This window comes from Curtobacterium luteum, assembly GCF_014646995.1.
GTDB classification, from domain to species: Bacteria; Actinomycetota; Actinomycetes; order Actinomycetales; family Microbacteriaceae; genus Curtobacterium; species Curtobacterium luteum.
Genome location: NZ_BMOI01000001.1, coordinates 670,058 through 727,263, shown reverse-complemented (window position 1 = coordinate 727,263; position 57,206 = coordinate 670,058). Strand labels below are relative to the sequence as shown.

The 57,206-nt window shown below is 72.5% G+C and carries 49 protein-coding genes, 1 other RNA gene and 2 pseudogenes (2 of these 52 running past the window's edge); 33 read left to right on the top strand and 19 right to left on the bottom strand.

The annotated features are described in order from the left end of the window. Positions 1-50, top strand: the end of a protein-coding gene (locus tag IEY20_RS03265) for an antibiotic biosynthesis monooxygenase family protein (RefSeq protein WP_175327363.1). It extends 241 nt beyond the left edge of the window; the window shows 50 of its 291 coding nt (coding positions 242-291); its start codon lies beyond the left edge, outside the window; the stop codon is at positions 48-50. A 201-nt stretch (positions 51-251) separates the two neighbouring features. Then, positions 252-872, top strand: a complete 621-nt coding sequence (locus IEY20_RS03260; protein ID WP_175327699.1) for a TetR/AcrR family transcriptional regulator — start codon at positions 252-254, stop codon at positions 870-872. 123 nt (positions 873-995) lie between these two features. Here the strand turns inward: IEY20_RS03260 and IEY20_RS03255 are convergent, their stop codons facing one another. The 3 genes from IEY20_RS03255 to IEY20_RS03245 all read right to left on the bottom strand — a co-directional run bounded on the left by IEY20_RS03255 (position 996) and on the right by IEY20_RS03245 (position 3,327). Continuing rightward, entirely contained in the window at positions 996-1,847 is an 852-nt protein-coding gene (locus IEY20_RS03255; RefSeq protein WP_022902118.1) for a glycoside hydrolase family 16 protein, read from the bottom strand. A gap of 170 nt (positions 1,848-2,017) precedes the next feature. Next, positions 2,018-2,281 carry a hypothetical protein gene (locus IEY20_RS03250; protein ID WP_022902119.1) on the bottom strand — a complete coding sequence of 88 codons (264 nt, stop codon included), beginning with the start codon at positions 2,279-2,281 and terminating at the stop codon, positions 2,018-2,020. After that, positions 2,263-3,327 (bottom strand): HD domain-containing protein, encoded by a 1,065-nt coding sequence (locus IEY20_RS03245; RefSeq protein ID WP_175327700.1) that lies wholly within the window; start codon positions 3,325-3,327, stop codon positions 2,263-2,265. The genes IEY20_RS03250 and IEY20_RS03245 overlap by 19 nt, the downstream gene beginning before the upstream one ends. Positions 3,328-3,489: 162 nt before the next feature. On the opposite strand from IEY20_RS03245, the gene IEY20_RS03240 reads away from it, so the two are divergent. Both IEY20_RS03240 and IEY20_RS03235 read left to right on the top strand, forming a co-directional pair. After that, positions 3,490-4,455 carry an SDR family NAD(P)-dependent oxidoreductase gene (locus IEY20_RS03240; protein WP_175327701.1) on the top strand — a complete coding sequence of 322 codons (966 nt, stop codon included), beginning with the start codon at positions 3,490-3,492 and terminating at the stop codon, positions 4,453-4,455. A gap of 133 nt (positions 4,456-4,588) precedes the next feature. Continuing rightward, entirely contained in the window at positions 4,589-5,395 is an 807-nt protein-coding gene (locus IEY20_RS03235) for a DUF1684 domain-containing protein (protein ID WP_175327702.1), read from the top strand. Between the two features lie 15 nt (positions 5,396-5,410). On the opposite strand, the gene IEY20_RS03230 is transcribed toward IEY20_RS03235, so the two are convergent. Further along, positions 5,411-5,974 carry a histidine phosphatase family protein gene (locus tag IEY20_RS03230; protein WP_175327703.1) on the bottom strand — a complete coding sequence of 188 codons (564 nt, stop codon included), beginning with the start codon at positions 5,972-5,974 and terminating at the stop codon, positions 5,411-5,413. A 136-nt stretch (positions 5,975-6,110) separates the two neighbouring features. Between IEY20_RS03230 and IEY20_RS17015 the strand changes: the two genes are divergently transcribed. Genes IEY20_RS17015 through IEY20_RS03210 form a run of 4 tightly spaced genes read left to right on the top strand, consistent with a single transcriptional unit; the run spans position 6,111 to position 10,346 of the window. After that, on the top strand, positions 6,111-6,626 hold the full coding sequence (locus IEY20_RS17015) for a carboxymuconolactone decarboxylase family protein (protein ID WP_229727827.1): 516 nt from the start codon (positions 6,111-6,113) through the stop codon (positions 6,624-6,626). A gap of 29 nt (positions 6,627-6,655) precedes the next feature. Further along, complete coding sequence (locus tag IEY20_RS03220; protein ID WP_175327705.1) at positions 6,656-7,852, top strand: LLM class flavin-dependent oxidoreductase; 1,197 nt, start codon at positions 6,656-6,658, stop codon at positions 7,850-7,852. Further along, positions 7,849-9,213 (top strand): NtaA/DmoA family FMN-dependent monooxygenase, encoded by a 1,365-nt coding sequence (locus IEY20_RS03215; RefSeq protein ID WP_175327706.1) that lies wholly within the window; start codon positions 7,849-7,851, stop codon positions 9,211-9,213. Before IEY20_RS03220 ends, IEY20_RS03215 begins: the two co-directional genes overlap by 4 nt. Then, positions 9,210-10,346, top strand: coding sequence for an LLM class flavin-dependent oxidoreductase (locus tag IEY20_RS03210; RefSeq protein WP_175327707.1), 1,137 nt, complete (start codon positions 9,210-9,212; stop codon positions 10,344-10,346). The genes IEY20_RS03215 and IEY20_RS03210 overlap by 4 nt, the downstream gene beginning before the upstream one ends. 287 nt (positions 10,347-10,633) lie before the next feature. On the opposite strand, the gene IEY20_RS03205 is transcribed toward IEY20_RS03210, so the two are convergent. From IEY20_RS03205 to IEY20_RS03195, 3 genes are read right to left on the bottom strand one after another with little or no spacing between them, the layout of a single operon-like run. Beyond that, positions 10,634-11,650, bottom strand: a complete 1,017-nt coding sequence (locus tag IEY20_RS03205; protein WP_175327708.1) for a transporter substrate-binding domain-containing protein — start codon at positions 11,648-11,650, stop codon at positions 10,634-10,636. Positions 11,651-11,688: 38 nt separating this feature from the next. Next, positions 11,689-12,462 carry an amino acid ABC transporter ATP-binding protein gene (locus tag IEY20_RS03200; protein ID WP_175327709.1) on the bottom strand — a complete coding sequence of 258 codons (774 nt, stop codon included), beginning with the start codon at positions 12,460-12,462 and terminating at the stop codon, positions 11,689-11,691. Then, positions 12,459-13,574, bottom strand: coding sequence for an amino acid ABC transporter permease (locus tag IEY20_RS03195; protein WP_175327710.1), 1,116 nt, complete (start codon positions 13,572-13,574; stop codon positions 12,459-12,461). Before IEY20_RS03195 ends, IEY20_RS03200 begins: the two co-directional genes overlap by 4 nt. Positions 13,575-13,738: 164 nt before the next feature. Between IEY20_RS03195 and IEY20_RS03190 the strand changes: the two genes are divergently transcribed. Continuing rightward, a complete protein-coding gene (locus IEY20_RS03190) occupies positions 13,739-13,990 on the top strand; it encodes a DUF4287 domain-containing protein (protein ID WP_175327711.1) in 252 nt (83 codons plus the stop codon). A gap of 87 nt (positions 13,991-14,077) precedes the next feature. Here IEY20_RS03190 and IEY20_RS03185 read toward each other — a convergent pair whose 3' ends face one another. Then, the gene (locus tag IEY20_RS03185; RefSeq protein ID WP_175327712.1) at positions 14,078-15,049 is read right to left on the bottom strand and encodes an acetylxylan esterase; all 972 of its coding nucleotides are present in this window, start codon (positions 15,047-15,049) and stop codon (positions 14,078-14,080) included. A 136-nt stretch (positions 15,050-15,185) separates the two neighbouring features. On the opposite strand from IEY20_RS03185, the gene IEY20_RS03180 reads away from it, so the two are divergent. Then, on the top strand, positions 15,186-16,139 hold the full coding sequence (locus IEY20_RS03180; RefSeq protein WP_175327713.1) for a putative endonuclease domain-containing protein: 954 nt from the start codon (positions 15,186-15,188) through the stop codon (positions 16,137-16,139). 75 nt (positions 16,140-16,214) lie between these two features. Here the strand turns inward: IEY20_RS03180 and IEY20_RS03175 are convergent, their stop codons facing one another. The 3 genes from IEY20_RS03175 to IEY20_RS03165 form a co-directional block, all read right to left on the bottom strand. Beyond that, entirely contained in the window at positions 16,215-16,718 is a 504-nt protein-coding gene (locus IEY20_RS03175; protein ID WP_204620656.1) for a GIY-YIG nuclease family protein, read from the bottom strand. Between the two features lie 76 nt (positions 16,719-16,794). Next, positions 16,795-17,301: a BLUF domain-containing protein gene (locus IEY20_RS03170; RefSeq protein ID WP_229727826.1), complete on the bottom strand. Its 507-nt coding sequence runs from the start codon at positions 17,299-17,301 to the stop codon at positions 16,795-16,797. A 102-nt stretch (positions 17,302-17,403) separates the two neighbouring features. After that, positions 17,404-18,249, bottom strand: a complete 846-nt coding sequence (locus tag IEY20_RS03165; RefSeq protein WP_175327715.1) for a siderophore-interacting protein — start codon at positions 18,247-18,249, stop codon at positions 17,404-17,406. Between the two features lie 88 nt (positions 18,250-18,337). Between IEY20_RS03165 and IEY20_RS03160 the strand changes: the two genes are divergently transcribed. The 10 genes and pseudogenes from IEY20_RS03160 (at position 18,338) to IEY20_RS03115 (ending at position 29,082) form a co-directional block, all read left to right on the top strand. After that, entirely contained in the window at positions 18,338-19,006 is a 669-nt protein-coding gene (locus IEY20_RS03160; RefSeq protein WP_175327716.1) for a biliverdin-producing heme oxygenase, read from the top strand. Positions 19,007-19,165: 159 nt separating this feature from the next. After that, positions 19,166-21,823, top strand: coding sequence for a phosphoenolpyruvate carboxylase (locus IEY20_RS03155; protein WP_175327717.1), 2,658 nt, complete (start codon positions 19,166-19,168; stop codon positions 21,821-21,823). Positions 21,824-22,039: 216 nt separating this feature from the next. Then, on the top strand, positions 22,040-23,266 hold the full coding sequence (locus IEY20_RS03150) for a multidrug effflux MFS transporter (protein ID WP_229727825.1): 1,227 nt from the start codon (positions 22,040-22,042) through the stop codon (positions 23,264-23,266). Positions 23,267-23,324: 58 nt separating this feature from the next. Then, complete coding sequence (locus IEY20_RS03145; RefSeq protein WP_175327718.1) at positions 23,325-23,663, top strand: STAS domain-containing protein; 339 nt, start codon at positions 23,325-23,327, stop codon at positions 23,661-23,663. Beyond that, positions 23,660-24,076, top strand: coding sequence for an ATP-binding protein (locus IEY20_RS03140; protein WP_022904648.1), 417 nt, complete (start codon positions 23,660-23,662; stop codon positions 24,074-24,076). The genes IEY20_RS03145 and IEY20_RS03140 overlap by 4 nt, the downstream gene beginning before the upstream one ends. A 171-nt stretch (positions 24,077-24,247) precedes the next feature. Continuing rightward, positions 24,248-25,225, top strand: coding sequence for a helix-turn-helix transcriptional regulator (locus IEY20_RS03135; RefSeq protein ID WP_175327719.1), 978 nt, complete (start codon positions 24,248-24,250; stop codon positions 25,223-25,225). Between the two features lie 60 nt (positions 25,226-25,285). Then, the gene (locus tag IEY20_RS03130) at positions 25,286-25,882 is read left to right on the top strand and encodes an RBBP9/YdeN family alpha/beta hydrolase (RefSeq protein ID WP_175327720.1); all 597 of its coding nucleotides are present in this window, start codon (positions 25,286-25,288) and stop codon (positions 25,880-25,882) included. A 358-nt stretch (positions 25,883-26,240) separates the two neighbouring features. Then, positions 26,241-27,317 (top strand): hypothetical protein, encoded by a 1,077-nt coding sequence (locus IEY20_RS03125; RefSeq protein ID WP_175327721.1) that lies wholly within the window; start codon positions 26,241-26,243, stop codon positions 27,315-27,317. A 77-nt stretch (positions 27,318-27,394) separates the two neighbouring features. Next, a pseudogene (locus tag IEY20_RS03120) lies at positions 27,395-28,201 on the top strand (Nif3-like dinuclear metal center hexameric protein); the annotation flags it as partial. Between the two features lie 146 nt (positions 28,202-28,347). Then, on the top strand, positions 28,348-29,082 hold the full coding sequence (locus IEY20_RS03115; protein ID WP_022902793.1) for a zinc ribbon domain-containing protein: 735 nt from the start codon (positions 28,348-28,350) through the stop codon (positions 29,080-29,082). Between the two features lie 494 nt (positions 29,083-29,576). Here the strand turns inward: IEY20_RS03115 and rnpB are convergent. From rnpB to map, 3 genes are all read right to left on the bottom strand, one after another. Further along, positions 29,577-29,931, bottom strand: an RNA gene (gene rnpB, locus IEY20_RS03110) — RNase P RNA component class A. A 98-nt stretch (positions 29,932-30,029) separates the two neighbouring features. Further along, positions 30,030-30,788 carry a polyphosphate--glucose phosphotransferase gene (gene ppgK / locus IEY20_RS03105; protein ID WP_175327723.1) on the bottom strand — a complete coding sequence of 253 codons (759 nt, stop codon included), beginning with the start codon at positions 30,786-30,788 and terminating at the stop codon, positions 30,030-30,032. Positions 30,789-30,810: 22 nt separating this feature from the next. Then, complete coding sequence (gene map / locus IEY20_RS03100; protein ID WP_175327724.1) at positions 30,811-31,674, bottom strand: type I methionyl aminopeptidase; 864 nt, start codon at positions 31,672-31,674, stop codon at positions 30,811-30,813. A 523-nt stretch (positions 31,675-32,197) separates the two neighbouring features. On the opposite strand from map, the gene IEY20_RS03095 reads away from it, so the two are divergent. The 6 genes and pseudogenes from IEY20_RS03095 (at position 32,198) to IEY20_RS03070 (ending at position 42,227) form a co-directional block, all read left to right on the top strand. Further along, positions 32,198-32,374, top strand: a complete 177-nt coding sequence (locus tag IEY20_RS03095) for an SPOR domain-containing protein (RefSeq protein WP_148286109.1) — start codon at positions 32,198-32,200, stop codon at positions 32,372-32,374. A gap of 60 nt (positions 32,375-32,434) precedes the next feature. Continuing rightward, on the top strand, positions 32,435-33,772 hold the full coding sequence (gene glnA / locus IEY20_RS03090; RefSeq protein WP_175327725.1) for a type I glutamate--ammonia ligase: 1,338 nt from the start codon (positions 32,435-32,437) through the stop codon (positions 33,770-33,772). Between the two features lie 10 nt (positions 33,773-33,782). Further along, positions 33,783-36,884: a bifunctional [glutamine synthetase] adenylyltransferase/[glutamine synthetase]-adenylyl-L-tyrosine phosphorylase gene (locus tag IEY20_RS03085; RefSeq protein WP_229727824.1), complete on the top strand. Its 3,102-nt coding sequence runs from the start codon at positions 33,783-33,785 to the stop codon at positions 36,882-36,884. A gap of 727 nt (positions 36,885-37,611) precedes the next feature. After that, positions 37,612-39,237, top strand: coding sequence for a glycosyltransferase family 2 protein (locus IEY20_RS03080; RefSeq protein ID WP_175327726.1), 1,626 nt, complete (start codon positions 37,612-37,614; stop codon positions 39,235-39,237). Further along, positions 39,230-40,789 (top strand): glycoside hydrolase family 26 protein, encoded by a 1,560-nt coding sequence (locus tag IEY20_RS03075; RefSeq protein ID WP_188888891.1) that lies wholly within the window; start codon positions 39,230-39,232, stop codon positions 40,787-40,789. Before IEY20_RS03080 ends, IEY20_RS03075 begins: the two co-directional genes overlap by 8 nt. Further along, positions 40,786-42,227 (top strand): annotated as a pseudogene (locus tag IEY20_RS03070) (UDP-glucose dehydrogenase family protein). Before IEY20_RS03075 ends, IEY20_RS03070 begins: the two are co-directional and overlap by 4 nt. A 232-nt stretch (positions 42,228-42,459) precedes the next feature. Here the strand turns inward: IEY20_RS03070 and glnA (IEY20_RS03065) are convergent. Further along, a complete protein-coding gene (glnA, locus tag IEY20_RS03065; protein WP_058724294.1) occupies positions 42,460-43,884 on the bottom strand; it encodes a type I glutamate--ammonia ligase in 1,425 nt (474 codons plus the stop codon). Between the two features lie 184 nt (positions 43,885-44,068). Here glnA (IEY20_RS03065) and IEY20_RS03060 point away from each other — a divergent pair, with 184 nt between their 5' ends. Then, complete coding sequence (locus IEY20_RS03060; protein WP_175327728.1) at positions 44,069-44,521, top strand: RDD family protein; 453 nt, start codon at positions 44,069-44,071, stop codon at positions 44,519-44,521. Between the two features lie 320 nt (positions 44,522-44,841). On the opposite strand, the gene IEY20_RS03055 is transcribed toward IEY20_RS03060, so the two are convergent. Continuing rightward, complete coding sequence (locus tag IEY20_RS03055; RefSeq protein WP_175327729.1) at positions 44,842-45,555, bottom strand: DUF4191 family protein; 714 nt, start codon at positions 45,553-45,555, stop codon at positions 44,842-44,844. On the opposite strand from IEY20_RS03055, the gene IEY20_RS03050 reads away from it, so the two are divergent. Further along, positions 45,554-46,558, top strand: coding sequence for a hypothetical protein (locus IEY20_RS03050; protein ID WP_175327730.1), 1,005 nt, complete (start codon positions 45,554-45,556; stop codon positions 46,556-46,558). The two genes, IEY20_RS03055 and IEY20_RS03050, sit on opposite strands and share 2 nt — an antisense overlap. Positions 46,559-46,650: 92 nt before the next feature. Here IEY20_RS03050 and sucB read toward each other — a convergent pair whose 3' ends face one another. The 3 genes from sucB to IEY20_RS03035 form a co-directional block, all read right to left on the bottom strand. Beyond that, positions 46,651-48,177, bottom strand: coding sequence for a 2-oxoglutarate dehydrogenase, E2 component, dihydrolipoamide succinyltransferase (gene sucB / locus IEY20_RS03045; RefSeq protein WP_175327731.1), 1,527 nt, complete (start codon positions 48,175-48,177; stop codon positions 46,651-46,653). Between the two features lie 49 nt (positions 48,178-48,226). Next, on the bottom strand, positions 48,227-49,600 hold the full coding sequence (lpdA, locus tag IEY20_RS03040; protein ID WP_175327732.1) for a dihydrolipoyl dehydrogenase: 1,374 nt from the start codon (positions 49,598-49,600) through the stop codon (positions 48,227-48,229). A gap of 156 nt (positions 49,601-49,756) precedes the next feature. Next, the gene (locus IEY20_RS03035; RefSeq protein ID WP_188888889.1) at positions 49,757-51,220 is read right to left on the bottom strand and encodes a leucyl aminopeptidase; all 1,464 of its coding nucleotides are present in this window, start codon (positions 51,218-51,220) and stop codon (positions 49,757-49,759) included. A 75-nt stretch (positions 51,221-51,295) separates the two neighbouring features. On the opposite strand from IEY20_RS03035, the gene IEY20_RS03030 reads away from it, so the two are divergent. The 5 genes from IEY20_RS03030 to IEY20_RS03010 form a co-directional block, all read left to right on the top strand. Continuing rightward, positions 51,296-52,228 carry a proteasome assembly chaperone family protein gene (locus IEY20_RS03030; RefSeq protein WP_175327734.1) on the top strand — a complete coding sequence of 311 codons (933 nt, stop codon included), beginning with the start codon at positions 51,296-51,298 and terminating at the stop codon, positions 52,226-52,228. 160 nt (positions 52,229-52,388) lie between these two features. Continuing rightward, on the top strand, positions 52,389-53,708 hold the full coding sequence (locus IEY20_RS03025) for an MFS transporter (RefSeq protein ID WP_022902973.1): 1,320 nt from the start codon (positions 52,389-52,391) through the stop codon (positions 53,706-53,708). A gap of 191 nt (positions 53,709-53,899) precedes the next feature. Then, a complete protein-coding gene (locus IEY20_RS03020; RefSeq protein WP_175327735.1) occupies positions 53,900-55,180 on the top strand; it encodes an RNA polymerase sigma factor in 1,281 nt (426 codons plus the stop codon). Positions 55,181-55,184: 4 nt separating this feature from the next. Continuing rightward, positions 55,185-56,444, top strand: coding sequence for a MurT ligase domain-containing protein (locus IEY20_RS03015; protein ID WP_175327736.1), 1,260 nt, complete (start codon positions 55,185-55,187; stop codon positions 56,442-56,444). Beyond that, positions 56,441-57,206, top strand: partial view of a type 1 glutamine amidotransferase gene (locus IEY20_RS03010; RefSeq protein WP_175327737.1) — the 5' portion only. Its footprint extends 8 nt past the window's final position; 766 of the gene's 774 nt are visible here — the first part of the coding sequence; the start codon lies at positions 56,441-56,443; its stop codon lies beyond the right edge, outside the window. Before IEY20_RS03015 ends, IEY20_RS03010 begins: the two co-directional genes overlap by 4 nt.

Below are 57,206 nucleotides of genomic sequence, written 5' to 3'. Positions count from 1 at the left end.
TCGCGACCGGGGCCGAGCTCCTCGAGTTCGAGGTCGTCGCCCTCGACTGAGCGACGGCGGGCCGGACGGGAGGCCCGTGGCGGCGCCGCCACGGGCCTCCCGTCCGGCCCCGCTCCGGTCGGACGCCGACCGTCAGTACCGGAGGCCGTGCCCGAACCGGAACACCGGGTCCTCGGTGGAGAACGGGGCGTCGCTCGGGGACGCGACCACGGCGGCACTCGACCGCGGCAGGTAGCATCGGAATTGACCACTTGGTAAAGAACAGAGCGGACGTGGAGCAGGGCCTCCCCAGGAGTGCGCGCGGTCGGGCTCGTCGCGCCGCGATCCTCGACGCGGCCGGACTGCTCGTCGGGCGCCGCGGCTACGACGGCGTGACGCTCCGCGACATCGCGACGGCGGCGGGCACCACGCACCCGCTGCTGCTGCACTACTTCCGCACGAAGGACGAGCTGCTCCTCGCCGTCGTCGACACCTGGCGGGAGCGTGCGGAGGACCTCGGGTTCGGACGCGACGACGACCTCGACACGGTCCCAGAGCGGGTGGTCCGGCTCGCCGAGCAGAACGCCGCGACGCCGGGCTACATCGCCCTCTTCACGACGCTGTCCAGCGCGGCGTCGGCCCCCGAGCACCCGCTGCACGACCACTTCACCGAGCGCTACCGCACCGTGCTCGAAGGGCTCCGCCGGTACTTCCGACACGCGGAGGCCACGGGCGGGCTCGTGCCCGGGGTGGACCCGGACGCTGCCGCGCAGAGCATCGTGGCGCTGCAGGACGGTGCGCAGGTGCAGTGGTTGTACGCGCCGGACGAGGTGGACGTGCCCGGGCTGCTCCGGGGAGCGTTCGGGCGACTGCTCGTCGACCAGCCGGGGTGACGACCTCCCGGTGTCCCGGCCTGGAGGCGCGTCGCGGGCCCGCCACGCGCCTCCAGGCCGGCCGACCAGCGCGATCCGCGTGCCGCTGCCGCGTCACCGATGAGCGGGCGCACCAGGCCGTCGTCAGTCGAGCTGGGAGACGCGCACCCAGTCGACGAGCATCTGCTGTGGGAACCGCGTGGTCGCGTCCGGCGACCCGGGCCAGCCGCCGCCGACCGCCACGTTGAGGATGACGAAGAACGGACCGTCGAACACCCAGGGGTTCGACCCGACGTCCGCACGGGTCACCGTGCGGTAGGCGGTGCCGTCGACGGTCCAGGTGATCGAGTCGGGACGCCAGTCGACGCCGAAGACGTGGAAGTCGTCGGCGAAGGCGGCCCCGGACGGGTTGCGGTACGTCGCGGAGATGCCGTTCGCACCCGAGTACCCGGGTCCGTGCACGGTGCCGTGCACGAGCGCGGGTTCGTAGCCGACGTTCTCCATGACGTCGATCTCGCCGCACGCCGGCCAGCCGACCTGTCCGATGTCGGCGCCGAGCATCCAGAACGCCGGCCAGATGCCCTGGCCCCGGGGGATCTTGATGCGCGCCTCGACGCGGCCGTACTGCGCCGTGTAGGTCCCCTCGGACTTCAGGCGGGCGGACGTGTAGGTGCCGTCGGCCTCGCGCCGGGCGGTGATGACCAGGTTGCCCGTACCGTCGAGCTGCGAGTTCCGGCGGGAGTCCGTGTACGTCTCGAGTTCGCCGTTGCCCCACCCGCCGGCGCCGAGGTCGAAGCGCCAGATCCCGGGGTTCGGAGCGCTTCCGGCGGCGCCGTCGAACTCGTCGGCGGCGAGGAGCGTGCCGGCGGCGGTCGCGGCCCGTGCGGTGGCCGTGCCCGGCAGGAGGGCGGAGGTGGCGGCGGCCGCGGTCGCGGCGGCACCGGTGAGACCGAGCGTCACGAAGCGACGTCGGTCGAAGGCTGGTCCCTGATCCATGTGCGAGATTGTGCGGTGCAACGTCCGCGGACACCAGCATTGCGCCGGAATCCGCAGGTTCGTCGGGCTGCAGTGTTCGGCAGGGTCCGCGTCGCGCGGTGACGGTCTGCGTCGGTCGGTGAGCACGTGGGCTGGTGGTCGGTGTCGCGATCTGTCTGCAGGCCCGTGGATCAGTGGGTCAGGTGCCAGACCAGGGGGAGGATGAGACCGGCCACCCACGCGGCGACGACGAGCAGCCCGCCGACCGCGATCCACCGGCGCCGCCTGCGGAGCTTCGGGCTGCGGTCCTCGCCCCACATCTGGGCGCGGACGAGGACGCGGTTCGCCTGGTCGACGACCTTCCGGACCTCGGGGTCGTCGAGGGGGAGCGACCCGGACCGGGCGTGCTCGGCGATGGCCGTCGCTTCCTCGACGGTCAGGTCGTCCTTGCGCATGGGCCCATCGTCGCACTCAGCGGGGTCGTCGTGCCCGGTGTGGTCTCCGCGCGCGGTGCGGCTTCCGTGCCAGGCGGGTTCGCCTCGTACCGGACCGCCACCTCGTACGGCAGCGACGCGCTGAGCTCGTCGACGCGCGGGTCGTGCAGCGTCCGGCCGTCCGCGGTGGGGAGGTCGAGGTAGCTGCGGCGCACCACGTGCCGGTACACGCCGGCACCGGAGGTTCGCCCGACGTGCAGCCGCCACCGCTCGGGATGCCGACGGAGTGACCGGGCCTCGACCGCGGTGGCCGGATCGGTCGCGAGCACCGCCCACAGCTCGTCGTCCGTCGCTGCGGCGAGCCCGGCGTCGTCGAGCAGGCCGCCGGTGACGGCGCGCGACACCAGGGCGCGCAGCACCGTCACCGGCACCAGGTTCGCGGGCGACCGCTGTGCGCGGGCCTCTCGGACGGCGAGATCGACGAGTTCGACGGCGTCGTCCGGGTCGGCGTCCACGGCGCCGTCGACCAGCCGGAGACGTCGGAGCAGCTCGTGCGGGGGCGTGGTCGTGCGGCCGTGGGCCTGCCCGCTCCGCAGGAAGGAGTCGAGGTGGTCGAGCTTGAGGCCGCCGTGCGCCGGGGTCAGCACCGACGGGCGGCGGCCGTCGTCGATCGCGATGACGCGTTCGGGGTCGACCGGGCACGACCGGGCGAGGTCGTGGACCGCTGCCCGCCCGAGGGTGTGGTGGTCGAGGCCGGCGATGCCCTCGAGCGTGTGGCTGAACGGCAGGTGCCCGACGTCGTGCAGGAGGGCGGTCACCCGGGCGTCGTGGTCGTCCGGGGCGAAGTGCGCGACGAGCGCGAGGACGCCGAGGGAGTGCTCGAGGCGCGAGTACGCCTGGACGGTGGTGATCGACGCGGCACCGGCGTGGGCGACGAACGCGAGACGTCGGACCGGCCACGCGGTGAGCAGCGAACGCTCCGTGGCGGTGAGCACGACCTCGACACGCCAGAGCGGGTCGAACCACACTCCGTCGTGGCCCAGGGTGTCCACCGCGTCGACGTGCACGGCCCCACGCTAGCGGGCGCCACCGACGCACAGCCCCGGGGCAGCTGGGCGGGCGTGTCGGCGGTCGCGTCGCGGCGCTCATCCGACCCGGGCCGGCCGGCCGGCGTCGCACCGAGGCCTTCCTGTGACCCGACGGACCGGTGGGCGGGTAGCACCGGGGGCATGGCACATCGGTTCCGCGGTCAGGTCGTCGTCGTCACAGGAGCATCGAGCGGCATCGGGAGGGCCGCCGCACACGAGTTCGCCCGGCAGGGGGCGACGCTCGTCCTGGCCGCGCGGTCGCACGAGAGCCTCGAGGCCGCCGCGGCCGAGTGCCGACGGCTCGGGGCCGAAGCCGTCGCGATCCCGACCGACGTGTCCGACGAGCACGCCGTGCGCGACCTCGTCGGGACGACGACGTCGCGGTTCGGCCGCATCGACGTGTTCGTCGGCAACGCCGCCCTGTTCGTCTACGGGCTGTTCGAGCAGACCCCGACGGAGTCGTTCAAGCGCGTGGTCGACACGAACCTCTACGGGCACCTCAACGCGATCACGGCCCTCCTGCCGCACTGGAAGCAGCGGGGGAGCGGCACCTACGTGCTGGTCGGGTCCATCCAGTCGCTGCTCAGCGCGCCGTACCAGTCGGCGTACGTGACGAGCAAGCACGCCGCGCTCGGGCTCGTCGACGTCCTCGGCGACGAGTACGCGGGGACGGGCATCCGGTTCACGTCGCTGCTGCCCTCGACGATCGACACCCCGATCTACCAGAACGGTGCGAACTACACCGGCAAGGCGTCGCACCCGCTGCCGCCCACGGTCTCGGTCGGGCGGGCCGGGCGCGCGGTCGTCCGCGCAGCGCTGCACCCCAAGCGTTACCGCTACGTCGGACGGGTGCAGGCGTCGCTCGTGCCGCTGCAGTACGTCTTCCCGGGGCTCTTCCACCGGATCACGAAGCCGATGGTGGAGACGTTCGCGCTCCGCGGGCGGCAGGAGCCCACGGACGGCAACCTGCACGTCCCGGCCGACGCCGGGAACGCGACGGACGGCGGCTGGGTGGCGAAGCGCCGGAGGGTGACCCGGCCGCTGGCGTGGGCCGGGGCCGCCGCTGTCATCGGAGCCGTGGTGCTCCGAGGCCGCGCCCGGCGCTGATCGCGCCGGGCGCTCGTCGGATCGCGCCGGGCGCTCGTCGGATCACACCGCAGCCGCGGCTGCACGGGCGGTCCCGGAGACCCTGTGTGACGCCCGGGTCGCACGCGCCCGCCGCCCGTCGTACGGTCGAGCCATGACGACCTCGACGACCGCCGCCGACCGCACCGCCGCCTGGACGGCCTGGCACGCTGCGCACGAGGCCGCGCGCGCCGACGAGCACGGCTTCCTCGCGATCACGAGCATCCGGTGGCTCGGGGCCGAGCCGGAGCGCTTCGACGACGCTCCGGGCACCTGGTCGACGTCGGCGGACGGTCCGGTGGTCGTGCTCGACGACGGTCAGTCGATCGTGGTGGACGGTGTCGAGGTGACCGGCACGCACCGGTTCGGGCCGCTGCCGGAACGCTCGGGCACGAACGTCGTGTGGCAGGACGGCGACGAGACCGTCGTGATCGAGGTCGCGCGGCGCGGCGGCAGCGACGTCGTCCGCCCGCGGCACCCGGGCAACCCGACACGGACCGGCTACACGGGCACACCGGCGTACGAGCCGACGCCCGACTTCGTGGTCGAGGCGCACTTCGAGCCGTTCGACGAGCCGCGCTCGGTCACGGTCGGGTCCGTCGTCGACGGGCTGCAGCACGTGTACGAGGCGCCGGGCGTCCTCACCTTCGACCTCGACGGGCCGCGGTCGCTCCTGGCGTTCAACGGGTACGGCGGCGGTCTGCTCGTGCTGTTCCGTGACCGCACCTCCGGCGTGACGACGTACGCCGCGAACCGGAGCCTCGACGTGCCGGCGCCCGACGCGGACGGGCGGACGACCATCGACTTCAACCGGGCGACCAACCTGCCGTGCGCGTACACGCCGCACGCGACCTGCCCGCTGCCGCCGGCCGAGAACCACCTCGACGTCGCGGTCGAGGCAGGGGAGCGCCTGCCCGCGTAGCCCGCCGTCACGCCGTCACGCCGGGAGCGGGAGCCGCTTCCAGCCGCTCAGCAGCCGCCACGACACCGGGTCGAGCGTCAGCACGCTGCCCATCCCCGGCTGCTCGTGGGTCCTGGCGACCGGCTCGCCGGTGAGCGAGGCGAGCAGCAGCGCCCCCACCGCGCCGTGCGACACGAGCACGACGCCGCCTCCGGCGCCGGAACCGGCACCGGGACCGGCGAGCGCCCGCACCGCCGCGACGATCCGCTCCTGGGCGTCGACGGCGCGCTCCCAGCCCCGGACGGACTCGCTCGGCCGGTCGAAGAACGCGTCCACGACGGCATCGAACTCGTCGAACGGCAGGTACCCGGTCGCACTCCGGTCGACCTCGACGAGCGCCGGGTCCTGCTCGACCGCAGCGCCGCCGGCGACGAGTTCCGCGGTCTCGACGGCCTTCCGCTCTGTGCTCGCGATGACGCGCGCGACCGGCGCCCGCCAGGCTGCCGCCCGGGCTCGCCCGACGGCCGAGAGGCCCCACGAGCCGATCGGCCGACGGGGCTCGACGACGGGTTCCGCGTGCGTGACGAACCAGACGGTCATCGGGACACCCTGCCACGCCGTGTCCGGGCGTCCCCTCGTGACCGCTGCACGTCGCTCCGACGTCACACGACGCAACGTTCGTTCACGGCCCGCAACACCCGTCGTGGGTGGGTCGGGATCGCCGTACGGTCGGCGCATGACCGAGTACCTCGACCGCGAGCAGGACAAGACCTACACGAAGGTCTACAAGCAGCAGACCCCCGACATCCTCGCCGCCTTCGCGCAGTTCGACGAGTCGGTGTTCCGGGCCGAGGGACGCGAGATCCCGCTGCGGTACCGCGAGCTCATCGCCCTGGCCGTCGGCATCACGACGCAGTGCGTGTACTGCATCGACGCCCACAGCCAGCGTGCGGTCGCGGCCGGCGCGAATGAGGCCGAGCTCGCCGAAGCCGCGTGGGTCGCGACCGCGATCCGCGCCGGTGGCGGCTTCGCCCACGGCCGCCTCGGCTTCAAGTTCGGTGCCGAGGCTGCCTCCGCGCCGGGCGCCGCCCCCGCGCCGGGCGCCGCCCCCGCGCCGGGCGCCGCCCCCGCGCCGGGCGCCGCTCCCGCGCCGGGCGCCGCTCCCGCGCCGGGCGCCGCCCCCGCGCCGGGCGCCGCCCCCGCGCCGGGTGCCGCCTCCGCGCACGAGGCCGCCCACACCCACTCCCACTGACCGCACCGACACGAGACGGGACCCGGCACATGTCCGACCGCACCATCCTCGTCACCGCGCTGCAGGGCGCCGGATGGCACCCCGCGGCGTGGCGCGTCGCCGGGTCGGCCGCCCGGCGGCTCAGCAGCCTCGGCCACTGGCGCGACGTCGTCGTCGAGCAGGACCTGCTCGGCGTCGACGCAGTCACCATCGAGGACTCGTTCACCGCCGGACCGGTCGACGCCCGCGGCGACCTCGACACCCGCAGCGTCGTCGGACGGCTCGACGCCCTGCTCGTCGCGAACGCGGTCGCCCCGGCGACCCGCGCGCTCGGGTTGGTGCCGACCGTCTCGGTGACCCACACCGAACCGTTCCACGTCGCCACGGGCCTCCAGACCCTCGACCACGTCTCGCACGGCCGGGCCGGGTGGCGGGTCCAGGTGAGCCCGACGCCTCGCGAAGCAGCGCTCTTCGGGCGCCGTCCCGGCGGCGACGAAGCGTCCGTCCTCTTCGACGAGGCCCGGGAGGTCGCCGAGGTCGTCTCCCGTCTCTGGGACAGCTGGGACGACGACGCGATCATCCGCGACGTGACGACCGGCCGCTTCATCGACCGCGACCGCATCCACAACGCCGAGTTCGAGGGGTCCTTCGTCTCGGTCCACGGCGCATCGATCGTCCCGCGGTCGCCGCAGGGACGTCCCCCGGTGTTCTCGCTGGCGCACCGCGCCGACGCAGCCGCCTTCGCGGTGGACGTCGCGGACGTCGTGCTGGTCACCCCGGGCTCCGCCGGCCGGGAGGCGCAGGACCTGCTCGACGAGGTCCGTCACCTCGAGCAGGTGGCCGGGTCGGACGTCCGCCGTCCGGTCCTCGCCGACCTCGCGGTGCTCATCGGCTCCTCGGTGGCGGAGGCGAGGGACGACCTCGCCGCGCTCGACGCCGCCGCCGGTACGCCCTACGCCGTCGGCACCGGTTCGGACACCTCGGTCCTCGCGACGACCATCGCGGACCTCGTCGAGCTGATCGGCGACCTGCGCGGGCTCGGCTACGCCGGCGTCCGGCTGCGGCCGCTGCGGATCCCGGTCGACAGCACCGCGATCGCCCGGCAGCTCGTGCCGGCGCTCGTCACCGCGGGACTCCGCGCTGACGTCGCATCCCGTCCCACCGCCGACCTGCGCACGCGGCTCGGCCTCGCCCCGGCCGTCAGCCGGTACGTCCGCACCACCGCTGCCCAGGGGGTCCCAGCATGAGCACGAAGCGTCAGGTCCACCTCGCCGCCCACTTCCCGGGGGTCAACAACACCACCGTGTGGAGCGACGACCGTGCCGAGAGCCAGATCGCGTTCTCGTCGTTCGAGCACTTCGCGAAGAACGCCGAGCGCGGGTTCTTCCACTTCCTCTTCCTCGCCGAGGGGCTCCGGCTCCGCGAGCAGAAGGGCCGGATCCACGACCTCGACGTCGTCGGACGCCCGAACACCCTCGCGATCCTCGCCGCCCTGGCCGGGGTCACGGAGCACATCGGTCTGGTCGGGACCCTGCAGACGACGTTCAACGAGCCGCTGGAACTGGCGAAGCAGCTCGCGACGCTCGACCACCTGACCGACGGGCGCGCCGGCGGGAACGTCGTGACGAGCTCCGACGCGTTCCACGGCGCCAACTTCCGCCGCGGGGGCTTCCTCGACCACGCGGACCGCTACACGCGCGCAGCCGAGTTCATCGAGCTGTCGCGCGAGCTCTGGGACTCATGGGAGCCGGACGCCGTCGTCGCCGATCCCGCGTCGGGCACCTACGTGGACCGTTCGCGCATCCGGGACGTCGACCACCACGGACCCCAGTTCGACGTCACCGGGACCTTCCCGGTGCCGCGCAGCCCGCAGGGGCACCCCGTCATCGTGCAGGCGGGCGACTCCGACGAGGGTCGCGACCTCGCCGCCGCGCACGCCGAGGTGATCTTCTCGCTGCACACCGAGTTCGACGACGCGAGGGCGTTCTCGGACGACGTCACGGCGCGGCTCGCGCGGCACGGCCGGAGCCGGGACGAGCTGCTCATCCTCCCGGGCGCCACGTTCACCATCGGCGACACCGCGGAGGAGGCCCAGGAGCGCTCGCGCGCGATCCGTCGTGCACAGGTCAGCCCCGCCACGGCGATCGCGTTCCTCGAGCAGGTCTGGAACCGCGACCTCTCCGGCCACGACGTCGACGGCCCGCTGCCCGACGTCGAACCGGACGTGGACGCCGACGCGATCACCCGAGGGCGCGTGCGACACCTCCGGGACCCGCGCAGCACCGTCGCTGCGTGGCGCGCGCGTGCCGCGAGCGACCACCTCTCGACCAGGGACCTCGTGATCGAGGTGTCGACCCGGGGCGGGTTCGTGGGGACACCGGAGCACCTGGCGGCGGAGATCGACCGCTTCGTGCAGGCCGGTGCAACGGACGGCTTCGTCGTCGTGCCGCACACCAACCCGCACGGTCTCGACGAGTTCGTAGACCGGGTGGTACCGCTTCTGCAGGAACGCGGGGTGTACCGGGACTCCCACGACGAGGGCACGACGCTCCGCCAGAACCTCGGGCTGCCCGATCGGGTCCGCGACCGGCAGGCGGCCACGGCATGAGCGCCGTCCCGCTCTCGGTCCTCGACCTCGTCCCGGTCAGCAGTGGTTCCACTGCCGCGGCGGCACTGCACGCCACCGTCGATCTCGCCCAGCGCGCCGAACGTGCCGGGTACGCCCGGTACTGGCTCGCCGAGCACCACCTCAACCCCGGGGTCGCCGGCAGCGCGCCGACCGTCGTGATCGGTGCCGTGGCCGCTACTACCTCCTCGATCCGGGTCGGCAGCGCCGCGACCCTCGTCGGCAACGTGCGCGGGCTGCAGATCGCCGAGACCTTCGGGACCCTCGCCGCCCTGCACGGTCCGCGCATCGACCTCGGGCTCGGACGGTCCGGTGCCCCGGCTCCCGGTACACCCAAGCCGCCGTCGCTCGCACCGCGGGCGGACGAGGTCGTCGACGGTCTGCTCGTGCCCGCGCCCTTCGACTTCCGGATCGCCGCCGGGTCGCGCTTCGCCCTGCAGGGGGAACTCCTCGGCCGGGTGCCCGGCGACGTCGACCGGTTCGAGGGGGACCTCGAGCTCGTCCGTGCGCTGTTCGCCGGCACCTGGACGCGTGACGGGGCGCTCGTCGAGGCGCCGCCGGCGACCGGCGCTCCCGTCGAGCTCTGGATCCACGGCTCGACCGGCGGCGAGAGCGCGCGCATCGCGGGTGCCCTCGGCCTGCCGTACGGGGCGAACTACCACACGTCGCCCGGCACGGTCCTGGCGTCCGTCGAGGCCTACCGCGAGGCGTTCCGCCCCGGCGTCCTCGACGCGCCGCACGTCATCGTGTCGGCGGACGTCGTGGTCGGGCGGACCGCGGACGAGGCGTCCGAGCTCGCGCTCGGCTACGGCCAGTGGGTGTGGTCGATCCGCTCCGGGGTCGGGGCGATCGCGTACCCGACCCCGGACGAGGCCCGCGCGCGGCCCCTCGACGACGAGGCGGCCGCGGCCGTCGCCGACCGGCTGGCGACCCGGTTCGTCGGGGACGCGTCGCACGTCGCCGACCGGTTGGAGACCCTCCGTCGGGTCACGGGAGCGGACGAGCTCCTCGTCACGACGATCACGCACGACCACGAGGCCCGGGTGCGCTCGTACGAGCTGCTCGCGGACGAGTGGGCGCGGCGGGCCGAGCAGGAGGTGCCGGCCGCGGTCTGAGTCGCGACCGAGCGCGCTGCCGTCGCGAGACGTCATCGTCGACGTCGTGCGACGTCGGCTGTGTCGCTAGCTGGCGGCGGCCGGATGCCCGCGTGTGCAACGAGCGACGTCGCCGGTGTCGCACGACGACGGCCGTGTCGTTCGACATCGACGCTGAAGCGGGACGTGACGAGTGTCGCAGGCCGGCGGCCGTGTCGTCGGGCCACGGCCCGACCGCACACGCCCCTCGGACGAACGACGCCCCCGCTGCCGGTCGGCAGCGGGGGCGTCGTCCTGCGTGACGGACGTCAGCTGTTGTCGAGCGGGAGCCCCTCCGGGTTCACCTCGGACGTCTTCACGGCCTCGTTCGACAGGTTGTACGCCTCGAGCCACTTCGCGTACGTGCCGTCCTCGATGAGCTCGTTGATCGCCGCCGCCACGGGCTTCGCGATCCCGCTGCCCTTCTTGGTGGTCGCCGCGATGAGGCCCTGGAGCGACGACCCAGCGCCGGAGTAGGTGCCAGCCGTCTTCGTCGGCTCGGCCGTGCCCTTGCTCTGCGTGTTCTGGTAGGCGATCGTCGGGTTCGGCCCGAAGTACGCGTCGATCTTCCCGGAGTCGAGGGCGAGCTTGATGGCGTTGCCGTCCGGGTAGTACTTGATCGTGAAGTCCTCGCCCTTCGCCTGGAGCTCCTTCTGCCACTCGAGGAGGATCTTCTCCTGGTTCGTGCCCGAGCTGACCGACAGGGTCGTGCCGGCGAGCACCGACGGGTCGCCGTCGAACGTGAACGAGCTGGTGGACAGGACCTGGAACGCGAGGTTGTCCTGCCGGTAGGAGGCGAAGTCGTACTTGTCCTTGCGCTGCTCGGTCACCGTGACGTTCGAGAACCCGGCGTCGTACTTCCCGCTGTCGATGCCGACGAAGAGGTTGTCCCACGTGGCGTTCTGCACGTCGGCCTCCAGCCCGAGCTTCGCCGCGACGAGGCGGCCGAGGTCGGGTTCCGAACCGGTCAGGGTCTTCTGGTCGTCGCCGGTGAACGCGAGGGGCGGGAACCCCGAGGGCAGCGCACCGACGCCGATGGTGAGCTTGCCGGAGTCGCGGACGTCGGCCGGCAGGACGTCGTGGAGCTCGGTATCCTCGGTGACCTGCACCGTCGTCTCGGTCGCTGCGCCGTTCGAGTGCGCGCCGATCGTGACCGTCCCGTCGGCGGTGCCGGACGTGTCGGCGGACGCGTTCGCGGCGCAGCCGGCCAGGGCGACGACGACTCCGGCGGCGAGGACGAGGGCGCCGGCGCGGTGACGCCAGCGGATGGGGGTGATCGTGGACATGGTGCTCCTGTGTCGGGTGTGGGTGAGGGGAGGGAAGGTCAGCGCACGCGGGCGAGGAAGTCGCGGGTCCGGGCGTGCTGCGGGGTGTCGATGACCTGGGCCGGCGGCCCCTGTTCGACGATGCGTCCGTGGTCGAGGAAGACGACGTGGTCGGCGACCTCGCGGGCGAACGCGACCTCGTGCGTGACGATGACGAGCGTGGTGCCCGAGTCGGCGAGGGACCGGATGACGCCGAGGACCTCACCGACGAGCTCCGGGTCGAGTGCGGAGGTCGGCTCGTCGAGGAGCACCACGGACGGCTCCAGCGCGAGCGCCCGTGCGATCGCGACGCGCTGCTGCTGCCCGCCGGACAGCTGGCGGGGTCGTGCCCCGGCGCGGTCGCCGAGCCCGACGCGTTCGAGCAGGTCCTGCGCCCGCCGGAGGGCCACCGGCCGCGACACCCCGGCGGCCACGGGACCCTCGGCGACGTTCTCGAGCGCGGTGAGGTGCGGGAACAGGTTGAAGTGCTGGAACACGAACCCGATGCGGGACCGCTGCCGGAGGATCTGCCGTTCGGGCAGCTCCTTGTACCGCTGCGTCCCGTCGCGTCCGGTCCGCAGCCGGACGCCGATGGTCTCGCCGCCGATCGTGACGACGCCCCGGTCGAGCGGCTCGAGGTGGTTGATCGCCCGGAGGAGGGTGGACTTGCCCGACCCGGAGGGGCCGAGGACCACGGTGACGCTCCCGGCCGCCAGTTCGAGGTCGATCCCGTCGATGACGCGCTGGTCGCCGAAGGACTTCACGGCACCGGCGACGGCGATGGACGCGCTCACGAGACAGCCTTCCCGTCGTTCTCGCCGGACGCGACCACGCGCCGGGCGCTGGCGAGCTGTGCGGCGCGGTCCGTGCCTCCAGGCCGGGTCCGGCGCGCCGCAGCGCGCAGCCGCTGGAACGGCGTCGGCGGGAGTGCCCGCGCGGAGCCGCGTGACGTCCACCGCTCGACGTAGTACTGCGCGACCGACACCGCGCTGGTGAGGGCGAGGTACCAGACGGTCGCCACGACGAGGAGCGGGATGATGTCGGTCGGGTACGTGCTCGACAGGTTCTGCACCACGCCGAACAGGTCGAGCAGCGACACGTAGAACAGCAGCGAGGACGCCTTGAGCAGCCCGACGATCTGGTTGACGAACGCCGGGACGATCGAGCGGAGCGCCTGGGGGAGCACGACGCGGCTGAACTGCCGGCGCCGCGAGAGACCGAGCGCCTGCGCCGCCTCGAGCTGCCCGTGGTCGACCGCCAGGACGCCGGCGCGGACGATCTCCGATGCGTAGGCGATCTCACTGAGGCTCAGGCCGATCACGCCGATGGCGAGGTCGCCGAGGACGTTCGCGGTCGGCACCTCCCACTGCGGGCCGAACGGGATCCCGATGCCGATCGTCGGGGAGAGCGAGCCGAGGTTGTAGAGGAAGACGAGCACGAGGATGAGCGGCACCGACCGGAACAACCACACGTAGCCCCACGCCAGCCCGGACAGCACCGGGTTCTGCGACAGCCGGGCCACGGCGACGACGACCCCGCCGACGAAGCTGATGACGGCGCTCAGCGCAGTCGCGACGAGCGTCAGCTGCAGGCCGGTGAGGATGGCCGGGCTGAACAGCCACTTCCCGACAGCCGGCCAGCCCCAGGCCTCGTTCGTGAACAGCGTCTCGACGAAGTTCAGCAGGACGACGAGCACGAGTGCGGCGGCCACCCAGCGGACGGGGTGGCGCAGCGGGACGACCGGTCGGTCGAGGGCAGCACGGCCGGCAGCGGTGACCGCGTCGGCGCCGCTGTGCGGGCCGGTCGCGTCCGCACCCGTCCTGGAGGCGCGGTGCGCGTCCGACGTGGAGCCGGCGTCCGGGACGCCGGTCGCGTCCCGTACGGGGACCCGGGTGGTGTTGGTCATGCGGCGACCGTAGGAGGCGCCGCACGCGCTGCCAACGACCCGCGCAACAGACCGGCACACGACGGAACGTGCTGTCACGCAGGCCGGTCGGTGCGTCCTCGTGTGACGTCGTGGAGCGTGGGGCGGGGGTTCTGTGACGCCGTGTGCAGCACTACCGTGAGCGCATGACCGGACACCGCGTGACCGTTCCCGAGTCGCCCGCCGACGGTGCGAAGCCGAAGGGGCCGCAGTCGTACTTCCCGAGCATCGAGGCGAAGTACGGCCGTCCGGTGCAGGAGTGGCTCGACCTCGTCGCGGACCGGCTCGACGGTGACGGGCACATGGAGGTGGTCGGCTGGCTCAAGGAGGAGCACGGCATGGGCCACGGCCACGCGAACGCGCTCGTCGCGTTCGTGCGGCGGGCGCTGGGGGACTGAGGCAGCGCCTCTCCAGGGTCGTCGTGCCGCTGTGGCGCCGGGCAGCCGTGCCGCCGTGCCGTCGTGCCGCCGGGCTGCCGGCCGCCGTCAGGGGCGCAAGACCTGTGCGAGGTGGGCGAACGTCGCCGTGTCCTCGTGTGCGCCGCCGCCCTCGTGCCCGTTGTACTCCCAGACGGTCATGTCCTTCGGCCCCGCGTACGCGTTGAATGCGGCGTACACGGTGGAGGGCGGGCAGATCGGGTCCATCAGCGCCGTCGAGAACCACGCCGGGGCCGTCGCACGTGCGGCGTGCAGCACCCCGTCGAAGTAGGCGAGGGTGCGGAACACCTCGTCACGGCGGTCCCGGTGCACGGTGAGGTACCGCGCGATCTCGTGGTACGGGTCGGCGTCGGTGATGACCGTCGCCCGCGGGAAGTCGCAGAGGAACGGCACGCGCGGGAACACTCCGGCGAGGTCGTCGACGAGCCCGGCGACGGCGATCGCCAGCCCGCCGCCCTGGCTGCCGCCCAGGACAGCCACGCGCTCCGGGTCGACGAGGCCGACCGCGCGGGCGGCGTCGACGGCGCGGACCGCGTCGACGGTGAGCCGACGGTAGTAGTAGGTCTCGCGCGACTCGATGCCGCGGGTCATCACGCCGGGGACGGCGGGGCCGCTGCCGTCCGGGTCGGGGGTGTCGCCGACCGACCAGCCGGAGCCCTGCCCGCGGGTGTCCATCACCAGGTGCGCGTAGCCCGCGGACGCCCAGAGCAGGTGCTCCGTCGCGAGACCGCGTCCGCCGCCGTACCCGATGTACTCGACCACCGCGGGCAGCGGTGCGTCGGCCGTCGTCCCCGCGGGGACGCTGAGCCACCCACGGACCCGTTGGCCGTCCCACCCGGCGAACGAGACGTCGTACACGTCGAGCGTCGTCAGGCCGCTGTCGACGAGCGTCGTCTCGACCGCGACGGGGTGCTGCCGCGCGGCCGTCAGGGTCTCGCGCCAGAATGCATCGAAGTCGTCCGGTTCGACGGCGGTGCCGCGGTGGGCGAGGAGTTCGGGTCCGGTGATGTCGGTGTACACGCTCTCGACCCTGGCACGGCCCGGCGACGCCCGCCAGGACCGTCGTCGGCCGGTGGACAGACCGCGGCCGGACCCGGGCCGTGCAGGGATGACCGCGAACGCCCGGATTGTCGGCGGTCGCTCCTAGCGTGGCGGCGTGGTCGAACCCGTGGACGCGTGGTGGCGCCGCCGGCAGTGGTCCCGCGGCGTCCCGGTGCCGTACGCCGTCGGCGAGTTCCGGGCCGCGTGGGAGTCCTACCCCGTGCTCGTCCGGCAGTACCACCCGGAGTGGAACCACGGCGTCGTCCTGACCCAGGTGCCGCCTGCGGCCGAGGTCCTGCTCACGTGGGAGTGCGACGTCGGCCACGTCTTCGTCGCCACGCCGGCGGAGCAGCGGGGGCGGCCCGGACGCGAGCGTCGGCGGTCGGTCTGGTGCCCGGAGTGCGCCGTGCAGGCGCAGCCGCAGCGCTGGCCCGTCCTGCCCGACGACTGGCCGGACGCGGTCCCCGCCCCGCAGCGCGTGGTCCGCGCCACCGGGCGACAGACCCTGCCCGCGGCGCCCGCCCGGGGTGTGCCCGCCGGGGCCGTCGCCAGCAACCGCAACCGGCCCCGGCGCACGGGTGACCGGCGCCCTTCGGTGCCGAGGACCATCTGCCCGAAGACGCCGCGGGTGCCGTCCGGAGACGCCTTCACGAGCGTGTGCGCGCCGGCGACGGCCTCCGCGGTCGAAGCCGACCTCCGGGCCGCGTTGATCGAGCGCTTCGACTTCACGTTCGACCGCAACGCGATCAAGCTCGACCGGCCGTTCTTCGACCACGTCGAGGCCTGGCCGGACATCGTGCTGCCCGAGCTGCGCGTCGCGATCGAGTACGACTCCACCGGACGGCACGGGCTCGAGCACGTCGGACCGCGACAGGAGACCGACCGGCGGAAGGACCGCGCCGTGCGGGCCGTCGGGTGGGAGGTCGTCCGCATCCGCACCGGGCGCCTGCCCGCGCTGGGGCCGTACGACCTGCAGGTGTCGGGCATCTCGAAGCGGACCGTCGAGCAGCTCGTCGACACCCTGCGCGACCTCCGCGGGTCGCTCTTCGTCGACGCCTACGCCCGCTGAGCAGGCGCTGACCCGCAGCGGTCGACCGTCCCGGCCAGCCCGGTGGCCGATCGACCCCGCCACCCGGCGAGCCCGTCAGCCACGCAACGCCAACGCTTCGCTCCGCCACCGCGCCAGGAGCTCCCACGGGTCCCCGACGCCCGCTCCGACCACGTCGACGTGTGCGAGCAGCTCCGGGGTCGTCCGGAACCACTCGGTGCCCGGGTACCGCGTCGCCGCGAACTGCGCGTGGCGGCGACGCTCGATCGTCCGGTCACCGCGCTCGAACGCGAGGAGGTCCTGGTGCGCGATCGCCGCGAGCCGCTGGCGCGGGTTCGCGGTCGTCCCGATCTTGATGCGGTCACCGCTCGCGTCCCGCATCCGCAGGTAGTACACGACGTCGACGCGCGGGGGAGCGAGGTCACCGTCCGGGACCTCGCCCCATCGCCACTCGCAGACGGCGCACACGGAGCCGCCGGGGTACCGGACGCCGACCCGTGACCCGCACAGCGGGCAGGGACCGGGCAGGACGTCCTCGACCCCACCCGGCTCGAGGTCGAGCACGGACTCGTGGTGCACGCCGCACAGGGGCACCGGCACGGAGGCATCCGTCGCGGGGGAGGCGCACCCGGGGGCGCAGCAGGTCGTCACGTGCGGAGTCTCACACGGACCACCGTCACGCCCGGGACGGCACCGCCGTCGCCCGCGCCGTCCCACCCGGCCGGGTCACCCGGAACCACCGGATCAGCTCGCGCAGCGCGGGCACGACGGGCCCGGCCTCGTGGTCGTCCGGCAGGAAGTCGATGTCGTCGAAGGTCGTCCGGTACCCCGGGAGGTCGGCGTGCTGCAGGGTGTCCTCCGTGGCGTACCCCATCGTCCACCCCGGGAACTGCCGCTCCGGCACCTGCTCCTCGAGGAGCACTGTCACGTCGTCGTGGCGGGGGTCCTCGGTGATGTACGTCATTTTGTCGCGCACTGCCGCCTCCGGCCCTTCGAGGAGCTGCAGGAACCGGTGGTCCTTGAAGAGTAGGAGGCCGGTGATGCCCGCCGACTCGTTCGCTGTCCGGGCGTGCGCGAGGAGCTCGTCGAGGTCGTCGAGGTCGAAGCCGACGACCGCACGGCTGGCGTACACGAGCGAGAGCAGCGGCCCGTCCGTGGTCGAGGGGACCGGATCGTTCGACATGCCCCCATCCAACCCGGGACGTGTCGGCGGACCCCCAGCGCCGTCCGTTCTCCGCACCGTCGGGACGGCGCGCCCCGCCGCTTCCCCGCTCGTCGTCGCCGCTCACTCCTCGAAGATCACCCCCACCGGCTCCCGCTTCTCCTCCTGGAACCGGTCCTCGGCACGCCCCAGCGCCCAGTACGCCGACAGCGACAGCTCCGACTTCTCGAGTCCCCAGTCGTCCTGCAACAGCCGTCGGATCGCCTTCACCGCGCTCCGCTCGCCGTGCGCGAAGACCTGCACCGGCCGGGAGGCACGCTCCAGACCGCGCGCCGCCGCCAGCAGCAGCGTGCCCGGCTCGGCGCCGGTGGCGTCGCGGTGCAGCCACCGCAGGTCGACACCGGTCGGGTGCGCGACGGGCTGCTCGTCGGCGGGACCGGCCACCTCGACCAGGGCGACGCCCGTGGCGGAGTCGGGCAGCGCCTCCAGGGCGGACCCGATGGCGGGCAGGGCGCTGTCGTCGCCGAGCAGCACGTGGGTGACCGCGGGGTCCGTGGACGGCGCGTAGCCGCCGCCGGGGCCGGACAGCGCGAGCCGGTCGCCGGGGCGGGCGCCCGCCGCCCACGGTCCCGCGAGACCCTCGTCGCCGTGCACGACGAAGTCGATCGCGATCGTCCGGGTCGCGGTGTCGACCTTGCGGACCGTGTACGTGCGGCGTGCCGGGAGGTCCGCCTTCGGGAGCGTGGCACGGAGTGCGTCGAGGTCGTACGGCGGTTCCAGGCCGAGCCCCGGCTTCGCGAGCAGGAGCTTGACGTAGCGGTCCGTGGCGGCGAGCCGCTCGGGGTCGGCGCCGCCCACGAAGTCGTCGAAGGCCGGTCCACCGAGGTGGACCCGGACCATGTGCGGGGTCAGCCGCTCCGTGTGGTCGACGACGAAGACGTGCTGCGGGCGGTTCGGCTTGGGACTCATCGGGGACGAGTCTCCTCTCGTTCGGGGCGAGGTCTCGGTTCCTCGGTGTGGCGCTTGACTGTCCAGGAGGTGAGGTTAGCCTTACCTCATGGACACGACCGTGACGCCGTTCTCGGAGCTGCTGCGTCGCCGCACCCGGCGGTCGCCCGGTTCCTCGACGGGTGACGGGCTCCTCCGCGACCTCGCGGCGGGGACATGCGACGTCGCGGACCACGCCGACCTCCTCGGACAGTACGCGTTCGTGTACGAGGCGCTCGAGCGCGCCGCCGAGCGGATGGCGGACCACCCGGTGGTCGCGCCCTTCGTCACGCAGCACCGCAGCCGGATGCCGGCGATCCGTGCCGACCTGGAGTACCTCGTCGGGCCGGACTGGTCCGAACTCGTGTGCCCGCTGCCCGCGACCACGGCGTACGTCCGACGGCTGAACGAGGTCGCCGCGACCTGGCCCGGCGGCTTCGTGGCGCACCACTACACGCGGTACCTCGGAGACCTGTCCGGCGGCCGGGCGATCGGTACCGTGCTGAGCGACCGGTTCGGCTTCGAGACGAACGGCGTGCTCTTCTGGATCTGCGAGCAGGTGGCCGACCCGGCCGCGTTCGAGGACACCTACCGCGAGCAGCTCGACCGGGCTCCGTGGGACGCCGACGAGCAGGAGCGGGTCATCGCGGAGGTGGAGCTCGCACACGCGCTGGACCGTCGGCTGCTCGCGGAGCTCGAAGCCCTCCGGGTGCCGTCGGCCTCCGCCGTCCACCACTGACCCGCCGGGGTCGCGGCACACACCGGACGCTGGGGTGCTCCCGTCGCGTGCCGTGGGCCCGGTGCTGCTCCGTCCGGACGGTTGTCGTCACCCGTGCCGACGGGCCAGTACGCTGCTGGGATACCGGGGCGGGACCCCGGCCGACCCGGAAAGGACGACATGACGGCGATCGACGGCCAGACGCGTCACGGACGCGCCAGGGACGACGTCAGCGGAGCGGTCGACAGCGACCTCCGCGCCGACGTCCGCTACCTCGGCAACCTGCTCGGGCGGGTGCTGCGCGAGGTCGGCGGCGACGACCTGCTGCACGACGTGGAGACCCTGCGGGCCGCGGTGATCGACGCCTACGAGGGCGCGGGCACCGAGGGCGCCGCGCGCGCCGAGCAGCTCGTCGCGGGCATGACCGCCGAGCGCGCCGAGGCGGTCGCCCAGGCGTTCACGACGTACTTCCACCTGACGAACCTGGCGGAGGAGCGCCACCGCGTCCGCGTCCTCCGGCAGCGCGGCGACGACGGCGGGCTCCCCGGCGACTCGTTCCCGGCGACGTACGCGTCGCTCGTGGAGCAGGTCGGTGCCGACGAGGCGGCCGCCCGACTCGAGGGGCTCCGGTTCCACCCGGTCCTCACGGCGCACCCGACGGAGGCCCGACGCCGTGCGGTCACGACGGGGGTCCGTCGCATCACGGACCTCATCGACGAGCGCGACCGCACCCGCAACGCCACCGCGCGCGCCGAGAACGAGCGGCGGCTGCTCGAGGAGATCACGACGCTCCTGCGCACCTCGCCGCTCCGCACCACGCGCCCGACCCCGCTCGACGAGGTCCGCACCGCGATGAGCGTGTTCGACCAGACGTTGTTCGAGATCGTGCCGCAGGTGTACCGCCTGCTCGACGACCGGCTGCAGGGCGACGACGCGGGCCGCGCTCCGGTCGTCGCGCCCGCGTTCGTCCGCTTCGGCACCTGGATCGGCGGCGACCGCGACGGCAACCCGCACGTCACCGCCGAGGTCACCCGGCAGGCAGCGGAGACGGCGTCCGAGCACATCCTGCTCGGACTCTCCCGTGCCGCGACCCGCATCGGCAGCGCCCTCACCCTCGACGCCAGCGAGACGCCGGCCGACGCCGGACTGACGGCGCTCGTCGCCGAGCAGGAGCGGCTCGACCCGGCGGTCGCGGAGCGCATCGGTGTGCGCGCGCCGAACGAGACGCACCGGCGCGCCCTCCTCTTCGTGGCGGCGCGGATCCGCGCGACCCGTCGCCGCGACGAGCGGATCGCCTACGCCGGTCCCGAGGAGCTCCTCGCCGACCTCCGGACGATCCAGACGTCGCTCATCGCGGCCGGCGCGGTCCGTCCGGCGCACGGCGAGCTGCAGAACCTCCTCTGGCAGGTCGAGACCTTCGGGTTCCACCTCGCCGAGCTCGAGGTCCGCCAGCACTCGCAGGTGCACCGCAATGCCCTCGCCGAGATCCGCGCCGGCGGGGAGCTGAGCCCGATGACCGAGGAGGTCCTCGCGGTCTTCCGGACCATCGCCGAGCTCCAGGGGCGCTTCGGCGTCCGGGCTGCCCGTCGGTACATCGTGTCCTTCACGCAGTCCGCGGCGGACCTGGCGAACGTGCACGAGCTCGCGGTCGCCGCGCTCGGTTCGGCCGAGGCCGCGCCGGTGCTCGACGTCATCCCGCTGTTCGAGACCTTCGCGGACCTGCACGCCAGCGTCGACATCCTCGACGAGGCCGTGCGCACCGAGCCGTTCCAGCGACGCCTCGCCGCGACCGGCCGGAAGCTCGAGGTCATGCTCGGCTACTCGGACTCGTCGAAGGACGTCGGCCCGGTGTCGGCGAACCTCGCGCTGTACGACGCCCAGGCCCGGATCGCCGACTGGGCCGCCGCGAACGACGTCGAGCTGACGCTGTTCCACGGCCGCGGCGGTTCGCTCGGCCGCGGCGGTGGCCCGGCCAACGAGGCCGTCCTCGCGCAGCCGCCGGGCTCGATCGACGGTCGGCTGAAGCTCACGGAGCAGGGCGAGGTCATCTTCGCCCAGTACGGCGACCAGGACATCGCCGCCCGACACCTCGAGCAGATGGCCTCGGCCACGCTCTTCGCCTCCTCGCCGTCGAACGAGCAGCGCACCGCGGCCGCGGCGACCGAGTTCGCCGACCTCGCCCAGCGCCTCGACGACGTCTCGCGGCAGGCGTTCTACGACCTTGTGAAGGCCGACGGGTTCGCCCCGTGGTTCGCCCGCGTCACCCCGATGGAGGAGCTCGGCCTGCTGCCGCTCGGGTCGCGTCCGGCCCGCCGTGGGCTGAGCGTCGAGTCCCTCGAGGACCTCCGCGCGATCCCGTGGGTGTTCTCGTGGACGCAGGCGCGCATCAACCTGGCCGGCTGGTACGGCCTCGGGTCCGCGCTCGAGGCGGTCGGCGACGTCGACGCCCTCCGCCGCGCGTACGCGGAGTGGCCGCTGTTCGGCGCGATGATCAAGAACGTCGAGATGTCGCTGGCGAAGACCGACGAGTACATCGCCGAGCGCTACCTCGAGCTGGCCGACCGTGACGACCTCGCCGCGAAGGTGCTCGACGAGATGCGCCGCACCCGGGCGTGGGTCCTGCGCGTGTCCGGTGGTGCCGACGTCCTCGAGGACCGCCCGGTGCTCGCCCGCGCCGTGCGGCTCCGCAGCCCGTACGTCGACGCGCTCTCGCACCTGCAGCTCCGTGCCCTCCGGTCGATCCGGACGAGCGGCAGCACCGACTCCACGGACGGCGACCACCGTCTGCTCCTGCTGACCGTGAACGGGATCGCCGCCGGTCTGCAGAACACCGGCTGATCGGGCCCCGCCCGGCACACGGAACGCGCGCGTCGCGACGGCACACCCGTCGGACGACGCGCGTTCCGTCGTCCCGGGGTCGCGTCGTCCGCGGGTCCCGGCCGGTGCGGAACGACACCGCCGCTGTCGCACGACGACGGCCGCGTCGTTCCAGCGCTCGCCACCGTTGACGCTGCCCCTTGTCGAATCGATTCGACGCGGCGTACCGTGGGCGCCGTGACGACGGAGCGCACCCGGAACCGGACCAGGACCACCCCGCGAACCGGCCTGCCCCCGATCGTGCCGCTCGCGCTCATCGTCGGCGTCTCGCCGTTCGCGACGGACATGTACATCCCGGCGCTGCCCGCGATCGCGCGTGACCTCGCGACCACCCCGAGCGCGGTGCAGCTGTCACTCACGGCCTTCCTCGTGGCGTTCGCGGTCGGGCAGCTCCTGGCCGGTCCGGTGAGCGACGGGGTCGGGCGGCGACCGATGCTCCTGCTGGGGACGGCCGTGTTCGCGGTCGCCTCGGTCGGCTGTGCCCTCGCGCCGGACGTCGTGACGCTCGTCGTCGCCCGGGTCTTCCAGGGGCTCGCCGGCGCCGCCGGGGCCGTGGCCGGGCGCGCGATGGTGTCCGACGTCACCGACGGACCGCGGACGGCGAAGGTGTTCGGCACCCTCGCGGCGATCAACGCGATCGGGCCGGTCGTCGCGCCGCTGGCCGGGGGAGCCGTGCTCACCGTCGCGAGCTGGCGGGTGATGTTCGTCGTGCTCGCACTGCTCGGTGCGGTCTTCTTCGTGCTCGTCGTGGCCGGGTTCCACGAGACCCTGCCCGCCGAGCGCCGCGGTGGGGTCGGCCTCGCGGCGAACTGGGCGCGGATCCGGGAGTTGACGGCGATCGGCCGGTTCCGTGCGTACGTGCTCACCGGCGTGCTGTCGACGATCGGTTTCTTCGCCTACATCGCGACGAGCTCGTTCGTGTTCCAGACGCAGTACGGCTTCTCGGAGGGGCTGTACACGCTCGTCTTCGCCACCAACGCCTCGATGATGATCGTCACGACGCTGGTGTTCCGCCGTGTCGTCGGCCGGTTCTCCGAGGACGCGTTGCTCGCGTTCGGCCTCGCCGTCGGGACGCTCGGCGCGCTCGGGGTGCTCACGTCCGCGGTCCTCGGACTCGGGTCCGTCCCGGTGTGGTGCTCGCTGGCGGTCGTCACCGCGGCGTGGGGCTTCGTCCTGCCCGCGGCCATGACCCGGACGCAGCACGTCGGGGCGGCGCACCCCGGTACCGCGGCCGCGCTCCAGGGCGGGCTGACGTTCGGACTGGGCGGGCTCGGCACGCCCCTCGCCGGTGCTCTCGGCGGGACCGCGCTCGCGATGGGTTCGGTCATGGCGACCCTCATGGCGGCGGCCGTCGTCGTGCAACTCGTCGCCACGCGCCGCGCCGGTGTGGGCGCGCGAGCCTGACGGGCCGGTAGGTTCGACCCGGTAGGTTGCGAGCACGAACCGAAGGGGAGCGCACCGGATGGACATCGTCGTACACGAGGCATCAGCAGACACGGCCGTCCTGGAGTGCAGTGGTCGGCTCAACATGGTCTCCGCACCCGTCTTCCGCGAGCGGGTCGCCGAGGTCGTCGGCGGCGGACGATCGCACCTCGCGATCGAGCTGTCGGGCGTCGACTTCATGGACTCCTCGGGCCTCGGCGTCCTGGTGGGGTCGCTGAAGACGGCACGGCAGGCCGGGGGAGACCTCCGCATCGCGGCGCCCTCGGACCAGGTGCAGATGGTCCTCAAGCTGAGCAACATCGACAAGATCCTGCGGACGTACCCGGACGGGGACGCCGCGGTGTCCGACTGGCTGTGACCACCGCGACCGGCGCGCACCGCGTCGAGTTGGACTGTCCGCCGGACGACGTCACGGCGGTGCACGAGTTCCTCGCGCGGGTGTGGCAGGCCGAGCCCTCCGTCTCCGCCGAGGACCGGATGGCGCTCGAACTGGCGCTCGTCGAGCTGGCCTCGAACGTGATCGAGCACGCCGGGCGTGCCCGGGGCGTCGCGTGCCAGGTCGACCTCGCCTGCTCCGCCGAGGGGTACGCCGCCGTGGTGACCGACGACGGGGCCCCGGCATCGGTGGATCCGGGTGCCGCGGCGCTGCCCGACGACCTGGCGGAGAGCGGCCGCGGGCTCGCGCTCGTCCAGATGGTGGTCGACGACCTGCGCTACGACCGGGTCGGTGACCGGAACCGCTGGTCGCTGCACAGGGCGCGGCACGACTGAGCGCGTGGGTGCCCGACTGGCCCGAGTGGCCGCAGCCGCATCGTCGGCGGCGGACGCTCTCCCGGCGAGCATCGCTCGGCTGGTCCGGCGGCCGCACTCGCCGAGCCGTTTCCCGCAAAGCCACGACGGCCGATTGCGTGATCGCCGTGTCTCCGTGCGACGCTTCGCCTGATGAGCACCGCCAGTGACGCAGGGCCCGATCTCGATCCGAGATCGGCTTTCGACGTCGCGGGTTCGCACCCGGACGAAGCGGTGCGGCTGTACGAAGAGGCCTACGACGGCGCGGGGTTCTCCGCGACACGGACCGACCGGACGTTCGGCTTCCGGTTCAAGGTCGTCGGCGACGACACGATGACGTTCCGTTCGACCCGCTTCGACGGCCGGATGTCCGGCGAGGTCGAGGTGCGCGACGAGTACGTGGTGATGTGGACCGCCGAGGGTGGCGGGCTCGTCGACGTCGGTCGCGACGAGGTCGCCTTCGGGCCCCGCACGCCCATGATGTTCCCCACCGGGCGGCCCTTCGTGTTCGACCTGGCCGACCTCCGGCAGAGCCTGGTGCAGATCGACCGCGAGTACCTCGAGCGGGTCGCGGCCGAGGTGCACGGGACCCAGCCCGGGGCCCTGGTGTTCGACCACGCGCACACCCCTGACACGGAGGACCTCCGCGCCTGGAACGCCCACGTGCAGCGCGCCGCCCGCATCGTCCTCGGGCCGGCGCCGTTGACGCCGCTGGCACTCGCCGAGACCACCCGGCAGACCGCCCAGGTCCTGCTCCGGACCTTCCCGCACACGGTCCTCGCCCCCGACGTGCCGCTCCCGCAGGGGGCGACCGGTCGCGTCCGGTCCGCCATCGAGTTCATGCACGCGTTCGCGCACACCCCGATCACGACGACCGACGTCGCCGAGCACGTCGGACTGAGCGTCCGCGGGTTGCAGCAGGCGTTCCAGCGCCAGGTCGGCACCGCACCGAACGCGATGCTCCGGGGCATCCGGCTCGACCGCATCCACGAGGAGCTCCGACGAGCACGTCCCGGCGACACCACCGTCGCCGCCGTGGCCGTGCGGTGGGGGTTCGCGCACCTCGGTCGGTTCTCCGCCGCGTACGCGCGACGCTTCGACGAGTACCCGCGCGACACGCTGCAGAACTGACCCGCTGCCCCCGCGCGTCACACAGTCGGACGGGATCGAGGCTCCGGGTACGCTGCCCTCGTGCAGCGACCGCGACCGTGGGTGATCGTGCCCGGCATCTGGAACTCCGACCCCGAGCACTGGCAGTCCCGCTGGCAGGCCGCACGCGAAGCTGAGGACGGCCGGGTCGTCCGGATACTCCCGGCATCGTGGGGCGAACCGGAGCCCGACGACTGGCAGGCGGCGATCACACGGGCGGTCGAAGCGACCGACGAACCGCCGGTGCTCGTCGCGCACAGTCTCGGCGTCCTCGCGGCAGCGCGATGGCTGGCCAGCCCGGAGGCGTCGACGCACCCGGTGGCCGGCGCGCTGCTCGTCGCGCCGCCGGACCCCGACGGTCCCGGGTTCCCGGACGCTGCGCGGGGGTTCACGGCACCCGCCGGCGTGTCCCACGTCGAGGACGTCCACCTCGTGGTGAGCGATGACGACCCGTACTGCTCGGCCGATCGCGCGATCGAGTTCGCCACGGTGCTCGGCGCGACGGTGCACCGGATCGGCGCCGTGCAGCACGTCAACGTGGCCGCCGGCGTCGGCTGGTGGCACGAGGGGCGGGCGCTGCTGGACACGATCGACGGCTCGGCCCGGTCGGCCGGCGCGGAGGACGTCCGGCCGGCCTGACGTCGGCGCACCCCGCCGTCCCTGCGTGCCGCCGTTCTTGCGCGCTGCCGGGTCGGCGTGTTGGTCGCACGACGTGCCGCTCGCTCTGCGGCGCCCGACCCGTTGCGCGACCAACTCCGGGCGCGCACGACACGTCCTGCGACCAACTCCGGGCGCGCACGGCACGTCCTGCGACCGGCACCGGCCGCACGGACGCGAGCCGCCCGACGACCCGGCGCCACGACGACGCCGACACGTGGCCGGGCAAGCACACCCGACCTGCGACACGCCGCTCACGTCCGGCGCGATATGGCAGCGGATCTCGCGACACTCCGCGGATCTCCCCGCGGTGTGACGTCCCGATATTTACTGTTCGGGCATGGAGACGCAGTCCGGCGCACGCACCCCCCTCGTGGACCCCTTCGGCCGCGAGCTCGAGGAGTGGCTCCGTGACGCCCCGGCGACGCGTGCCCCGTACCTCGCGGACCTCGTGGTCCCGCCGGTCACCGGGCCCGTCCAGCGACCGGACGCCGCGACCGACACCACCCCGACGACCGATCCGGCTCCCGGCACCGACCGAGCCGCCGCTGCGCACGAGACCGTGCCCGACGCCGCGCACGAGACTGCACTCGACGCCGCGCACGAGACCGCGCCCGCAATCCAGGCCGACTCCGCCTTCCGCCGCCCCCGCGACCGCGCGCGTCACGCCGCCTGCACCCCGTCGTTCCCCGAGCCGCCGACGCGCCTCGCGCTCCGGATCGAGGACCTCGCCGTCGAGGTCGACGCCGCCACCGGCCGACCCGCCATCGAACGGATCGTGCTGCTCGAGGACGAGGTCCGCCGTCGTGACGAGGACCTCGCACGCCTCGCTGCGTGGGAGGCCACGGTCGCCGGGCTCGACGACCCCGAGGTCCGCGCCGCCCGGGAGTTCGCCCGCTCGGTGTTCGCCGACCTGCTCGCCGACGCCGCCGCCGAGGCCGACCGTCGCGCGCGTTCCGCGGCCCGTCGTGCCGCCACCAGCCCCGTCCCCGTCGCATCGACCGCTCCCGTGGCGCCGACCGCCCCCGTGGCGCCGTCGCCGCGGCACGCGACGCCCGCGCCGAGCGCACCGGTCGCGGACCTCGTCGTCCCGGAGCGTGCTCCGGAACCCGTCGCCGACCGCGACGAGCCCGCGCGACCCGCACCGGGCCTCCTGGCCGTCACGCCGGTGTCCGCGAACGCGCGACCGACCCCGCTCGTCCAGCCCGCCACCGGACCCACGGTCATCGACCGGGCCGCCTTCGCGGCCGCGCTGACCGCGCACACCGGGACCACCGCGAGCACCCCCGTCGTGCTCCCCGAGTCCGCGCGTCCCGCGGACTCCCCGGCCGAGTCGGTCGACACCACGGACGCCCCCGCGCCCGGATGGTGGCAGCGACTCGTCGCGCGCATCCTGCGGGCGCTCGGCCGCGCCTGACGGACCGCCGGGAGGCCCGGATCGCCCGGTCCGGTCGGCCCGCTCCGGGCGCGGGGTCGGCTCGGTAGACTGACGGGATGCCGAAGCTCCGCGAGATCCTGGACGTCGTCGAGCAGCTCTGGCCGTCCGCGGGATCCGAGTCGTGGGACGCGGTCGGACTCGTGGCCGGCGACCCCGACGCCGACGTGCACCACGTGCACCTCGCCGTCGACGCGGTGCCCGCCACGGCCTCCGAGACGGTCCGGCTCGGGGCGGACCTGCTCCTGACGCACCACCCGCTGCTCCTCCGCGGCGTCACGACGGTCGCCGAGTCGACGTACAAGGGGAGCGTCATCGCCACCCTCGTCCGCGGCGGCGCCGGACTGCTCGCAGCGCACACGAACGCCGACGTCGTGACGACCGGTACCTCGGCCGTGCTGGCTGACCGGCTCGGCCTCGTCGACCAACGGCCGATCCAGCCCGGTGCCGACCCGGCGACCGGCATCGGCCGGGTGGGCACGCTCGCCGAGCCCACGACGCTGGGCGCCCTCGCGCGCTCCCTCGTCGACCTGCTGCCCGGCACCGCCACCGGCGTCCGCGTGTCCGGCGGGTACGACGACCCGGTGCGGACCGTCGCCCTCTGCGCTGGCGCGGGCGACTCGCTGCTCGGGCACCCGGCCGTGCTCGGGGCCGACGTCTACGTCACGAGCGACCTGCGGCACCACCCGGCGTCCGAGTTCCGCGAGCAGGCGATGCTCGGACGCGGGCCAGCGCTCATCGACACCTCGCACTGGGCGACCGAGTGGCTGTGGCTCGACATCGCGGCCGCCGAGCTCGCCGCCGCCACCGGGGTCCGCGTGACCGTCAGCGACCTCCGGACCGACCCGTGGGACTTCGCCGTCCTGCCGGCGGCCGAACCGACCGGACGCCCCGGACCGGCCGACCACCCAGAACCGACCGCCGCGTCGGGACCGTCCGCGTCGGCCGCAGCAGCGGCCGACCCCACCGGCGCCGCAGCCGGGACCACCCCTGAAGCAGAAGGAGCCTGACCGTGAAGGCAGCACCCGAGGACCAGGTCATCCTCCTCGACGTCCAGCGACTCGACAACGACGTGACCCGCATCGAGCACCGCATCACCTCGCTGCGCAAGGGCGACCAGCTCACCGAGCTCGGCACGAAGGCCGCCGCCCTGCGTGGTGAACTCGCGGCAGCGACCGGCCTGGTCGAGGACGCGGAGCGCGAGCTCGCCCGGCTCGAGTCCGACACCGCGATCGCGCAGGCCCGGGTCGAGCGGGACACCACGCTCCTGCAGAACGTCGCGAACGCGAAGGACGCCGCAGGGCTCCAGAGCGAGCTCGACTCCCTGCAGCGGCGGATCGGCGACCTCGAGACGAGCGAACTCGAGGTCATGGAGCAGCTCGACGGGCTGCGGGCGAGGGTCGGCGACATCGAGGCGCAGCTCGCGGACGCAGACGCCGCCCGCGCCGGTCTCGCGGCCGAGCGCGACGCCGAGATCGCCCGGCTCGAGGCCGATCGCGCCTCGGCCGTCCAGTCGCGTGCCGACGTCGCCGCGAAGGTCCCGGACGACCTGCTCGCGCTCTACGACCGGCAGCGTGCGCGGTACGGCTTCGGTGCGTCGTTGCTGCAGGGCGGGGTGTCGACCGCGTCCGGCGTGACGCTGACGGCCTCGGACCTGCAGACGATCCGGGCCGCGGCGCCGGATGACGTCGTGCTGTGCCCGGACAGCGACGCCATCCTCGTGCGCACGCCCGAGTCGGGGCTGTAGACCCGATCACCCGTCGGACGGGAGGCGCGGTGCCGGGCTGGCACCGGGCCTCCCGTCCGTGCCGCGGCCGCAGCGGCGTGCGGCGGCGTGCGGCGGCGCTGCGGCGGTGGCGTGGCGTGGCCGCGGCCGCAGGGTGCGAGGATTCGCGCTCCGTGCGAGGCCCAGCGCGTCGCACGGTGTGCGGAACCTCGCACCGTGCGGAGGGAGCTTCGCACGGTGCGAGGCCGGGCCCGCGCCCGCTGGCGCGCGGACGACGGGCGCGCGGCCGCGCGGGGCGGCGTGGCGTGGTGCGGCGGCGGCGGCGGCGTGGCCGCGGCCGCAGGGTGCGAGGATTCGCGCTCCGTGCGAGGCCCAGCGCGTCGCACGGTGTGAGGAACCTCGCACCGTGCGGAGGGAGCTTCGCACGGTGCGAGGCCGGGCCCGCGCCCGCTGGCGCGCGGACGACGGGCGCGCGGCCGCGCGGGGCGCGAGCAAGCGACTCGCGTTCGTGTGGGCGAATGGGCCGGCCGTACGCCGGGTTCTGTCCCGCTCTCGCGGTGACGGCCATCTCTCTCGGACCGACGTTGCCGTCGGCCTCCAGCGGTCTACCCGAGGACTCGGCGAGCAGCCTCGACGTCCTCTGTCTGACCTTGCTCCGGGCGAGGTTTACCGAGCGGATCCGGTCACCCGGACCCCTGGTGGTCTCTTACACCACCGTTTCACCCTTACCGACGTCGCCGCCGGCGGTCTGCTTTCTGTGGCACTGTCTCGCGGATTGCTCCGGGTGGGTGTTACCCACCGCCCTGCTCTGTGGAGCCCGGACGTTCCTCGGCACTCCCGGAGGAGTGACGCGACCGTCTCACCGACCCATTCGCACGGACGAGTCTAGCGGTGACGCGTCCGTGCAGCGTCCACGCCGGCGACCGGACTCTCCCGGTCCGAGCAACTCCGCGCGCCTACGCCTACGCCTACGCCTGCGGCTTCGACTGCGCGGCGAGCGTCGCCGCCCCGATGATGCCCGCGTTGTTCCGCAGCGTCGCCGGGATGATCGGCGCCTGGAGGTCGAGCAGCGGCAGGAACTCCTCGTGGTGCTTCGACACGCCGCCGCCCACGACGAAGAGCTCCGGGGAGAGCAACGCCTCGAGCGTCGAGTAGTACTTCTGCAGCCGCTTCGCCCAGTGCTTCCACGACAGGTCGTCGCGCTCCTTGGCGGCGAACGAGGCCTTCGTCTCCGCGTCGTGCCCGTCGATCTCGAGGTGCCCGAGCTCCGAGTTGACGATGAGCACACCGTCGTTGATGAGCGCCGTGCCGATCCCGGTGCCCAGGGTCGTGACGACGACGAGGCCGTCCTTGCCCTTCGCCGCCCCGAACTGCTGCTCCGCGAACCCGGCGGCGTCGGCGTCGTTGACGAAGTGGATCGAGCGGCCGAGTTCCTTCTCGAAGAGCGCCTCCGCCTCGAACCCGATCCACTTCTTCGACACGTTCGCGGCGGACATGGTCTTGCCGTCGCGGACGATCGCCGGGAAGCACACGCCCACCGGGACGTCCGCGGCCGGGGCGAGCTCCTCGACGATCGACTTCGCCACCGCGACGATGTCGTGGGGCTTGCCGCCCTCGGGCGTGGCCTTCTTGATCCGGTCGGTCGTGAGTTCGCCCGAGGCGACGTCGACGATCGCGCCCTTGATGCCCGTACCGCCGATGTCGACGCCGACTGCGAGGGTGGTCATGAGGAGCCTTTCGGTTGAGGGGTCAGGAGACGGTCAGGAGTTCGGCGCCGCGCTCGGTGACGACGAGGGTGTGCTCGAACTGTGCGGTCCACGACTTGTCGCGGGTGGAGACGGTCCAGTCGTCCGACCAGATGTCCGCCTCGATGCCGCCGAGGGTCAGCATCGGCTCGATCGTGAACACCATTCCCTCCTCGATGACCGTGTCGTAGTGGGGCGCGTCGTAGTGGGGGATGATCAGCCCGGAGTGGAACGTCCGTCCGACGCCGTGGCCGGTGTAGTCGCGGACGACGCCGTACCCGAACCGTTTGGCGTACGCCTCGATCGCGCGGCCGATGACGTTGACCTGGCGCCCGGGGGCGACGGCCTTGATGCCCCGCTCGAGCGCGGTTCGCGTGCGGTCGACGAGGTCGCGGACCTCCTGCGAGCCCTCGCCCACGATGAAGGTGCGGTTCGTGTCGCCGTGCATCCCGTCCTTGTAGGCGGTGATGTCGATGTTGACGAGGTCGCCCTCCTGCAGCACGGTGTCGTCCGGGATGCCGTGGCAGATGACCTCGTTGAGGCTCGAGCAGAGCGATTTGGGGTAGCCGCGGTAGCCGAGCGTGGACGGGTACGCACCGTGTGACACGACGAACTCGTGGCCGATGCGGTCGAGCTCGTCGGTGGTGACCCCGGGGCGGATGGCCGCGCCGACGGCGTCGATCGCCTGCGAGGCGATGCGCCCGGCGGTCCGGATCCGTTCGATCTCCTCGGCGGAGTACGTGTCGCCGTGGCCGTGCTCGTCGGGCTCGGCGCGCCCGACGTACTCGGGCCGCTCGATCTCCTTCGGGACGGGCCGCTGCGGGGAGATCCGGCCGGCGGTCAGGTGTCCGTGTGCGTCCCGGGGCATGCCGACCACTCTATCCGGGCGCGCGGGACCCGAGTTTCGGCCCGTGCACGCCGAGACTCGCCCTGGGCGACGGATCGTGCGCGCTCGCGCGCGAGACGTGTCGCCCACGGCGAGACTCGCCCCGCAGGACGCGACCACGACGCGACCGCCTGGAGGCCCGGGGCCGGCCCGGCGGACCGGCACCGGGCCTCCAGGCGGTCGCCCTGCGCGCCCCGGGACTCGGGCTGCGCGCCCCGAGACTCGGGCTGCGCGCCCCGAGACTCGTCGTGAGCGCCCCGGGACTCGGTCTGCGCGCCCCGAGACTCGGCCTGCGCGCCCCGAGACTCGGGCTGCGCGACAGCTCTCGCGCGCTTTCGCCCGAGAACTGTCGCTCACGCCGAGACTCGCGCCAGCCCCCGGCCCCGGCCCCAGCCCCCAGCCCCCCCGGCCCCGGCCCCGGCCCAGCCCAGGCCCCGCCCCCTAGCCCCAGCCCGCCCAGCGGCACGCCCGGCCCGCACGCCCCCGCCGTGGGTACGGTGGCGGCATGAGCGACGAACGCATCGAGTCCCAGTGGTGGTTCAACGAGAAGACGCACGCGGTCGAGCAGGGCCCGCAGTCCCCGCAGCGCGACCGCATCGGGCCGTTCGAGACCCGCGAGGAGGCGCAGCACGCCCTCGACCGCATCAAGGCGAACAACGAGCGCTGGGACGACGAAGACTGACCGGAGAACCAATAGGCTGAGACTCCCAGCTGGACCAGCTGCACCACGGAAAGGGCGTCAATGGACAAGCAGACGGACTTCGTGCTCCGCACCATCGAGGAGCGCGGCATCAAGTTCATCCGACTCTGGTTCACCGACGTCATCGGGACGCTCAAGTCGGTCGCGATCGCGCCGGCCGAGGTCGAGGGGGCCTTCGCCGAGGGCATCGGCTTCGACGGCTCCGCGATCGAGGGCCTGACCCGCAGCTACGAGGCCGACGTGCTCGCGCACCCGGACCCCTCGACGTTCCAGATCCTCCCCTGGCGCGGCGAGATCGACCCCACGGCCCGGATGTTCTGCGACATCACGACGCCGGACGGCCAGCCCGCGGTCGCCGACCCGCGCAACGTCCTGAAGCGCACCCTCGCGAAGGCGAGCGAGCGCGGGTTCACGTTCTACACGCACCCGGAGATCGAGTTCTACCTCCTGAAGAGCCGCGAGTGGAAGGACGGCGGCCCGCAGCCCGTCGACCAGGCCGGCTACTTCGACAACGTCCCCGGTGGCAGTGCGCACGACTTCCGCCGCCGCTCGGTCCGGATGCTCGAGGACCTCGGCATCTCGGTGGAGTTCTCCCACCACGAAGCCGGTCCCGGCCAGAACGAGATCGACCTCCGCTACGCCGACGCGCTGACCATGGCGGACAACATCATGACCTTCCGCACGGTCGTGAAGGAGGTGGCGATCGAGCAGGGCGTCTACGCGACGTTCATGCCGAAGCCGCTGTCCGGTCAGCCGGGCTCGGGCATGCACACGCACGTGTCGCTGTTCGAGGGCGACCAGAACGCCTTCTACGAGGCCGGGGGCCAGTACCAGCTGTCCGAGACGGCGAAGCACTTCATCGCCGGGGTCCTCCGCCACGCGCCCGAGATCACCGCGGTCACGAACCAGTTCGTGAACTCGTACAAGCGCCTCTGGGGCGGCGACGAAGCACCCTCGTTCGTCACGTGGGGCCACAACAACCGCTCGGCCCTGGTCCGCGTCCCGCTCTACAAGCCGAACAAGGGGCAGTCGGCCCGCATCGAGTACCGCGGCATCGACTCCGCCGCGAACCCGTACCTGGCGTACTCGCTCCTCCTCGCGGCCGGCCTCAAGGGCATCGACGAGGGCTACGAGCTCCCCGCCGAGGCCGAGGACAACGTCTGGAGCCTGTCCGACTCCGAGCGTCGGGCCCTCGGTTACAAGCAGCTCCCGGCGAGCCTCGACCACGCGCTCGGCCTCATGGAGGACTCCGAGCTCGTGGCCGAGACCCTCGGCGAGCAGGTCTTCAACTTCGTGCTGCTCAACAAGCGGCAGGAGTGGCAGGCCTACCGCGACCAGGTCACGCCGTTCGAGCTCGACACGAACCTCGGCGCGCTCTAGCACTGCCCGCATGACCGGTCGGACGAAGACGTCACGGTCCGAGCTCGCCCGGCTCGGCTTCGCCGAGCTGTCGGAGAGCCTCGAACGGATCGCCGCGCTCGAACGGGTCCCCGGCCTGGAGGCGCGGTTCGGCGCCGTCCTGCCGCATGCGGGCAACGGGTCTGCCGCGGTCGGCAACGGGTCTGCCGCGGTCGGCAACGGGTCTGCCGCAGCCGACGCCGGCGCACGCCCCGTGTCCGCCGGGGGCGGGTCCGGCCTCCCTGGGTTCGACCCGGCAGCGGTCTGGGGCGCGACCGCCGACCCGGACGGAGCGCTCCGCCTGCTCGAACGCCTCTCGGAGCGCGCGCCCGACGAACTCGGAGCCGTCCTCGCCGACGGGGCCGCGGCCGCACGGCTCGTCCGGCTCCTCGGCGCGTCCGTCGGGCTGGGGGAGTTCCTGCACCGGCGCCCCGCCGAACTCGCCCTGCTGTTCGACCCGGTGACACCGCCATGGACGCAGGACGACTACACCGCCTCCCTGCTCGCCGCGGTCGACGGCGCGACCGGTGAGGACGCCCGGCTCCGCCTCCGGGTGCGCTACCGCCGGCACCTCGCGCAGATCGCGCTCTTCGACGTCCTGCACGACGCCCCGACCGAGGCGTTCCCCGCCGTGGCCGCCGGGCTCGCGGACCTCGCGGGCGCGGCACTCGAGGCCGCGGTCGACGTCGCCCGGCGCGAGGTGCCGTTCCCCGCCGCCGACGTCGAGGCCACCCCGCTCGCCGTCATCGCGATGGGCAAGGCAGGCGCCCGTGAGCTCAACTACGTCAGCGACGTCGACGTCATCTTCGTGACCGAGCCCACCCGCGACGACGACGCGGACACCGGGGTCGGCACGGACCGCGCAGTGCTCATCGCCACCCGGCTCGCCGTCGCCGCCACCCACGCGATCACCGACCTGGCGGCCGAGCCCGCGCTGTGGGAGGTCGACGCGAACCTCCGGCCCGAGGGCAAGGACGGCGCGCTCGTCCGCACGCTCGACTCGCACGTGGCGTACTACCAGCGGTGGGCGCGGGAGTGGGAGTTCCAGGCGCTCCTCAAGGCTCGACCGATCGCCGGGTCCGCGGACCTCGGACGCCGGTACGCCGAGGCCGTGGCGCCGTTCGTGTGGACCTCCGCCACCCGGCCTGGCTTCGTCGAGTCGGTGCAGCGCATGCGGGAGCGGGTCACCGAGCACATCCCCGACGCCCAGGTCGACCGGCAGCTCAAGCTCGGCCCGGGCGGGCTGCGCGACGTCGAGTTCACCGTGCAGCTGCTGCAGCTCGTGCACGGCCGTGACGACGAGAGCGTCCGGGTGCGCTCGACGCTCGAGGCGATGGACGCGCTGACCGCGGCCGGCTACGTCGGGCGGCCCGAGGCGGCGCGGTTCGGCCCCGACTACGCGCTGCTCCGTGTCCTGGAGCACCGCATCCAGCTCCGCCGTCTGCAGCGCACGCACCTGATGCCCTCCGACGAGGACGAACTCCGCGTCCTCGCACGGTCGAGCGGTCTCGCGACCTCGGCGGCGGCGCTCGAGGACCGCTGGCGCACGGTGAAGCTCGAGGTCCGCGGACTCCACGAGCGGATCTTCTACCGCCCGCTGCTGTCCGCGGTGGCGGCCACCGACGGCGAGATCGTCCTCACCAGCGACCAGGCCGCGGACCGTCTCGGCGCCATCGGCTTCGCGGATCCCGCGGGCGCGCTGGGACACATCCGTGCGCTCACGCAGGGCACGAGCCGCCGCGCCGCGATCCAACGGAACCTGCTGCCGGTGCTCCTGCGGTGGATGGCCGAGGGGCCGGCACCGGACCGGGCGCTCCTGGCGTTCCGTCGGCTGAGCGACACCCTGGGGGAGTCGAGCTGGTTCCTCCGGATGCTCCGCGACTCGTCCGGGGCGGCCCATTCGCTGACCACCGTCCTGTCCGAGTCCGCGTTCCTCTCCGGGCTGCTCGAGCGCTTCCCGGAAGCCGTGGCCTGGCTCGACGAGCCGGAGTCGCTCCTCCGTCCGCGACCGATGGAGTCGCTGCTCGCCGAGATGACCGCGACGACGGCCCGGCACGGGAACGACCTCGACGGGTCCGCCGCGCTCGTCCGCTCGGCCCGACGGCGCGAGACCCTGCGGCTCGGCATGGCCGCCGTGCTCGGCTGGCTCGACGTCGACGCCCTCGGGCCGGCCCTCACCGACGTCACGGAGGCCACCCTCGCCGGCGCCCTCACCCTCGCCCGCCGCGGCGCGCCCGAGGGACTCGAGTTCGGCATCGTCGCGATGGGCCGCTACGGGGGCCGCGAACTCGGCTTCGGGTCCGACGCCGACGTCCTGTACGTGTACCGCGCCGCCGAGGGCACCGAGCCCGAGGTCGCCTCCCGCGCCGCCCAGGCGATCGTGCGCGAGCTCGGCCGGCTCACCGAGGACGCCATCCACCCGTTCGAGCTCGACGTCGACCTGCGCCCCGAGGGCAAGAACGGGCCGCTCGTGCGCACGCTCGAGTCCTACGCCGCCTACTACGCGCGGTGGTCGTTGACCTGGGAGGCGCAGGCGCTGCTCCGTGCCCGCGGAGCCGTGGGGGACCAGCAGCTGCTCCGCGACTTCGAGCACCTCGCCGACCGCACCCGCTACCCGGAGCACATCGACGACCACCAGGTCCGCGAGGTCCGGCGCATCAAGGCCCGTGTGGAGTCGGAACGGCTGCCCCGGGGCGCCGATCCGGCTCGGCACCTCAAGCTCGGACGCGGATCGCTCAGCGACGTCGAGTGGTTCGTGCAGCTCCTCCAGCTGCAGCACGCGCTGACCGTGCCCGGGCTCCGGACGACCTCGACGCTCGAGGCCCTCACCGCCGCCACCGACGCCGGGCTCGTCGCGCCGGACGACGCCGACAAGCTCGGCGCGGCGTGGCGGTTCGCGTCCCGGGCCCGGAGCGCGCTCGTGCTGTGGTCGGGGAAGACGACCGACGTGCTGCCCGTCGACCGGATCCAGCTCGAGGGCATGGCACGGCTCATGGAGTACCCGCCGGGGTCGGCCACGCAGCTCGAGGAGGACTACCTCGGTGTGACCCGGCGCGCCCGGCAGGTGTTCGAGCGCGCGTTCTACGGGGCCTGACCGGCGCGGCACTGCGCGCCGGCACGCCGGCGCGCGGCGTCCGCAGCGGGGCGCGATCCGCGCCAGCGGCCGGACAGGAGGCCCGTGGTTGCGCCGGCCCGCACCGCCCGTCCGACGCGTTCCCCGTACCCGACGGGAGGCCCGTGGCGGGGCCGACCCGTGCCTCCAGGCCGCCGTCCGCTCCCGCCCGGCGCGCTCCCACCGCGGCTCGAGACGCGTCCGGCGACACCGCGACACGCCCGAGCCGACGTCGTTCGCCCGAACATGACGTGCCGTCGAAGGTGAATTCCGTGTGTCCGGAACCGTCCCCCGGAGCTGTGAACCCTGTACCCCGCTGTTGGGACCGCTCCCAGCCTGTTACCCGGCCGTTACCGTCCTCGGGTCGACGCCGAACGACGCGACCTGACCGTGTCCCACGAGTGAAGAAATACCTGATTGACCGGGGATTTTCGATCTGAGTCGACCCGAGGGTCGCGCAGGCTGGAGGCGAGGAGTGTGCCGGTTCGGCTGATGGAGCGGTCCGCCGGACTGCTGTCAGCAGTCGGGGGGACACCGAGCCGTCGCTGAGTGGGGGACCAGGGTGTACCCCGTAACGCGCTCGTAACGCCCCCACTCGGGGGTCGTGTTGCGCGGGCCCTGCGCTTTCTGCACGATTGGCCCCACCCGAACCGACCACAGGTTCCTCGATGAAGCGGAATCCCCACCTCGAACGTTGAAGCAGGGATCGATGTTCACCTTCATTCTGCAGATCCGGCAGATGGTCGAAGGGCACCCCGAGTTCTACCTGTTCGCCGTGTACTCCGCGGTGATCTGGTTGCTCTGGCTGCTCAAGGTCGTCCTGTCCGCCCGCTACCGCCCCTTCACCGGCACGTACACCGGGACGACGAGCGTCGTCGTCCCCGTGGTGGACGAGCCGCTCGACCTCTTCCGCGACGTCATCGGCCGCATGGTCGAGCAGCGCCCCGGCGAGATCATCGTCGTCATCAACGGCGCCCGCAACGAGGCCCTCGAGGAGGTCTGCGACGAGTTCGCCCCGCTCGTCCGCTGGACCCACACCCCGATCCCCGGCAAGCGCAACGCCGTCAAGGTCGGCACCGAGATGTCCACCGGCGACATCACCGTGCTCGTCGACTCGGACACCGTCTGGACCCCCGGCACTCTCGAGGAGCTCCTCAAGCCGTTCGCCGACGAGTCCGTCGGCGGCGTGACCACCCGTCAGCGCATCCTCGAGCCGACCCGCAGCTGGATCACCCGCTGGGCCGACTGGCTCGAGAACTCGCGCGCGCTCTACTCGATGCCCGCGCAGAGCGTCCTCGGCCAGATCGGCTGCCTGCCCGGCCGAACGATCGCCTTCCGGCGGAACATCCTCGTGCGGGTCATGGACAGGTTCATGCACGAGAAGTTCATGGGCGTCTTCCTCGAGGTCTCCGACGACCGCACCCTGACGAACCTGACCCTCAAGGAGGGCTACCGGACCGTCTACCAGTACACGTCGCTCGTGTACACGGACGCTCCGCTCCAGGTGAAGAAGCTGTTCAAGCAGCAGCTCCGCTGGGCCCGCGGCTCGCAGTACAACACGCTCCGGATGCTCCCGTGGATGATCGGGCACGCGCCGATCCTGGCGGCCTTCTTCATCACGGACATCATCCTGCCGTTCATGCTCTTCGGCGTGATCGCGGGCTGGATCTACCGCGCGCTCACCGGGCAGGGCGAGAACCTGTACCAGGGCATCCTGCAGCAGTACGGCTTCAGCACCGGCTTCGTCTACGTCGCCGCGCTCATGGTGGTCTCGTCCGTGCTGAGCATGGCGATCCGCCAGATCCGGCACCTGTCCGAGAAGCCGAGCGACTTCTTCCGCCTGCCGATGTTCATCATCGTGTCGACGTTCTTCCTCATGCCGATCCGCCTCATCGGCTTCTTCCGCCTGGCCCACGCGTCCGGTTGGGGGACCCGTGCCGGCGCCTACGCCGGCGGTCCGGTGGAGGAGGACCCGACGGCGGCCGCGCAGCCGCTCCCGGTGGCCACGCAGACGCCGGTGAGCCCGGTCGACGCCGGCCGGGTCCGCGACGACCAGGCAGCTGCCGACCGCGCGTTCGACGAGATCTTCGGCGCAGGCGCAGGCGCAGGCGCAGGCGCAGGTGCAGGCACGGCCCGGCCGTCGTTCGCGCCCGGCGCCGACGCCACCACCAACTCCACCGCGACGGTGCTCGCGACGCGACGCTCCACGGAGCCCGCCGCGACCTCGCGCGCAGCGGCCCGACCGGTCAAGGTCCGCCGCTACAACCCGTACGCCGCGATCCCGTACGTCATCGGCATCGCGATCTTCGCCCTGGAGGCGTTCCTCATTGTCTGACCTCATCCGCTCCTCCGGTGCTTGGTGGGCCCAGTCCAGCAAGCACGCCAAGCTCACCGCCCTCGGGACGACCGCGATCCTGGTGGTCCTCGGACTCATCACCTGGACCGTCTGGGTGTCGCCCTCGGGCCCGGTGTCGACCGCCGTCCACCAGGCGCTCGGCGTCACCCCGCCCAAGAAGAAGGTCTCCGCGGCGGAGTTGCAGACGCAGCTCACCGCCGCCCAGGAGAAGATCTGGGCGCTCGAGGGCAAGCTCGACTCGACGACGGCCAAGGCCGGTTCCCGCGGGGACCAGATCGCCGACCTCAAGGCGCAGATCGCCTCGCTGCAGTCGCAGCTCGGCGCCGCGAAGAGCCGGACGGGAGGCACGACCACCGCGAGCGGGTCGGGCTCCGGTTCCGACGGGGCCGGTTCCGGCGGGTCCGCGTCGGGCTCGTCCGGCGGCTCCGGGACGTCCGGCGGGAACGCGGGTTCCGGCTCGGGCAAGGGTTCCGGCTCCGGCGACCATGGCGTGACCAATCCGAACGGCGGCCCCTCGAAGGACCCCGACGGCGCCACCCCGGTCTCCGTGCCGACCAAGGCGCAGATCATGGCCCAGCCCACGCGGTGGTACGGCCTGTACACGGCGCAGTCGCCCTTCAACTGGGCCGAGTACGACGAGGTGTCGCAGCAGGTCGGCAAGGCCACGAACATGGTGGGGTTCTTCCAGGGCTTCGACCAGGACTTCAACGCCAGCGCCGTGCAGCGCTCGTGGGCGAACGGTCGCCTGCCGCTCATGACGTGGGAGACCGCGCCCGCGAAGACCGGCAACGACGCGAAGTACGTCCCCGGGTACACCAACGAGGACATCGTCACCGGGAAGTTCGACGCCTACCTCACGAAGTACGCCAAGGCCCTCGCAGCGAACAAGCAGCCGATGGTCATCCGCCTCGATCACGAGATGAACGGCTCCTGGTACAACTGGTCCGAGGGCACCGCCCAGCAGAACGCCGCCGGTTCCTACGTGGCCATGTGGCAGCACGTGCACGACGTCTTCCAGGCGAACGGCGCGAACCAGTACGTCATCTGGAACTGGGCGCCGAGCCGCATCGACAAGCTCGGCAACCCGAAGTACATGCAGCTCGACTACCTGCGCGAGTGCTACCCGCAGTCGGAGTACGTCGACTGGGTCGGCATGAGCGGGTACTACCGGACCGCGTCCGAGGACCCGACGTTCGACACCACCTTCGGCAAGACGCTCGCACAGCTCCGCGAGATCGCCCCCGACAAGAAGATCCTCCTGTCCGAGGTGGGCGCGACCGAGACCGGCACGTCGGTCACGAACGGTCAGAAGGCCAAGTGGATCACCTCGCTCTTCGACGGCCTCGCAGACCCGGCGAACGACGACGTCATCGGCTTCTCGTACTTCAGCGAGACCGCCACCACGATCGTCGACGGCACGCGCACCACCAACGACTGGCGACTCAACTCCCGCGCCGACAGCCTCCAGGCATTCGTGGACGGCATCGCGCGCACTGACACCGACTACGACCTGCAGGAGGTCAAGCAATGACCGCTCAGAAGAAGACCCCGGCCCCGTCCTCCCCGTCCTCCTCGGACGTGCGTCCCGCTCCCGTCATCTCCGTCATCGGCACCGGCTACCTCGGCGCGACGCACGCGGCCGCCATGGCCGAGATGGGCTTCGAGACGATCGGCGTGGACGTCGACCCCGCGAAGCTCGCCGCCCTGACCGCCGGCGAGGTCCCGTTCTTCGAGCCCGGCCTGCCCGAGCTCATCACGAAGCACGTGGCGAGCGGCAAGCTCCGCTTCACGGCGTCGCTCCCCGAGGCCGTCGCCGCCGCGGACGTGCACTTCGTCTGCGTCGGCACCCCGCAGAAGGCCGGGTCGCACGCCGCGAACCTGTCCTACGTCGAGGCCGCCACGCGCGGCGTCGCCGAGCACCTCACGCACCCCGGCCTCATCGTCGGGAAGTCGACCGTCCCGGTGGGCACCGCAGCCCGGCTCCGTGAGCTCGTCCGCGAGTTCACCCCGCCGGCATCGACGCGGAGCTCATCTGGAACCCCGAGTTCCTCCGCGAGGGCAAGGCCGTCGAGGACACCCTGCACCCGGACCGCCTCGTCTGGGGCGGTGCCTCGCCCGAGGCCGACGCGGTCATCCGCGAGGTCTACGCCGCACCGATCGCCGAGGGCTGCCCGGTCATCACCACGGACCTCGCCACGGCGGAGCTCGTCAAGGTGAGCGCGAACGCGTTCCTCGCGACGAAGATCTCCTTCATCAACGCCATCTCGGAGATGTGCGCGATCACCGGTGCCGACGTGTCGACCCTGGCGGACGCACTCGGGCACGACGCCCGGATCGGCCGGAAGTTCCTCAACGCCGGCCTCGGCTTCGGGGGCGGCTGCCTGCCGAAGGACATCCGTGCGCTCATGCACCGCGCGAACGAGCTCGGCGCCGGACGTGTCGTCGGCCTCATGCAACAGGTCGACGAGATCAACATGGGGCAGCGCGAGCGCGTCATCGACATGGCGATCGAGGCCGTCGGCGGCTCCGTGCTGAACCGTCGCATCGCCGTGATCGGTGCCGCCTTCAAGCCGCTCACCGACGACGTCCGGGACTCGCCGGCGCTCAACGTCGCCGCCGCACTGCACCTCCGCGGCGCCCAGGTCTCGCTGTGGGACCCGGAGGCGAACGAGACCGCCCGCCGCTCGTTCCCGACCCTCACCTACGCCGCCACGAAGGAGGCAGCGATCGAGGGCGCCGACGTGGTGCTGGTCCTGACCGAGTGGGACGACATCATCCAGGCGTCGCCCGTGGCACTCGGGGACGTCGTCGGGCGTCGCGTCGTGATCGACGCGCGCAACTGCCTCCCGGTCGAGGACTGGGTCACGGCTGGGTGGACCGTCCGTTCCCTGGGACGGCCCACTCCGGTCACGGGTGCACCCGTGAGCGTCGCCGCGGGGGCGAACGACGTGCTGGCGACGGCACGGTAGGTTCCCACCTCCGCAACGAGCGGGGTCCGTGCCGGGGGCGGCGCGGGCCCCGTTCCGTCGTCCCGTCCCGCGCACGGTGGGCGCGGACGCGTCGGCGCGACCGCCTGGAGGCCCGGTGCCGTTCCGTCGGGCCGGCACCGGGCCTCCAGGCGGTCACCCCGTGTCGGGACGCGGGCCGCACGCAGAAGGCCCCGCACCGGAACCGGTGCGGGGCCTTCGTGGTCAGCGGTGATCAGACGCCGAAGTACAGCTCGTACTCGAACGGGTGCGGACGCTGCGCGAGCGGGAGGATCTCGTTCTCACGCTTGTAGTCGATCCACGTCTGGATGAGGTCCTCGGTGAAGACGTTGCCCTTCGTGAGGAACTCGTGGTCCGCCTCGAGCGCCTCGAGGGCCTCGTCGAGGGAACCCGGAACCTGCGGGATGCCCTTGGCCTCCTCCGGGGGGAGCTCGTAGAGGTCCTTGTCGACCGGCTCGTGCGGCTCGATGCGGTTCTGGATGCCGTCGAGGCCCGCCATGAGCTGCGCGGCGAACGCGAGGTACGGGTTGCCCGAGGCGTCCGGCGCGCGGAACTCGATGCGCTTGGCCTTCGGGTTCGTGCCCGTGATCGGGATGCGGATCGCAGCCGAGCGGTTGCCGGCCGAGTAGACCAGGTTGACCGGCGCCTCGAAGCCCTTGACCAGACGGTGGTACGAGTTGATCGACGGGTTCGTGAACGCGAGCAGCGCCGGGGCGTGCTTGAGGATGCCGCCGATGTACCAGCGCGCGACGTCCGAGAGGCCGCCGTAGCCGTTCTCGTCGTAGAACAGCGGCTTGCCGTCGTTCCAGAGCGACTGGTGGGTGTGCATGCCCGAGCCGTTGTCGCCGAAGAGCGGCTTCGGCATGAACGTGGCGACCTTGCCCCACTGGTCGGCCGTGTTCTTGACGATGTACTTGAACTTCAGGATGTCGTCCGCGGCGTGGACCATCGTGTCGAACTTGTAGTTGATCTCCTGCTGGCCGCCGGTGCCCACCTCGTGGTGCGAGCGCTCGAGCTCGAAGCCCGCCTCGATCAGCTTGAGGGTGATGTCGTCACGGAGGTCTGCCGTCTTGTCGACGGGGGAGACCGGGAAGTAGCCGCCCTTGTACGGGGTCTTGTTCGCGAGGTTGCCGCCCTCTTCTTCGCGGCCGGTGTTCCACGCGCCCTCTTCGGAGTCGACCGAGTAGAACGACTTGTTCTGCGTGACCGAGTAGCGGACGTCGTCGAAGATGTAGAACTCGGCCTCGGGGGCGAAGAACGCGGTGTCCGCGATGCCCGTCGACGCGAGGTACTTCTCCGCCTTCTTCGCGACCTGGCGCGGGTCACGGCCGTAGATCTCGCCGTTCCGCGGGTTGTAGATGTCGAAGATCATGATCAGCGTGCGCTCGGCGCGGAACTGGTCGATGTAGGCCGTCGTCACGTCGGGGATGAGCTGCATGTCCGACTCGTGGATCGACGCGAAGCCGCGGATCGAGGAGCCGTCGAAGAGCTGTCCGACCGAGAAGAAGTCCTCGTCGACCGTCGACGCCGGGATGTTGAAGTGCTGCTGGACACCGGGCAGGTCCGTGAAGCGGATGTCGAGGAACTTGACGTCCGTGTCCTTGATGAAGGCGAGCACCTCGGAGGAATCGCTGAACATGTGTGTCGATCTCCTGTGGGGTTGGGTGATGTCGGCAGGGACCTTTCGGCACCCTCCGACGAGGCTATTGACACCGGGTTTCCCGGACGTCACTGCCTTGTTTCGTGCGTGTTACGCGAGGGGGGTCGTTCCGTCGCTGACGGGGCGGCACCGGGTGCGGGCCGACGTCGCCTACGCTGGGAGCATGGCCCGCAGTACCGCCCCGTCGTCGTCCGCCGCACACCCGGACGGCTGGCCCGGGAAGGACCTCGGGCTCCCGGAGGACGGACCCCGCAGCGTCGGCCGCATCGGTCGCCGGGTCGTCGCGCTCCTCATCGACGGCGCCCTGGCCGACCTCGTCGCGTACGTGACGGGCGTGTGGTCCCCGGTGAACGGATCCGGTGACATCGCGCACTCCTGGGTCCAGATCGCCATCTTCGCCGCGCTGCAGATCCTCTTCATCTGTCTGCTGTCCGGCTCGTTCGGACACGTCTGCGTCGGCCTGCGCGTGGCGCCGATCCGCGGAGGCTACGTCGGGGTGTGGCGCCCGGTGGTCCGGACCGTGCTCCTCTGCCTCGTCGTGCCAGCGCTCATCATCGACCGCGACAGCCGCGGGGCGCACGACCGGATCGCGGGGACGGTGCTCGTCCGGCGCTGATCGGCGGCGGTCGCGGTCGGCAGCCGGGTGCGCCCGGGGCTGTGCGGGACCAGCGTGCGAGGTTGCGCACACCGTGCGAGGGTCTCCGCCTCGCACGGTGCGCGGAACCTCGCACCGTCCGGCGATGCGGTGCCACGGAGCGCACAGCCTCGCACGGTGCGCAGAACCTCGCACCGTCCGGCGACGCGACGCAATGTGAGGTCGCCCCAGCGCGCCGAGCGCCTGCGACCGGGCAGTGGCAGACACACGGGGACGCCCCCGACCGATCGGTCAGGGGCGTCCTCGTGAGCGACGGAGCGCTGTGGTGTCGAGCTCGCAGGTCAGCGCGGGCGCCCGGCACGGGCACGCATCGGGTCCATGCCCTTCGGGATCGCCGAGGCCGGGCCGTGCGTGAGCGAGTCGAGACGGTTCGCGACCGCGAGGACCTCGTTGCGGTTGAGCGCCTTCTTGAACTTGTTCATCGTCCGCGGGAGCTTGTGGAGCGTGACGGCGTCGTCACCCGAGCCGACGTGGACGACATGGACGGGGACGTTCGGGACGATCCGCTGGACCTTGCGGCGCTCTTCCTCGACCTGCCGCGTGAGGTTGCCGAGCTGCCCCTCCGTGATGAGCACGACGCCCGGGGTGCCGACCGCCCGGTACACCGCGGCCTGCGAGCGGCCGTGCACCGCGACCGGCATCTCGCTCGAACGCCACTGCCGGCGGAGCGAGTTCGAGAGGACGGCGCCGACCGCGCCGGCCTGTCCGTCGATCTGCGAGTACGCGGCGCGCTCGGCGAGACGGCCGAGCACGATGAGGAAGAGCAGGACACCGAGGAGCACACCGGCGACGATCCACAGCAGGATCGCGAGCCAGTTCTGACCCGGGAGCACCAGTGCCAGGACCACGCCGAGGACGACGGGGCCGAGGAAGGCGAGAGCGAACCACCAGACGGACGTCGGGTCCGCCCGACGGGTCATCTGGAAGACCTGGTACATCTGCTTGAGACGACCCGGCTCCTTCGCCGTCGTACCGGAAGAACTGCTGCGTGCCATGCAGACAGGATACGGCCTGAGCACACCCTCCGAGACCGGCTCGGAGGAGGCTGTGGGCGAACGACGGCTCTCCACAGGGCCGCGGAACCGCGTGCTCCCCGACTCCGCGCGCACGAGCATGGTCGACGTGGACGATGACGGTGAACGCAGCGGATGGTGGGCAGCGACGTCCGAGGACGTGTTCCTCGGCTGGGTCGCGGACCGATCGGCGTCGACGGACCGGCACCTTGTGCCGGTCCTGTCCGTCGGACGGACGCCCGACGGACGGCTCGCAGCCGCGGTCCTGCGGCCGAGCGGTGTGCCGATCGGGACGGCGCTGGACCGGATCGGGGTCCCGAACGTGGGCGTTGCCGTCACGCTGACGATGCCACTGCTCGACCTCGCGGTCGCGGCATCGGGCGGAGCGATCGTGCTCGGGACGGCGTCGCCGGAGGACGTCGTGGTGGACGATTCGGGCGCAGTGGTGCTCTGCGATCGTCCGCCGGCCTCGGTCGCGTTCGGGGCGACGGTGTCATCGGTCGCTCTGTCGGCGACGACGCGCGGAACGACGCCGACCCCGCACGGAGCGCGAGCGCTTCCGTCACCGCGGACCCCGCCGGGCGTCGACGGCCTCGAAGCCGTCCTGCTCGCGGTGCGCCAGGTCTGGGAACGGGTCGACCCCCGAGATCCCTGCCGGCCCGCAGTGGACGCTGCTGTCCGGGCGGCGCGTTCCGGGCGACCGGACGACGTCACTGCGGCGAGGTCGACAGTCCGCCGTGCAGCAGCCCCGCGCCCGGTGCGGTGGGACCCACCAAGAGACCTCTTCGACTTCGTCGGCGTGACCAAGGCCGAGCGCACGACCACGGAGGACGGCAGCCTCGACGCAGTCCTCGAGCACATCCGGGACCTCGTCGAGCACGGGGTGCCGTTCAGGAGCCGACGCGTCCCGCTCCGCCAGGTCGTCGTCGCGGTGGTCGTCGCGGTCGGGGTTGCCGGAGCCGCGGTCCTGGGACTCAGCCGCTGACCCGCCCGCAGGAGCCCCGGGAACGCCCGCCTGCACGCGGAACGGCCCCGCTCCCGGATCGGGAGCGGGGCCGTTCTCGGCAGGTGCCGGGCTCAGTACCCGAGGTTCGGGCCGAAGTTGCCCTCCTCGAGCCGGTTCTTCACCGCGACGAGGTAGCGCGACGCGTCCGCACCGTCGATGATCCGGTGGTCGTAGGACAGCGCCAGGTACACGAACGAGCGGATCGCGATGGCCTCCTGCCCGTCGACCTTCACGACCGCCGGACGCTTCGTGACGATGCCCGTCCCGAGGATCGCCGACTGCGGCAGGAACACCACGGGCGTGTCGAACAGCGCGCCACGCGAACCGGTGTTGGTCAGCGTGAACGTGCCACCCGCGAGCTCGTCCGGCTTGAGCTGGTTGTTGCGCGTGCGCTCGGCCAGGTCGGCGATGGACTGGGAGAACTGCGCCAGGTTCAGCGACGCGGCGTCCTTGATCACGGGAGTGAGCAGACCGCGCTCGGTGTCCACCGCGATCGAGACGTTCTCGGTCTCCGGGTAGACGATCTCCTCGCCGTCGACCGTCGAGTTGATCTTCGGGTGCGCCTTGAGCGCCTCCGACGCCGCGAGGGCGAAGAACGGCATGAAGGAGAGCTTCGAACCGGTCTTCTCGAGGAACTCGGCCTTGTGCGCGTCACGGAACTGCGCGACCTTCGTCACGTCGACCTCGACGACGCTGGTGAGCTGCGCGGTCGAGGTCATCGACTGCACGGCGCGCTCGGCGACGACCTTCCGGAGACGGGTCATCTTCTCGCGGGTCCCGCGGAGCGGCGACACCTCGGCGACGAACGGACCGGCGGGGGCGGCAGCGGTCTGACCGCCGGCAGCCGGCTTCGTGGCGGCAGCCGCAGCGGCGAGGACGTCCTCCTTGCGGATGCGTCCACCGACACCGGAGCCGGTCACGGTCGCGAGGTCGACGCCCTGCTCGTTCGCGAGCTTGCGCACGAGCGGGGTGACGTAGCCGGAGGCCGAGCCGTCCTGCGTCGGGTTCGGCACGGCGGCCGACTGCCCGGACGCGGCCGGAGCGGCCGGAGCCGGAGCAGCAGCCGGCGCGGGAGCTGCGGCGGGTGCCGGGACGGCTGCCGGGGGAGCGGCGGCGGGCGGCGGCACCGGAGCGGCCTGCGGCACCGGCGGAGCCGAGGGGGCCTGCGGCGCGGCGGGCTGCGTCTGGCCCCCCGGCGCGGGCTCGGCCTGCTGCGGCTCGGGAGCCTTCTGCTCCTCCTGCTGCTCCGTGCTCGGGGCGGGCTCGGGCTCGGTGGCGTCGGCCTGGGCCGCGTCCGTCCCCTGGTCGGCGCCCGAGTCGGCGGCGCCCTCGTCGGAGCCGCCTTGGTCACCGGAGCCGGAGCCGTCGCCGATCTTCACCAGCGCGGTGCCGACCTCGACGGTCTCGTCCTCCTGGACGAGGATCTCCTCGACGACGCCCGCGACGGGCGACGGGATCTCGGTGTCGACCTTGTCGGTCGAGACCTCGAGCAGCGGCTCGTCGACCTCGACCCGGTCACCGACGTTCTTCAGCCATCGTGTGACCGTGCCCTCGGTGACGCTCTCGCCGAGCGCCGGGAGGTTGACGGATTCGCTCATCGGGTGGACTCCTCTTCGCAGGGGTGGTTCGTGGTGGTGGTCATGATGTTCACAGGGCGTGCAGGGGCTTGCCCGCGAGGTGCAGGAACGCCTCGCCCAGCGCCTCGTTCTGCGTGGGGTGTCCGTGGACCAGGGGAGCGATGTCCTCCGGGTAGGCCTCCCAGTTGACGACGAGCTGTGCCTCGCCGATGAGCTCGCCGACGCGGGCTCCGATCATGCTGACGCCGACGACCGGACCGTCGACCACGCGGACGACCTTGACCGAGCCGGAGGTCCCGATGATGTGGCTCTTGCCGTTGCCGGCGAGGTTGTACTCGTAGGTGTCCACCTTGTCGGCGCCGTACTGCTCCTCGGCCTTCGCCTGGGAGAGACCGACGGACGCGACCTCGGGGTCGGAGTACGTGATCTTCGGGATGTTCGTGTCCGAGATGACGACCGGGTTCAGGCCCGCGATCTCCTCGGCGACGAAGATGCCCTGCTGGAAGCCGCGGTGGGCGAGCTGCAGACCGGGGACGATGTCGCCGACGGCGTACACGTTCGGCACGTTCGTGGCGAGGCGCTCGTTCGTCGTGACGAACCCGCGGTCCATCGTGACGCCGACCTCCTCGAAGCCCATGTTCTGGGTGAGCGGGCCGCGGCCGACGGCGACGAGCATGACGTCGCCCTCGAAGGTCTTGCCGTCCTCGAGCGTGACGACGACGCCGTTCTCGTGCTGCTCGACGCCCTGGAAGCGCACGCCGAGGGAGAACTCGATGCCGCGCTTGCGGAAGGCGCGCTCGAGCTGCTTCGACATCGACTCGTCCTCGGCGGGGATGAGGTGGGGCAGCGCCTCCACGATCGTCACCTCGGCACCGAAGGACTTCCAGACGCTGGCGAACTCGACGCCGATGACGCCGCCACCGAGGATGACGACCTTGTTCGGGACGTAGTCCATCTTGAGGGCGGTCTCGGAGGTGATGACCCGGCCGCCGATCTCGAGCCCGGGGAGGGACCGCGAGTAGGAACCGGTCGCGAGCACGACGTTCTTGCCGGTCACGGTCTGGTCGCCGACCTGCACGGTGTTCGGCGAGGTCAGACGACCCCAGCCCTCGACGACGGTGATCTTCCGCGCCTTGATGAGGCCCTGGAGACCCTTGTACTTCGAGGAGATGACGCCCTGCTGGTACTCGATGACCTTCGGGACCTCGACGCCGGCGAACTCGGCGATCACGCCGTACTTCTCGGCGTCGCGCGTGCCGTCGGCGATCTCGGCCGCGTGCAGGAGCGCCTTCGTCGGGATGCACCCGCGGTGCAGACACGTCCCCCCGAGCTTGTCTCCCTCGATGAGCGCGACGTTCATCCCGAGCTCGGCGGCCCGGAGCGCTGCGGCGTAGCCACCGCTGCCGCCACCGAGGACCACGACGTCGTAAGTCTGTTCCGTCACCTGGTGCAACTCCCTCGTGCGTGTTCGGGACCGGTCAGGCCCCGTGGACACCGCGGCGAGCGGCGTCCCACGGTCGGACCGTGTGGTTCCGGTCCCGTCCCGTGTGGGTCCGGCGGGGTGCGCGCGCACGCGGCCGCCCCGCCGGACTCAAACCTACTACCTGGACTGGAGCTCTTCTGCGAGCGCGATGAGTGTCCGGACCATGACGCCCGTGGCGCCCTTGCCGAGCCATCCGTAGCCGCCGCCCTTGTGCTCCGAGGGGCCGGCGATGTCGAGGTGTGCCCACGGGATGCCCTCGCCGACGAAGCGCTCGAGGAACTTGCCCGCGAGGAGCATGCCGCCGGCCGGATTGCCGACGGTCGCGTTGACCATGTCGGCGACGTCGCTGGCGAGCCGTGCGTCGAGTTCCTCGGGCAGCGGCATCGGCCAGATCGGCTCCGCCACGGCGTCCGCGATCGCCCGCACCTGCGCGACGAGGTCGTCGCTGCCCATCAGGCCCGTGGTGCGGTCACCGAGCGCGACGACCTGCGCGCCCGTGAGCGTCGCGACGTCGACGATGGCGTCCGGGTGCTCGAGCGACGCGGCCGCCATGCCGTCGCCGAGGACCAGCCGGCCCTCGGCGTCGGTGTTGGTGACCTCGACGGTCTTGCCGTTCTTGAGCGTCAGGACGTCGCCGGGCCGCGTGGCCGAACCGGACGGCATGTTCTCGGCGAGGCAGAGCCAGGCGCTGACCTTCGTGTCGAGTCCGAGCTTCGCGGCGGCGACGGTCGCGGCGAGCACCGTGGCCGCGCCCGTCATGTCCGTCTTCATGCCGAGCATCGACGCGGCGGGCTTCAGCGAGAGGCCGCCCGAGTCGAACGTGATGCCCTTGCCGACGAGGGCGAGGTGCTTGGTCGCGGACTCGGGCGCGTACCGGACGACGACGAGCCGCGGGGGGCGGACCGATCCGCGACCGACCCCGGCGATCCCGCCGAAGCCCTGCGCCTCGAGCTCGTGCTCGTCGAGGACCTCGACGGTGAGGGGGAGGCCATCCGCCTGCGCGACCGCGACGTCCGCCACGTCCGCGGGGCCGAGGTCGCCGGCGGCGGTGTTGACGAGGTCCCGGACGGTCGCGGCCGCCTCGGCGACCACCGACGCGCGGGTCGGGTCGACCTCGACGCCGGCGGGCGCGACGACAGCGATCCGCTGGTCGCCGCGGACGGGCCCGGTCGTGCCGGTGCCCTTGTGGGCGGTGAAGACGTAGGACCCGAGCGCCGCACCCTCGAGGGCCGCCTCGACCAGCTCGGCGGTCGCGGTCGGCAGGGCGAGCGCGATCGACGTCGCGAGGGGCAGCTGGCGCACGGCGCTGCCGGCGGCGCTGCGCACCGCGGCGGCGTCGGTGCCCGAGCCGAGGCCGATGAGCGCGACCGACGCGGCGGCGACGCCCGTGCCCGGGAGGCGCACGAGCTGGTCCTTGGCGCCCGTCACGCCGATCGCGGCGAGGTCGAGGTCGCCGAGCAGGTCGGTGTCGACGAGGGTCGCGGGCCCGCCGTCCACCCCCGGTCGGACGCCGACGACGAGGACGTCGGCCTCCGTGTCGGTCGGGGCGGACGAGACGGTGGAGAGGATCGGTCGGACCATGCCCCAACCCTATCCGCGGCCTGTTCGCTGTCGGCGTGGCCCTGCCGCCCGGGGCGTCGCCCGTGCCCGCCTAGCATGGGGACGGTGAACCACCCCGAGGACCTCTACTCGTTCGTCGACGGTGCCCCCGAGGTGCCGGCGGGCCTCCACCTCGTCGCGGCGCTCACCGGCTTCGCCGACGCGGGGTCCGCGGTCGCCCAGGTCACGTCGTCGATCGAGGGCGTGCTCGACGTCACGACGGTCGTCGAGTTCGACCCGGACGTGCTGCTCGACTGGCGGGCGCGGCGACCGGTGATCACCTTCGAGCACGACCACATCGAGTCGGTCGCCGTGCCGCGGCTGACGCTGTCCCTCGTGCGCGACGAGCTCGGTCAGCCCTTCCTCTTCCTCTCGGGGTACGAGCCGGACTTCCGCTGGAACGCGTTCGTCGCGGCTGTGGCCGGCCTCGTCGAGCAACTGCAGGTCGCCGACACGACGTGGGTGCAGTCGATCCCGATGCCCGTCCCGCACACCCGGCCGATCCGGATGACGGTGTCGGGCACGCGCGCCGACCTCGTCGAGCAGATGAGCGTCTGGAAGCCGGAGACCCAGGCTCCCGCGAACGTGCTGCACCTGGTCGAGCACCGGCTCGCGCAGTCCGGACACGGGGTCACCGGACTCGTCCTCCTCGTCCCGCACTACCTGTCGGACACCGAGTTCCCGGACGCCGCGGTCGCGGCCCTCGCGGGCGTCTCGGCGGCGACCGGGCTGATCTTCCCCTCGGACGCGCTCCGCGAGGAGGGGCGCGAGTTCCTGTCGCGGGTCGACGAGCAGGTCGCGGGCAACGGCGAGCTGCAGCGGCTCGTCGGTGTCCTCGAGGAACGGCACGACGAGTACATGGCCGGCAACCCGATCGGCTCGCCGCTCACCGGTGTCGACGGCGAGGTCCCCTCGGCGGACGCGGTCGCGGCCGAGCTCGAGCGCTTCCTGGCGGACCGTCGCGCGCAGGGCGACGGCACCGCGGACTGATCCCGGGCGGCGTCGGACGCGGGTCGCGTCGCGGACGTCGGACGGGCCTCCCGTCCGGTTCCTGCCTGGAGGCACGGTGCGCGCCCGCCTCGCGGGTGCGGTTCTCCACAGGTCGCGCCGCGCATCCGGCCCGGTGCTGGCGTGCCGGTAGCCTGGCCGGGTGAACTCCCGCCGCGCCTTCCTCGTCTGGGGCGTCGCGGTGCTCGCGTACGTGCTCGCGGTGGTGCAGCGGTCCTCCCTCGGGGTGTCCGGCGTCGACGCGCAGGAGCGCTTCGCGGTGTCCGCGGCGGTCCTCTCGACCCTCGCTGTCGTCCAGATCGCGGTGTACGCCGCGCTGCAGATCCCGGTCGGCATCGCGCTCGACCGCTTCGGTCCGCGCCGGCTCGTGCTCCTCGGCGCCGCCCTGCTCGTCGTCGGCCAGGCCGTCGTCGCGGTGTCGCCCACGATCGGACCGGCGATCGCCGGGCGCGTGCTCGTGGGGGCGGGCGACGCGATGACGTTCATCTCGGTGATCCGGCTGCTCCCGATGTGGTTCAGCGGCCGGATCCTGCCGCAGATCTCGCAGTGGACCGGCAACCTCGGACAGGTCGGCCAGGTGCTGTCGGCCTTCCCGTTCGCGCTGCTGCTGCACACCACCGGGTGGACCACTGCGTACGGGGTCGCCGCCGCAGCCGGGGCGGTGGGGTTCGTGCTCGCGTTCGTCGTGGTGCGGAACGGCCCGGTGCCGGTCCGGACGGGGGCGATCCCGCTGCCGCACTCCTGGGGCGGCGCGCTCCGGACCTTCACGCACGCCGTCCGGCGCCCGGGGACGCAGCTCGGGTTCTGGTCGCACTACGTGACGCAGTCCTCGGGCACGGTGTTCTCGCTCCTCTGGGGCGTGCCGATGCTGCGCGGGCTCGGGTACAGCGCGACCGAGGCCGCGGGCTTCCTGACCGTCATCGTCGTCACCGGCTTCGTCGCCGGTCCGTTGCTCGGCGTGCTCTGCGCCCGGTACCCGCTCCGCCGGTCGAACCTGGTGCTCGGGTGCGTCGCGGCCCTCGCGGTGGTCTGGACCGCGGTGCTGACGTGGCCCGGACAGCCGCCGACCTGGCTCCTCGTCCTCCTGGTTGTCGCGATGGGCATCGGCGGCCCCGGTTCGCTGATCGGGTTCGACTTCGCCCGCTCGTTCAACCCGGTCGGGGCCCTGGGCTCGGCGAACGGTCTCGTGAACGTCGGTGGCTTCCTCGCGGCGTTCGTCATGATGTTCCTCGTCGGGATCCTGCTCGACGCAGCGTCGCGCGCCACGGGCCAGACCGTGTTCGCCTGGGCGAACTTCCGACTCGCCCTCATCGTGCAGTACGTGGTGGTCGGGTTCGGCGTCGTGATGCTCCTGCACGCGCGGCACCGGACCCGCCGCGTGCTGCACGAACAGGAGGGAATACGCGTCGGCCCGCTCTGGGTTGCACTGGTTGCACGTGTGCGGAAGCGCGGCGTGCAATAATGACTACGGACCCATCGGGCCCTCGTGACCAGACGTTCCTGCCGGAGCGCGTGGAAACCGGGGGACTTGACATGGGTCCTAGTGCTGCCCGGATAGGTAGGACCGGCTGACGCGGGGGACTGCGGCGACGGCCCTGGGCGGCGAGGGAGGCCACGACCCCACGAACGTGGCACGACGAGAGAGGTGATCGCATGGCTGCCCGGAGCACGACGATCGATCCCACGAAGGACACCGAGCCCGACGGCACGACGGCCGAGACCGCCGAGGCCGAGGGGACGGCTGCGCCGAAGAAGCGCGCCACCAAGGCGCCGGCGAAGAAGGCCGCGCCGCAGAAGACCACCGCCAAGGGCGGCAAGAAGGCGAAGGCCGACGACGAGGAGCTCGACGACGAGCCCGTCGAGCCCGTGGACGAGTCCGCGGACGACACCGCCGACGACGCCGACACCGACGAGGACGCCCCGAAGGACACCAAGGCCGAAGCCGCCGCGGTCGCTGCCGGAGCGCTCGTCATCTCGCAGTCCGACGACGACGAGGCGCCGGTCTACTCGACGACCATCACGGGTGCCACCGCGGACCCGGTGAAGGACTACCTGAAGCAGATCGGCAAGGTCGCGCTCCTCAACGCCGAGCAGGAGGTCGAGCTCGCGATGCGCATCGAGGCCGGCCTGTTCGCCGAGGACAAGCTGCAGCACTCGACCGGTCTGTCGAAGCCCGAGGAGCGCGAACTCCGCTGGGTGGCCCGCGACGGCCAGCGCGCGAAGTCGCACCTGCTCGGCGCGAACCTCCGTCTGGTGGTCTCGCTCGCCAAGCGCTACACGGGCCGCGGCATGCAGTTCCTGGACCTCATCCAGGAAGGCAACCTGGGCCTGATCCGTGCGGTCGAGAAGTTCGACTACACGAAGGGCTTCAAGTTCTCGACCTACGCGACGTGGTGGATCCGCCAGGCGATCACCCGTGCCATGGCCGACCAGGCCCGCACGATCCGCATCCCGGTACACATGGTCGAGGTCATCAACAAGCTGGCGCGTGTGCAGCGCCAGATGCTGCAGGACCTCGGTCGCGAGCCCACTCCGGAAGAGCTCGCCCGTGAGCTCGACATGACGCCGGAGAAGGTCGTCGAGGTGCAGAAGTACGGCCGCGAGCCGATCTCCCTCCACACGCCGCTGGGCGAGGACGGCGACTCGGAGTTCGGTGACCTCATCGAGGACACCGAGGCGGTCGTCCCGGCCGACGCGGTGGGCTTCACGATGCTGCAGAAGCAGCTCGAGAGCCTCCTCGACTCCCTGTCCGAGCGCGAGGCGGGCGTGATCCGCATGCGCTTCGGCCTCGGTGACGGCCAGCCGAAGACCCTCGACCAGATCGGTGACACGTTCGGTGTGACGCGTGAGCGCATCCGCCAGATCGAGTCCAAGACGATGGCGAAGCTCCGCCACCCGTCGCGGTCGCAGTCGCTGCGCGACTACCTCGAGTAGGCCGATGCGTTTCCTGGTCCCGATCCTCGTCGGGCGGATCCTCCGCGCCCTCGCCCGTGCGCGGGGCGGGGGGTCCGCCTACCCCGGCTACATCGTCCTGAAGCTCGTACCGGACTTCCTGCAGCACGTGACGAAGCAGTTCCCGAACGGCGTCGTCTTCGTGCTCGGCTCGAACGGCAAGTCGACGACGACCCACATGATCTCGGACATCGTCCGGGCGCACGGCCTCCGGGTCTTCACCAACCCCTCCGGGGCGAACCTCCCACAGGGCATCGCGTCGGCACTCCTGTCCGAGGTGTCGCTGACCGGCAAGCTCAAGGCCGACATCGGCATCCTCGAGGTCGACGAGGCGTTCGCGGTCGAGCTCGCCGGCATCCTGTCGCCGTCGACGGTGACGATGCTCAACGTGCAGGTCGACCAGCTCTACCGGTTCTTCGAGACCGAGCGCGTCGCGACGATGATGCTCGACACCGCGGCGCTCTCGGCCCGGAACGTCATCACCAACCGCGACGACCAGTTCCTCGACGCCTACGTCGGTACGGCCGACCAGCAGGTGCTCCGGTTCGGGGCGAGTGCCGAGGTCGTCGCCGCGGCGCCGAACGGCCTGCAGAACGCGGACGACTTCGACCGGCAGGACGCCGAGCCGAACGTCGCCGACGCCGAGGTCGTCGTGAACACCGGCGACGGTGCGACCATCCGCTTCGCCGGAGCCGACATCCCGGTCCGACTGCCGGCGCGTGGGCTGCACTACGCGGTGGACGCGGCTGCCGCCACGGCAACGGCCAGCGCGGCGCTCGGCGACCAGTTCCGCGCGGACGCGGTCACGAAGGCCTTCGGCACGATGAAGCCCGCCTACGGGCGCGGGGAGCGACTGCCCATCGCGGGCGAGTCCGCCGAGTTCACGATGTTCAAGAACGCCGCGAGCCTCCAGCTCAACCTCGACGCCCTGCCGGACCACCCCGAGCAGGTCCTCATGGCGATCGACGAGGGCACGCCGGACATCTCCTGGATCTACGACATCGACTTCTCGAAGCTCGACCACGTGGACGTCGTCTCCGGTGACAAGGCCTGGCAGATCGCCATCGCCCTCGAGCACGCCGGCGTCCGCATCGGCGCCGTCGAGCCCGACGTCGAGGCCGCGATCCGCCGCATGGAGCAGCTCGGCGCCACCACCAGTGGCACGAAGAACTTCATCGTCAACTACGAGATCATGATGATCGCCCGCAAGGCCCTCGGCCACCCGGACATGGAGAAGACGGCATGACCGCCGACCGGTTGACCATCCTGCACGTGTACCCGCGGCAGATGGGCGTCTCGGGGGACCGCGGCAACGTCGCAGCCCTCGTGCGCCGTGCCGAGGCCGCCGACATCCCCACCGAGGTCGTCGAGTACGCCCCGGGCGACACCGTGCCGACCCAGGCCGACGTCGTCGTGATCGGCAACGGCCCGCTGAGCGCCATGCGGTCGCTCGGCGCCGACGTCACGAGGGTCGGCGCGGCCCTCCGCGACCTCGCGGCCGCCGATGTCCCGGTGGTGGCGGTCGGCGGCGGGTTCGACCTCGCCACGAACGCGGTGGTCGCGACCGACGGGCCGGACGTCACGGGCTTCGGGGTCTTCGACGCCCGGGCCGTCCGCGGAGCCGAGCGTCGGGTGAACTACTTCGTCCTCGACACCCGGTACCCGCTGCTCGGTGGTGCCCCGACCCGCATCGCGGGCTTCGAGGACCACGCCACCCGCATCGAGCTCGGCTCCGGGGTCATGCCCTTCGCGGACGTCGTCTCCGGCGGTGGGAACCAGGCGGGCAGCCCGGTCGAGGGGGCGATCGTCGGCACCTCGTTCGGCACGCACACGCAGGGTCCGATCCTGCCGCTCAACCCGCAGCTCACCGACGGCGTCCTCGCCGCGGCGACGGCCCGACTCGGGCGCGCCTACACGCCGGACCCGGACCGCACGGCCTCGATCGACCGGTACGCGCGCGAAGCGCGCGCGACCATCGACCGCTACGTCGACAAGGCGTTCAAGCGGA

Coding starts and splice junctions, on each gene's coding strand:
- IEY20_RS03255 (WP_022902118.1), bottom strand. CDS start 1,847: ATGGATCAGGGACCAGCCTTCGACCGACGTCGCTTCGTGACGCTCGGT.
- IEY20_RS03250 (WP_022902119.1), bottom strand. CDS start 2,281: ATGCGCAAGGACGACCTGACCGTCGAGGAAGCGACGGCCATCGCCGAG.
- IEY20_RS03240 (WP_175327701.1), top strand. CDS start 3,490: ATGGCACATCGGTTCCGCGGTCAGGTCGTCGTCGTCACAGGAGCATCG.
- IEY20_RS03235 (WP_175327702.1), top strand. CDS start 4,589: ATGACGACCTCGACGACCGCCGCCGACCGCACCGCCGCCTGGACGGCC.
- IEY20_RS03230 (WP_175327703.1), bottom strand. CDS start 5,974: ATGACCGTCTGGTTCGTCACGCACGCGGAACCCGTCGTCGAGCCCCGT.
- IEY20_RS17015 (WP_229727827.1), top strand. CDS start 6,111: ATGACCGAGTACCTCGACCGCGAGCAGGACAAGACCTACACGAAGGTC.
- IEY20_RS03220 (WP_175327705.1), top strand. CDS start 6,656: ATGTCCGACCGCACCATCCTCGTCACCGCGCTGCAGGGCGCCGGATGG.
- IEY20_RS03215 (WP_175327706.1), top strand. CDS start 7,849: ATGAGCACGAAGCGTCAGGTCCACCTCGCCGCCCACTTCCCGGGGGTC.
- IEY20_RS03210 (WP_175327707.1), top strand. CDS start 9,210: ATGAGCGCCGTCCCGCTCTCGGTCCTCGACCTCGTCCCGGTCAGCAGT.
- IEY20_RS03205 (WP_175327708.1), bottom strand. CDS start 11,650: ATGTCCACGATCACCCCCATCCGCTGGCGTCACCGCGCCGGCGCCCTC.
- IEY20_RS03195 (WP_175327710.1), bottom strand. CDS start 13,574: ATGACCAACACCACCCGGGTCCCCGTACGGGACGCGACCGGCGTCCCG.
- IEY20_RS03190 (WP_175327711.1), top strand. CDS start 13,739: ATGACCGGACACCGCGTGACCGTTCCCGAGTCGCCCGCCGACGGTGCG.
- IEY20_RS03170 (WP_229727826.1), bottom strand. CDS start 17,301: ATGTCGAACGATCCGGTCCCCTCGACCACGGACGGGCCGCTGCTCTCG.
- IEY20_RS03165 (WP_175327715.1), bottom strand. CDS start 18,249: ATGAGTCCCAAGCCGAACCGCCCGCAGCACGTCTTCGTCGTCGACCAC.
- IEY20_RS03160 (WP_175327716.1), top strand. CDS start 18,338: ATGGACACGACCGTGACGCCGTTCTCGGAGCTGCTGCGTCGCCGCACC.
- IEY20_RS03155 (WP_175327717.1), top strand. CDS start 19,166: ATGACGGCGATCGACGGCCAGACGCGTCACGGACGCGCCAGGGACGAC.
- IEY20_RS03145 (WP_175327718.1), top strand. CDS start 23,325: ATGGACATCGTCGTACACGAGGCATCAGCAGACACGGCCGTCCTGGAG.
- IEY20_RS03135 (WP_175327719.1), top strand. CDS start 24,248: ATGAGCACCGCCAGTGACGCAGGGCCCGATCTCGATCCGAGATCGGCT.
- IEY20_RS03125 (WP_175327721.1), top strand. CDS start 26,241: ATGGAGACGCAGTCCGGCGCACGCACCCCCCTCGTGGACCCCTTCGGC.
- ppgK (WP_175327723.1), bottom strand. CDS start 30,788: ATGACCACCCTCGCAGTCGGCGTCGACATCGGCGGTACGGGCATCAAG.
- map (WP_175327724.1), bottom strand. CDS start 31,674: ATGCCCCGGGACGCACACGGACACCTGACCGCCGGCCGGATCTCCCCG.
- IEY20_RS03095 (WP_148286109.1), top strand. CDS start 32,198: ATGAGCGACGAACGCATCGAGTCCCAGTGGTGGTTCAACGAGAAGACG.
- glnA (WP_175327725.1), top strand. CDS start 32,435: ATGGACAAGCAGACGGACTTCGTGCTCCGCACCATCGAGGAGCGCGGC.
- IEY20_RS03085 (WP_229727824.1), top strand. CDS start 33,783: ATGACCGGTCGGACGAAGACGTCACGGTCCGAGCTCGCCCGGCTCGGC.
- IEY20_RS03080 (WP_175327726.1), top strand. CDS start 37,612: ATGTTCACCTTCATTCTGCAGATCCGGCAGATGGTCGAAGGGCACCCC.
- glnA (WP_058724294.1), bottom strand. CDS start 43,884: ATGTTCAGCGATTCCTCCGAGGTGCTCGCCTTCATCAAGGACACGGAC.
- IEY20_RS03060 (WP_175327728.1), top strand. CDS start 44,069: ATGGCCCGCAGTACCGCCCCGTCGTCGTCCGCCGCACACCCGGACGGC.
- IEY20_RS03050 (WP_175327730.1), top strand. CDS start 45,554: ATGCAGACAGGATACGGCCTGAGCACACCCTCCGAGACCGGCTCGGAG.
- IEY20_RS03055 (WP_175327729.1), bottom strand. CDS start 45,555: ATGGCACGCAGCAGTTCTTCCGGTACGACGGCGAAGGAGCCGGGTCGT.
- sucB (WP_175327731.1), bottom strand. CDS start 48,177: ATGAGCGAATCCGTCAACCTCCCGGCGCTCGGCGAGAGCGTCACCGAG.
- IEY20_RS03035 (WP_188888889.1), bottom strand. CDS start 51,220: ATGGTCCGACCGATCCTCTCCACCGTCTCGTCCGCCCCGACCGACACG.
- IEY20_RS03030 (WP_175327734.1), top strand. CDS start 51,296: ATGGGGACGGTGAACCACCCCGAGGACCTCTACTCGTTCGTCGACGGT.
- IEY20_RS03020 (WP_175327735.1), top strand. CDS start 53,900: ATGGCTGCCCGGAGCACGACGATCGATCCCACGAAGGACACCGAGCCC.
- IEY20_RS03015 (WP_175327736.1), top strand. CDS start 55,185: ATGCGTTTCCTGGTCCCGATCCTCGTCGGGCGGATCCTCCGCGCCCTC.